Annotated in this window: 49 protein-coding genes (1 of these 49 cut by a window edge); 27 read left to right on the top strand and 22 right to left on the bottom strand. The window is 60.6% G+C overall.

The genetic code is table 11. The features are described from left to right. Positions 1-523 precede the first annotated feature (523 nt). The 3 genes from VMA09_17415 (at position 524) to VMA09_17405 (ending at position 2,034) form a co-directional block, all read left to right on the top strand. The gene (locus tag VMA09_17415; GenBank protein HUA35393.1) at positions 524-802 is read left to right on the top strand and encodes a hypothetical protein; all 279 of its coding nucleotides are present in this window, start codon (positions 524-526) and stop codon (positions 800-802) included. A 93-nt stretch (positions 803-895) separates the two neighbouring features. Then, positions 896-1,162: a hypothetical protein gene (locus VMA09_17410; protein HUA35392.1), complete on the top strand. Its 267-nt coding sequence runs from the start codon at positions 896-898 to the stop codon at positions 1,160-1,162. A 101-nt stretch (positions 1,163-1,263) separates the two neighbouring features. Beyond that, positions 1,264-2,034: a 3-hydroxyacyl-CoA dehydrogenase gene (locus tag VMA09_17405; GenBank protein ID HUA35391.1), complete on the top strand. Its 771-nt coding sequence runs from the start codon at positions 1,264-1,266 to the stop codon at positions 2,032-2,034. Positions 2,035-2,037: 3 nt separating this feature from the next. On the opposite strand, the gene VMA09_17400 is transcribed toward VMA09_17405, so the two are convergent. From VMA09_17400 to polA, 4 genes are read right to left on the bottom strand one after another with little or no spacing between them, the layout of a single operon-like run. Further along, positions 2,038-2,523, bottom strand: coding sequence for a hypothetical protein (locus tag VMA09_17400; protein ID HUA35390.1), 486 nt, complete (start codon positions 2,521-2,523; stop codon positions 2,038-2,040). Positions 2,524-2,529: 6 nt separating this feature from the next. Then, positions 2,530-3,240: a zf-HC2 domain-containing protein gene (locus tag VMA09_17395; protein HUA35389.1), complete on the bottom strand. Its 711-nt coding sequence runs from the start codon at positions 3,238-3,240 to the stop codon at positions 2,530-2,532. 8 nt (positions 3,241-3,248) lie between these two features. Then, entirely contained in the window at positions 3,249-3,827 is a 579-nt protein-coding gene (locus VMA09_17390) for a sigma-70 family RNA polymerase sigma factor (protein HUA35388.1), read from the bottom strand. Positions 3,828-3,870: 43 nt separating this feature from the next. After that, positions 3,871-6,459 (bottom strand): DNA polymerase I, encoded by a 2,589-nt coding sequence (gene polA / locus VMA09_17385; protein ID HUA35387.1) that lies wholly within the window; start codon positions 6,457-6,459, stop codon positions 3,871-3,873. 211 nt (positions 6,460-6,670) lie between these two features. Here polA and VMA09_17380 point away from each other — a divergent pair, with 211 nt between their 5' ends. From VMA09_17380 to VMA09_17365, 4 genes are read left to right on the top strand one after another with little or no spacing between them, the layout of a single operon-like run. Continuing rightward, positions 6,671-7,438, top strand: a complete 768-nt coding sequence (locus tag VMA09_17380) for an ABC transporter ATP-binding protein (GenBank protein HUA35386.1) — start codon at positions 6,671-6,673, stop codon at positions 7,436-7,438. 17 nt (positions 7,439-7,455) lie between these two features. After that, entirely contained in the window at positions 7,456-8,229 is a 774-nt protein-coding gene (locus tag VMA09_17375) for an ABC transporter permease subunit (GenBank protein HUA35385.1), read from the top strand. Between the two features lie 6 nt (positions 8,230-8,235). Next, the gene (locus VMA09_17370; GenBank protein HUA35384.1) at positions 8,236-9,798 is read left to right on the top strand and encodes a Gldg family protein; all 1,563 of its coding nucleotides are present in this window, start codon (positions 8,236-8,238) and stop codon (positions 9,796-9,798) included. A gap of 27 nt (positions 9,799-9,825) precedes the next feature. Further along, the gene (locus VMA09_17365) at positions 9,826-11,256 is read left to right on the top strand and encodes a DUF4340 domain-containing protein (protein ID HUA35383.1); all 1,431 of its coding nucleotides are present in this window, start codon (positions 9,826-9,828) and stop codon (positions 11,254-11,256) included. Between the two features lie 77 nt (positions 11,257-11,333). Here the strand turns inward: VMA09_17365 and acpS are convergent, their stop codons facing one another. Beyond that, positions 11,334-11,726: a holo-ACP synthase gene (gene acpS, locus VMA09_17360; GenBank protein HUA35382.1), complete on the bottom strand. Its 393-nt coding sequence runs from the start codon at positions 11,724-11,726 to the stop codon at positions 11,334-11,336. Positions 11,727-12,060: 334 nt separating this feature from the next. Here acpS and VMA09_17355 point away from each other — a divergent pair, with 334 nt between their 5' ends. From VMA09_17355 to VMA09_17345, 3 genes are read left to right on the top strand one after another with little or no spacing between them, the layout of a single operon-like run. Next, positions 12,061-12,210 carry a hypothetical protein gene (locus tag VMA09_17355; GenBank protein ID HUA35381.1) on the top strand — a complete coding sequence of 50 codons (150 nt, stop codon included), beginning with the start codon at positions 12,061-12,063 and terminating at the stop codon, positions 12,208-12,210. Between the two features lie 9 nt (positions 12,211-12,219). Continuing rightward, positions 12,220-12,447, top strand: coding sequence for a ferredoxin (locus VMA09_17350; protein HUA35380.1), 228 nt, complete (start codon positions 12,220-12,222; stop codon positions 12,445-12,447). Positions 12,448-12,450: 3 nt separating this feature from the next. After that, positions 12,451-12,942, top strand: coding sequence for a GNAT family N-acetyltransferase (locus tag VMA09_17345; GenBank protein ID HUA35379.1), 492 nt, complete (start codon positions 12,451-12,453; stop codon positions 12,940-12,942). A gap of 10 nt (positions 12,943-12,952) precedes the next feature. On the opposite strand, the gene VMA09_17340 is transcribed toward VMA09_17345, so the two are convergent. After that, positions 12,953-13,165 carry an acetyl-CoA carboxylase biotin carboxyl carrier protein subunit gene (locus VMA09_17340; GenBank protein HUA35378.1) on the bottom strand — a complete coding sequence of 71 codons (213 nt, stop codon included), beginning with the start codon at positions 13,163-13,165 and terminating at the stop codon, positions 12,953-12,955. 166 nt (positions 13,166-13,331) lie between these two features. Between VMA09_17340 and VMA09_17335 the strand changes: the two genes are divergently transcribed. The 5 genes from VMA09_17335 to VMA09_17315 all read left to right on the top strand — a co-directional run bounded on the left by VMA09_17335 (position 13,332) and on the right by VMA09_17315 (position 19,252). Beyond that, complete coding sequence (locus tag VMA09_17335; GenBank protein HUA35377.1) at positions 13,332-14,681, top strand: MFS transporter; 1,350 nt, start codon at positions 13,332-13,334, stop codon at positions 14,679-14,681. 124 nt (positions 14,682-14,805) lie between these two features. Continuing rightward, complete coding sequence (locus VMA09_17330) at positions 14,806-14,976, top strand: hypothetical protein (protein HUA35376.1); 171 nt, start codon at positions 14,806-14,808, stop codon at positions 14,974-14,976. 8 nt (positions 14,977-14,984) lie between these two features. Continuing rightward, positions 14,985-15,182 (top strand): hypothetical protein, encoded by a 198-nt coding sequence (locus VMA09_17325; protein HUA35375.1) that lies wholly within the window; start codon positions 14,985-14,987, stop codon positions 15,180-15,182. Positions 15,183-15,642: 460 nt separating this feature from the next. Beyond that, the gene (locus VMA09_17320; GenBank protein ID HUA35374.1) at positions 15,643-18,510 is read left to right on the top strand and encodes an FAD-binding and (Fe-S)-binding domain-containing protein; all 2,868 of its coding nucleotides are present in this window, start codon (positions 15,643-15,645) and stop codon (positions 18,508-18,510) included. Between the two features lie 262 nt (positions 18,511-18,772). Then, positions 18,773-19,252, top strand: coding sequence for a hypothetical protein (locus VMA09_17315; protein ID HUA35373.1), 480 nt, complete (start codon positions 18,773-18,775; stop codon positions 19,250-19,252). 16 nt (positions 19,253-19,268) lie between these two features. Here VMA09_17315 and VMA09_17310 read toward each other — a convergent pair whose 3' ends face one another. Then, positions 19,269-19,913, bottom strand: a complete 645-nt coding sequence (locus tag VMA09_17310; GenBank protein ID HUA35372.1) for a TetR/AcrR family transcriptional regulator — start codon at positions 19,911-19,913, stop codon at positions 19,269-19,271. Positions 19,914-19,948: 35 nt separating this feature from the next. On the opposite strand from VMA09_17310, the gene VMA09_17305 reads away from it, so the two are divergent. After that, on the top strand, positions 19,949-21,049 hold the full coding sequence (locus tag VMA09_17305) for a phosphotransferase (protein ID HUA35371.1): 1,101 nt from the start codon (positions 19,949-19,951) through the stop codon (positions 21,047-21,049). A 7-nt stretch (positions 21,050-21,056) separates the two neighbouring features. Here VMA09_17305 and VMA09_17300 read toward each other — a convergent pair whose 3' ends face one another. The 4 genes from VMA09_17300 to VMA09_17285 all read right to left on the bottom strand — a co-directional run bounded on the left by VMA09_17300 (position 21,057) and on the right by VMA09_17285 (position 23,059). After that, positions 21,057-21,686, bottom strand: a complete 630-nt coding sequence (locus tag VMA09_17300) for a DUF3106 domain-containing protein (GenBank protein HUA35370.1) — start codon at positions 21,684-21,686, stop codon at positions 21,057-21,059. Continuing rightward, positions 21,683-21,922 carry a hypothetical protein gene (locus VMA09_17295; protein HUA35369.1) on the bottom strand — a complete coding sequence of 80 codons (240 nt, stop codon included), beginning with the start codon at positions 21,920-21,922 and terminating at the stop codon, positions 21,683-21,685. The genes VMA09_17300 and VMA09_17295 overlap by 4 nt, the downstream gene beginning before the upstream one ends. 88 nt (positions 21,923-22,010) lie before the next feature. Next, complete coding sequence (locus VMA09_17290; GenBank protein HUA35368.1) at positions 22,011-22,529, bottom strand: zf-HC2 domain-containing protein; 519 nt, start codon at positions 22,527-22,529, stop codon at positions 22,011-22,013. Next, a complete protein-coding gene (locus VMA09_17285) occupies positions 22,529-23,059 on the bottom strand; it encodes an RNA polymerase sigma factor (GenBank protein ID HUA35367.1) in 531 nt (176 codons plus the stop codon). The genes VMA09_17290 and VMA09_17285 overlap by 1 nt, the downstream gene beginning before the upstream one ends. Before the next feature lie 229 nt (positions 23,060-23,288). On the opposite strand from VMA09_17285, the gene VMA09_17280 reads away from it, so the two are divergent. The 4 genes from VMA09_17280 (at position 23,289) to VMA09_17265 (ending at position 27,688) form a co-directional block, all read left to right on the top strand. Continuing rightward, the gene (locus tag VMA09_17280; GenBank protein HUA35366.1) at positions 23,289-23,603 is read left to right on the top strand and encodes a hypothetical protein; all 315 of its coding nucleotides are present in this window, start codon (positions 23,289-23,291) and stop codon (positions 23,601-23,603) included. Between the two features lie 188 nt (positions 23,604-23,791). Next, entirely contained in the window at positions 23,792-25,522 is a 1,731-nt protein-coding gene (locus VMA09_17275) for a multicopper oxidase domain-containing protein (protein ID HUA35365.1), read from the top strand. 151 nt (positions 25,523-25,673) lie between these two features. Then, complete coding sequence (locus tag VMA09_17270) at positions 25,674-25,973, top strand: ferredoxin family protein (protein ID HUA35364.1); 300 nt, start codon at positions 25,674-25,676, stop codon at positions 25,971-25,973. 185 nt (positions 25,974-26,158) lie between these two features. Further along, positions 26,159-27,688, top strand: a complete 1,530-nt coding sequence (locus tag VMA09_17265; GenBank protein ID HUA35363.1) for a hypothetical protein — start codon at positions 26,159-26,161, stop codon at positions 27,686-27,688. Between the two features lie 83 nt (positions 27,689-27,771). On the opposite strand, the gene VMA09_17260 is transcribed toward VMA09_17265, so the two are convergent. Continuing rightward, the gene (locus VMA09_17260) at positions 27,772-29,178 is read right to left on the bottom strand and encodes an aldehyde dehydrogenase family protein (protein HUA35362.1); all 1,407 of its coding nucleotides are present in this window, start codon (positions 29,176-29,178) and stop codon (positions 27,772-27,774) included. Positions 29,179-29,419: 241 nt separating this feature from the next. Here VMA09_17260 and VMA09_17255 point away from each other — a divergent pair, with 241 nt between their 5' ends. The 3 genes from VMA09_17255 to VMA09_17245 all read left to right on the top strand — a co-directional run bounded on the left by VMA09_17255 (position 29,420) and on the right by VMA09_17245 (position 31,842). Then, positions 29,420-29,803, top strand: coding sequence for a response regulator (locus VMA09_17255; protein HUA35361.1), 384 nt, complete (start codon positions 29,420-29,422; stop codon positions 29,801-29,803). 214 nt (positions 29,804-30,017) lie between these two features. Beyond that, positions 30,018-31,286 carry a HAMP domain-containing sensor histidine kinase gene (locus VMA09_17250; GenBank protein ID HUA35360.1) on the top strand — a complete coding sequence of 423 codons (1,269 nt, stop codon included), beginning with the start codon at positions 30,018-30,020 and terminating at the stop codon, positions 31,284-31,286. After that, positions 31,270-31,842 (top strand): response regulator, encoded by a 573-nt coding sequence (locus tag VMA09_17245; protein ID HUA35359.1) that lies wholly within the window; start codon positions 31,270-31,272, stop codon positions 31,840-31,842. Before VMA09_17250 ends, VMA09_17245 begins: the two co-directional genes overlap by 17 nt. On the opposite strand, the gene VMA09_17240 is transcribed toward VMA09_17245, so the two are convergent. The 9 genes from VMA09_17240 to VMA09_17200 all read right to left on the bottom strand — a co-directional run bounded on the left by VMA09_17240 (position 31,839) and on the right by VMA09_17200 (position 45,644). After that, positions 31,839-32,366, bottom strand: a complete 528-nt coding sequence (locus VMA09_17240; GenBank protein HUA35358.1) for a hypothetical protein — start codon at positions 32,364-32,366, stop codon at positions 31,839-31,841. The genes VMA09_17245 and VMA09_17240 overlap by 4 nt on opposite strands. A gap of 80 nt (positions 32,367-32,446) precedes the next feature. Continuing rightward, a complete protein-coding gene (locus tag VMA09_17235; protein HUA35357.1) occupies positions 32,447-33,322 on the bottom strand; it encodes a DUF2950 domain-containing protein in 876 nt (291 codons plus the stop codon). A 126-nt stretch (positions 33,323-33,448) separates the two neighbouring features. Then, positions 33,449-34,810, bottom strand: a complete 1,362-nt coding sequence (locus tag VMA09_17230; protein ID HUA35356.1) for a DUF3300 domain-containing protein — start codon at positions 34,808-34,810, stop codon at positions 33,449-33,451. A 146-nt stretch (positions 34,811-34,956) separates the two neighbouring features. Next, complete coding sequence (locus tag VMA09_17225; GenBank protein HUA35355.1) at positions 34,957-38,148, bottom strand: efflux RND transporter permease subunit; 3,192 nt, start codon at positions 38,146-38,148, stop codon at positions 34,957-34,959. A gap of 18 nt (positions 38,149-38,166) precedes the next feature. Beyond that, a complete protein-coding gene (locus VMA09_17220; GenBank protein ID HUA35354.1) occupies positions 38,167-41,370 on the bottom strand; it encodes an efflux RND transporter permease subunit in 3,204 nt (1,067 codons plus the stop codon). A gap of 19 nt (positions 41,371-41,389) precedes the next feature. Continuing rightward, the gene (locus VMA09_17215; GenBank protein HUA35353.1) at positions 41,390-42,574 is read right to left on the bottom strand and encodes an efflux RND transporter periplasmic adaptor subunit; all 1,185 of its coding nucleotides are present in this window, start codon (positions 42,572-42,574) and stop codon (positions 41,390-41,392) included. Positions 42,575-42,584: 10 nt separating this feature from the next. Further along, the gene (locus VMA09_17210) at positions 42,585-44,177 is read right to left on the bottom strand and encodes an efflux transporter outer membrane subunit (GenBank protein ID HUA35352.1); all 1,593 of its coding nucleotides are present in this window, start codon (positions 44,175-44,177) and stop codon (positions 42,585-42,587) included. Between the two features lie 184 nt (positions 44,178-44,361). Beyond that, complete coding sequence (locus VMA09_17205) at positions 44,362-44,877, bottom strand: BON domain-containing protein (protein HUA35351.1); 516 nt, start codon at positions 44,875-44,877, stop codon at positions 44,362-44,364. Positions 44,878-44,879: 2 nt separating this feature from the next. Further along, complete coding sequence (locus VMA09_17200; protein ID HUA35350.1) at positions 44,880-45,644, bottom strand: DUF3313 domain-containing protein; 765 nt, start codon at positions 45,642-45,644, stop codon at positions 44,880-44,882. 210 nt (positions 45,645-45,854) lie between these two features. On the opposite strand from VMA09_17200, the gene aceE reads away from it, so the two are divergent. The 4 genes from aceE (at position 45,855) to VMA09_17180 (ending at position 52,753) form a co-directional block, all read left to right on the top strand. After that, positions 45,855-48,512, top strand: coding sequence for a pyruvate dehydrogenase (acetyl-transferring), homodimeric type (aceE, locus tag VMA09_17195; protein HUA35349.1), 2,658 nt, complete (start codon positions 45,855-45,857; stop codon positions 48,510-48,512). Between the two features lie 4 nt (positions 48,513-48,516). Next, a complete protein-coding gene (aceF, locus tag VMA09_17190; GenBank protein HUA35348.1) occupies positions 48,517-49,860 on the top strand; it encodes a dihydrolipoyllysine-residue acetyltransferase in 1,344 nt (447 codons plus the stop codon). 83 nt (positions 49,861-49,943) lie between these two features. Then, a complete protein-coding gene (locus VMA09_17185; protein ID HUA35347.1) occupies positions 49,944-51,116 on the top strand; it encodes an NAD(P)/FAD-dependent oxidoreductase in 1,173 nt (390 codons plus the stop codon). Between the two features lie 305 nt (positions 51,117-51,421). After that, positions 51,422-52,753: a DUF1329 domain-containing protein gene (locus tag VMA09_17180; GenBank protein HUA35346.1), complete on the top strand. Its 1,332-nt coding sequence runs from the start codon at positions 51,422-51,424 to the stop codon at positions 52,751-52,753. Positions 52,754-53,077: 324 nt separating this feature from the next. Here the strand turns inward: VMA09_17180 and VMA09_17175 are convergent, their stop codons facing one another. After that, positions 53,078-53,583: the end of a transglycosylase domain-containing protein gene (locus VMA09_17175; protein HUA35345.1), read on the bottom strand. It continues 2,020 nt past the right edge of the window; only the last 506 of its 2,526 coding nucleotides appear in the window; the start codon falls outside the window, past its right edge — the gene reads right to left on this strand; the stop codon is at positions 53,078-53,080.

Below are 53,583 nucleotides of genomic sequence, written 5' to 3'. Positions count from 1 at the left end.
AGGATCGATCGCGTAGCCGAAAAGACGGCTCGGGGATCCGCTATTTTCACGAGTTGTCCGCGAACTCATGATGGTGGTCTGCCATTGATCGTGGGTTCGGGCCGAAACGTTCATCCTTACCGCGCGGGCCTCGAATGCGATCATCGGGCGATGACGAATTGTCGACTATCAGCATCAAAAAGATAGACGATGCACGTAATAGATAGCGTTGACGCTTCCGCCGGATCGGTCGCATCTTTTTCTGCAAAAGTGGAAAGTTCGACGGCCGAGCGCTCCGGGAACGGTAAGCAAGAACCAGAAATAATTCTTACGGGACTGAGTAGCTTGTTGATGAAGAGGCTCGTTATCGAGCCGTGGGGGGCAAGTTCTAATTGTGGTCCTGATCCTGGTAGGAAGCGTCCAGTTCGTTGAAACACTATCGATTCTGAACCGCTTAACTGCAATCGAAATCAAACTGACTGAACTGCCCGTCGAAATCGGGAATCAAACTGACGCCAAACTCGAACATCTGCGCGCTGATTTGATGAAGGAATTCTATTGGCGCGCCAAGCAGGCGGCCAAAGCGGGCAATTTGGCCGATGCGGCTGCGAACCTTAAAGCTGCGGCAATTCTGACAGACATGGCGACAGACGGTCGCGTGCCGGTTGAGCCTTCTTTCCTCAAGCACGCGGTCACATCGCTCCAGGAGATCGAAGCACAATTTCCCGGTCCCTCACGGGTCGCCGAACCCGCCTATAAGGCGAACCTTGCGCTGGCGGCGTATCGCTCGGCGATCGCGCCCGTGCCTGCGATCCTGGGCTAGACCAGGGAGACTCGTTCCGCATTGACAATCAGTCAGCTAAACGAAGCGCCGGCTTACGGCAAATTTGTCTGGCGTGGAGACCCGGGCGTCGAGATGTTCGATTTACCTCGCGCTGCGCAATCGGGCGAGCTGGCCAAAATACCATTCAGTGGCGGAATCATCGGAGGTCAACAAACCCTCGACGGCGCCCTATGGCGGAACGTGACGCTTATAAAGATGCACATAATATATCGCGGCGGACCATTGATGCTCTCCAACGTGAAGTTCATCGATTGCACCTTTACATTCGCCAGGGGCGATAACGCCGCAGTGCTCGCGAACTATGTCGCACTCGGCTCGTATTCCCTGACTCTCTCCTAGATCTGCTTTCGCACGCGGGCTGAAGGTCCGACCCCGTTGCATCGGGTGACCGAGGGTCGTAGGTTCTTGTGCGCCTTTACGGCTCTACTTGCGAGGGAATCATGAAACTCAAAGATGCAGTTGCGGTGATCACTGGCGGCGGATCAGGACTCGGCGAGGCGACGGCGCGGGAGTTCGCGTCAGCCGGTGCGAAAATCGCGATTCTTGATTTGCCCGCCTCGCCGGGGGCGAAAGTTGCCGAGTCGCTTGGCGCGAATGCGATCTTTGTCACCGCCGACGTTGCATCGGCCGAGCAGGGCGAGGCCGCGATTGCTGAGACCGTGAAGAAGTTTGGCGCCGTGCATATCGCGATCAATTGCGCCGGTATCGGCCGTGCGATGCGCACGATCACCAAGGAAGGGCCTCATTCGCTCGACCTCTTCTCCAAAGTGCTGAGCGTCAATCTGATCGGCACGTTCAATATCATCCGGCTCGCCGCGGCGCAGATGGCAAAGCAATCGCCCGTCACTGACGATGGCGAGCGCGGCGTGATCGTCAACACCGCATCGGTCGCCGCCTTCGATGGTCAGATCGGGCAGGCGGCTTATTCCGCGTCAAAGGGCGGCGTCGTCGGTATGACGCTGCCGATCGCTCGCGATCTCTCGTCGGTGGGAATTCGCGTCTGCACAATCGCTCCGGGAACGTTCGAAACTCCGATGCTCGCAGGGTTGCCCGAGCCGGCACGAAAAGCGCTCGCCGCCGGAATCCCCTTCCCGCAGCGGCTCGGCCGTGCGAGCGAGTACGCGTCACTCGCGCGGCAAATCGTCGAGAACCAGATGCTCAACGGTGAGACGATCCGCCTCGACGGTGCGCTCAGGATGCCGCCCCGTTAGCGGCTATTGACCTGGAGTTTCTTCGACGGCGTTGGCGCCGATCGAAATGATCAGCATGCCCTTCTCGTAGCGCTGGCCACCGAGAATGAGGCGTCCATTGTTCCGAAGCTTGAGGTCGGTGGTCATCATCGTGTGCGGACCATCGAACAGCACCAACTCCATCGCGATCATGTCGCCGTCGATGGCGCGCGGCTGAACGTGCAGCATATGGCCGCCCGGAAGCGCGAACGCCATCATCTTGCCGCACTGGGTTCGGCCGTCTTCGTGAGTCTCGAGGCGATAGGTAGTGAAAGGAAAAAGGCCCTGGAGCTGATGGCCCATCGAGGTGGCCAGCCGCTTGTCGATTCCCTGGTTGGTGTCGGAAGCAAGGACGGCATCGACGTGCAGCTCGACCATTGGAACCGCGGGCTTCGCAGATGCGTTGCCGGACGCTAGCAGCGCAAGCATCACCACCAGGACGATCGGCAAACTTCCGGGGCTAAGCCGCATGCCAGCTTACTGCTGCTGATCGGGAAGCCAGATGACGGTCGTGTCGTTCTGCGGTTCGCTCCACACGGCGACGTTGGGGCTCTCGGATTCGAGCTTCGAGATCACCGCTTCGGAATTCTGTGCCATCGCCATCGCTTCGTCGGAAATCGCCGAGGCTTGCGCCACCGGCTCCTGGTCGGGAGTCAAATGCGTCACGCCTGAAATCTCGCGGACATCAGGCGCAGTCCCGCTGTTGCTGGCGACCTTCAGCGCAGAGGCAGGGATCGCGGAGGCGACTTCACGCGGACCCGAAACGGGCGGCAGATGCGTCACGCTCGCGAGCTCGCGCATCGGTTGCGCCAGATGCTTGACGGAAAAGCGCTCGGCGTAGGGCGTCACGACGATCGTCGTAATCGCCGCGACCGCGGCCATCGCCGCACCCATCGCGAACCCTGTGCTGAGGCGGCGCGAGAGTCCCGCGAACCAGTCGCTGACCCGAGTCGTGAAAGGTTCGGGCAGTTCGTCGATCCGCTTCATGACGGCGCGCTGGAAACCGTCGAGCGCAGGCTCGATGGCGTTTAGGCGCAACTCGTTTCCGAGCGAGGTCAGGTCGGCGAGTTCCGCGGCGCAACTCTCGCATCGGGCCAGATGGAAAGCGACCTCGCGGATTTCGCCGGATTCGAGTTCACCGTCTCCGAAGGGGCCCAACAGAAGGCTTATTTCACTGCATTGAGCCATTGCTAGCTTCATTCTCCGGACAGGTCTTTCAAAATCGCACGCAACTTGCCGCGTGCGTAGTGTAAGCGACTCATTACCGTGCCACGTGGCACCTGAAGCACCTCGCTTATCTCATCGTAGGATAAGCCCTCAACTTCGCGTAAAAGTATCACCGCGCGATGTTCCGCCGTCAACTCCCCCAGCGCATCGTGAAGGCGCGCCGACAGTTCCGTGCGGCTGGTCTCCTTAAAAGAATCGCCTTGATCGCTGGGCAGTCGATTGAATTCAGTGTCGGCTTCTTCACCGCGCAAAACGACGTGGCGTCCCTCGCGGCGCAGAAAATCGATCGCGAGATTTGCTGCGATGCGATAAAGCCAGGTCGAGAAACTTGATCGTGATTCGAACTTGGACAGGTTCTCATAGGCCCTGATGAAGGCTTCCTGTGCGAGCTCGATTGCATCGTCCTGATTGTGTACCACGGCCATCGCCACGCCGACGACGCGTCGCTGATAACGCTCAACCAACTGGCCGAAGGCGCCGGAATCGCCTTTGAGGGCCCGTTCGATGAGCTCGGCTTCGTCGCCGTCCTGGCGGCCGGGGTTTCTCAATTCGAATAGACGCAGTTGAAGGGTCCGAAATTCAAGGGAATTTTCATGATTCCCGGTCCATTTCGGCCCAGTTGGAACCCGATTTGACGTCGGCGCGCAGCGGCACCTTCATTTCTGCCACTCCCTCCATCTCGCGTTTTGCGAGCGCGGCAGCTTCCTGCAATCGTTCTTTGCGAACCTCTATCAAAAGCTCATCGTGAACTTGCAGCAAGAGGCGTGAATCCAGCTCCTGCTTCTTGAATTCGGCATCGACGCGGATCATCGCGATCTTGATAAGGTCGGCAGCACTGCCCTGGATCGGCGTATTGATCGCGATTCTTTCCGCCTGCGCCCTCGCACCTCCCGGGCCGGCGTTTATCTCGGGTACATAGCGCCGCCGCCCGTACATCGTCGTGACGTAGCCGGTCTCGCGCGCCCGCCGCACGGTTTCATCCATAAACACCCGAATCCCGGGGAGTCGCTCGAAATAGCGCTTGATGTAGTCGGATGCGTCAGCGAGCGCAATCCCGAGCTGGGCCGCGAGCCGTTGCGGGCCCATCCCGTAAATGATCCCGAAGTTGATGGTTTTTGCCACCCGACGTGCTTCCGCATCGACATTGTCGCGTGAAACGCCGAGCAGTTCGCTGGCGGTGCGAGCGTGGATATCCTCGCCCTCGCGGAATGCGCTGACAAGCGTCTCGTCGCCCGAAAGATGCGCCAATACGCGAAGATCGATTTGCGAGTAATCGACAGACAGCAGGACATAGCCGGGCGCTGGCACGAATGCCCGCCGGATACGCCGGCCCTCGACCGAGCGCGTCGGGATGTTCTGGAGGTTCGGATCGCTCGAGCTCACTCGACCCGTCGCTGTGTTGGCCTGATGAAACGTCGTATGTACGCGGCCATCAGTTGCGATGAGAGATGAGAGCGCATCAGCATAAGTCGATTTCAACTTGGCGATGACGCGGTACTCGATGAGCTTTCGCGGCATCGGATGCGCGGCCGCCAGCTTTTCGAGCGTGTCGGCATCAGTCGAATAGCCGCTCTTGGTCTTCTTGAGCCCTTTGGTCGCGAGCTTCAGGTGATCGAATAGAATTTCGCGGAGCTGGATCGGCGAGTTGAGGTTGAAGGTGCGGCCGGCGGCGTCGTAGCACTCGCGTTCGAGCCGCTTCACCTCCTCGTCGAACTCGCGCGAGATCGTCGCGAGCGCCTCGCGATCGACGGCGATGCCGAGCGCCTCCATTTCGTTGAGGATAAGCGCAATCGGCATCTCGATTTCGTGAAACAGCTTTGCGAGTCCGTCAGCTTCGAGTCGCGCGCTGAGCGGAGCTTGTAGCGCGGCAACGACTTCGGCATTGCTGCCGGGAATCGCGCGAGTACCGAGCGGCGCCAGATACTCGTGGTAGAGGTCGGTTATCGTGGGTTCGGGCTTGCCCGCGTTGATGAGGAACGCCGCGATCATCGTGTCGAAATCCACGCCCGCCGGACGCACGCCGTAGCGCTTCAGGCGCAGCAGATGAGCTTTCAGATCATGTACGGCCTTCGGCTGCTTTTGGTTCGCCAGCAGCTCGGCGGTTTTGCCGATGAGCCCCTGCTCGAAGGTGTAGCTCTCGCCGCCGCCTGCGATTTGCAGGCGCGCCTCGCCAATCGGGCTCAGCGTGAGATCGAATCCGAGGCGATCGCACGCGCCGAGCTTCATGATGACGGAGGGCAGGTCCGCGGCCGTGACGATGACTTCGCTCGATGTCGTGCCCATCGGCAGTTCGGCCTGTGACGGCGCGATTTCCTGCATCAGCGAGTTGAATTCCAGCTCCCGTATGAGCTCGGCCACGGCGGGCTCGTCGATACCGGGCCACAAAAGCATGTCGGGCTCGATGTCGAGCGGCATCGCCGTTTCGATTTTCACCAGCTTCAGCGCGAGGTCGACGGCCTGACGATGCTCGGCGAGGAGGCCCGCAACTTTTTTTGCGCCACGGATTCCAGCTTCCTCGATCTGGTCGAGATGCGCGTAAAGCTCCTTGATACTGCCGAATTTCTGGATCAGCGCGCACGCGGTTTTCTCGCCGACGCCCGGCACGCCTTTGACATTGTCGATCGAGTCTCCCGTCAGCGCCTGGATGTCGACGAGCGCGGACGGCTCGACGCCGAAGCGATCGCGCACGTCGCGCGCTGCGATACGGCGATCGCGCATGGTGTCCCAGAGCGTGATATGCGGGCCGACGATCTGCATGAAGTCCTTGTCAGCCGTGATGATCGTCGTCGCGAAGTGCGATTTGACTGCGCGCGCCGCGAGCGTGCCGATCACATCGTCAGCCTCGTAGCCCTCGCGCACGATGCTCTTGATGCGGAACGCTTCGACCGCGCGATGAATGAACGGAATCTGGACGACGAGGTCGTTCGGCGCCTCGGCGCGATTGGCCTTGTAGTCGGCGAAGAGATCGTCGCGGAAGGTGCGCTTGGGCGAATCGAATACGACACCGATATGCGTCGGCCGTTCTTCCTTGAGCAGCTTCAGCAGCATCCGGATGAAACCGTACACGGCGTTGGTCGGCATCCCGCGCGAGTTGTTGAGCTGCGGCAACGCGAAAAACGCGCGAAAAACGTAGCCGGATCCATCGACCAGGATCAGATCTTTGCGGGCTTCAGCAGCCATGCGTCGAAGGTATCCGATAGCGTCGCGCTTGCGAAGTCAGAGCCTAAAGTAAAAGTACGATAACGCGCGGTCAGCAGAGTACCGTATTGACAGTGCCAACTCGCGTGTTTATTTCTTCGATCGCCGCGGGTAATTTGAATTCGCGGCACTGCTGCACCGTCGGGATCAATAACCGGCGGTTTCATCAAACGAGTCAGATCGGACGATCCGAATGATCGAGGTCAAGAACCTAGTAAAGAGCTACGGCAACTTCGTCGCAGTAAAAGGAATCTCTTTCAAAGCCGAAAGCGGTTCGATCCTGGGCTTCCTCGGCCCCAACGGCGCGGGCAAGACCACCACGATGCGCATCATCACCGGCTTTATGCCGGCGACGTCGGGCACCGTCCTGATCGACGGCCTGGATATTTTCAGCAACTCGCTCGCCGCGCGCGCCAAGATCGGCTACCTGCCGGAAAACCCTCCGCTCTACACCGATATGCGCGTCGAGGCGTATCTGCGTTTCGTCGCGCGGCTGCGCGGCGTATCAAAGAGCAAGGTCGATGCGGCCCTGGATCATGTTCTCAACGTATGCGGCCTGACCGACATGGCCGGGCGCATATGCGGTCAGCTCTCCAAGGGCTATCGGCAGCGCGTCGGACTCGCGCAGGCTCTTATCCATGATCCGCCGGTCCTGGTGCTCGACGAGCCGACGATCGGTCTCGACCCGCGGCAGATTCACGAGATTCGCGGGCTCATCCACGAGCTGGCCGGCAACCGCACGGTCGTGCTCTCGACGCATATCCTGCCCGAGGTCTCTCAGATCTGCGACAAGGTCGTGATTATCGCTGACGGCCACGTCGTGCTCCAGGAATATCTCGCTCAGCTGCCGGCCGGCACCTCGCTCGAAGATGTGTTCCTGCACGCCATCGCCAAAGAGGGTCATGCCGAGAGTGGCTCCGCCGAAGAGACGTTGGAGGAGGTGGGGGCGGGACACACCTGATCCTCGCACACCGCGACATGAAGAACGCAATCACAATCGCGGGCAAGGAGCTCGCGGGTTACTTCGTACAACCGGTCGCCTACGTGGTGATGTCGGTATTCCTGCTGCTGGGCGGCTTCTTCTTTTTCAACATGCTGCGCTACTTCGAAGTGATGCTGAACGCGTACACCGCGATGCAGAATCCGCAGGTGCTGGCGCGCTTGAATCTCAATAGCGCCGTGATCGAGCCGCTTCTGCACAATCTGGCGATCGTGCTCGTCATCCTGGTCCCGGCGATCACGATGCGCAGCTTCGCCGAGGAAAAGCGCACCGGCACTTACGAGCTGCTGCTCACCGCGCCCGTGCGCACTGGCGAGATCGTCGCCGGCAAGTTCATCGCGGCCGCAGTCTTCATGCTAATCATGATCGGCCTGGCCGGAATCTTCCCGCTCATCCTCGTGATGTTCGGGAATCCCGAAGTCGGCGTGATGATGGCCGGATACATCGGACTTGCGCTGCTCTCTATTACCTTCGTCTCGGTCGGGCTGTTCACCAGCTCACTCACCCAGAACCAGATCATCGCGGCGATCAGCTGCTTCGGTATCCTGCTGCTCCTGTACGTGATCTCGTGGCCGGCGCAAGCTGGTGGCTCGCAATTTGGCGACCTGCTGCGCTACCTGTCGCTCCCGGATCATTTCGGCCAGATGGTCTCCGGGATTGTCGATACGCGCGACCTCATCTACTTCGCGAGCGTGATCACGGTCGCGCTCTTCCTCACTCAACGCGCGGTTGAGTCGGTGCGCTGGCGGTAACAGACCATGCGAAGATCGTCGGCGCTCTACGGAATCCTGGGTCTAGTCCTGCTCTCGTTCGGGCTGATCGATTATTTCATCTCGGCCGGCTTCAAGCTCTTCGTCTGGGCCAACGTCGTCGCGGGCGTGTTCGCACTGATCCTCTGGATCATGTCGAGCTACTCGGATCTCGCGTCACTTGCGGGATCGCGCTCGACGCGCTACGGCCTCAACGCGCTGCTCTACTCGATAGTCTTCATCCTGATCCTGTGTGCGATTAACTACCTCGGATCGCTCCATCATTCGCGAATCGATCTGACCTCGGAAAAGGTTTACAGCCTCTCGAGCCAGTCCGTCAGCGTCGTCAAGAATCTTCAGAAGCCGCTCAAGCTGTACGGGTTCTTCCAGGGCGGTGAAAGCCCGCAGGCCCGCGACATCTACGACATGTATGCTTACGCGTCGCCCAAGGTGACGTTCGAGATGGTCGATCCCGACAAGCATCCCGAGCTCGCCGAGCGCTACAAGGTCTCGGTGATGGGCACCACGCATCTGCAATACGGCGGCGACGAGGGCGACGGCACCAACGTCACCGATCTTTCCGAAGAGGCGCTGACCAACGCGATCGTGCGCGTCACGCGCTCGACCAAGAAAGTGATCGCGTTCCTCGACGGCCACGGCGAAGCTGATATCGACAGTAACGACGACCCAACCGGGTACGGCTCGATCCGCAAGGATCTCGAAGGCGAGGGCTACGAGGTGCGCAAGCTGCTGCTCGCCTCGCAGCCCAAGGTCGCAGACGATATCAACTTGCTGGCGATTGCGGGTCCGGTGAAGCCGCTGCTCCCGCATGAGATCGACGCGCTCACCGAATATCTCAAGCGCGGCGGCCGTGTGCTCGTGACTCTTCGCCCGCAACGTCCCGATCAGCCGATCGACGAAACGGCGCTGATCAAGCTGCTCGGCGACTGGGGCGTGACCGTCGATAACGACATTATCGTTGACCAGGTCGTGCGGCTCTTCGCGGGTCCCGAATTGGGCCTCAATCCGATGGTGCATAGCTACGGCGTGCATCCGATTACCAAGGACTTCACGCAGCAGACGGTTTTTCCGATGGCGCGATCGATCGGCGCGCAAAGCAAACTGCCCGATGGCCTGACCGTCACCTCGCTCGCCAAGACCAGCGACAGCTCTTGGGGCGAGACTGATCTCGACACCCTCTTCCGCCAGCAAAAAGCGCAGCTCGACGCGAAAGACATCCGCGGTCCGCTCACAGTTGCCGAGGCGGTCGAGGCCGACCTCGATGCCATGAAAGCCGGCAAGGGCGACGCCAAGATCGTCGTGATCGGCAGCACCGATTTCGCCAACAATCAGTACGGCACCACGTTCTACAATCGCGATTTCTTCATCAACAGCACCGACTGGCTGTCGGGCGAGGAAAATCAGATTTCCATTCGACCGCGTTCGATTCGCGCGTCGCGCTTCCGCCTGACCGTCGATCAGTTCGCGATCGTATTCGCGCTGGCGGTGCTTCTCTTGCCCGAGCTGCTGCTGATCGCGGGCATCGCAGTATGGTGGGAACGGCGCAACTAGCCGGCGCGCGGTGGTTCTGATTCTCCGATGAGCTTTCGCAACACGATTATCGCGCTCGCTGTGCTGATTGTGATCGGCGGCTATGCGCTCTACGTCGGCAAGTTCTCCCAGCCGGCCGAGCAAACGCAGAAGCTGATGAAGATCGACTCCGCCGATATCGCGAAGATCGATCTCAAATATCCTGACCGCGAAATTCAGCTCGAGCGCAAAAAGGGCGGCACCTGGATGATCACCAGGCCGATTGGCGCTGACGCCGACCAGACCGCGGCCAACAACTTGGCGCGCGCGATAGCTGATTGTCAGCTCGTCAAAACCGTGGATGACAAGCCGGCGGATCTCGCGCCGTTTGGTCTGGTCAATCCGAACTCGACCGTCACGATCACGACTTTCGACGGCAAGACCTTGCCTGGGATCGAAATCGGCAAGACCACGCCGATTGGTTTCAACGCCTATATCAAGACGACCGACAAGCCGGCTGTGATGCTCACGCAGGCAGCGTTCCAGTCGGGCATGAACAAGACGCTCTCCGAGCTGCGCGATCGCGATCTCATGACCTTCAAGGCCGAAGACGTGCAGAAACTCGAGCTGATCAAGGACGACGGCACGACGATCGAAATCGATCGCAACGGCGACAACTGGAAAATCGTGAAACCCGCTCCCTACAAGGCCGATGACACTGTAGTGCGCGAGGCGATCAGCGAGCTGGTCAACGCCAAGGTCGCCGATTTCATCACCGATACGCCCTCTGATGTCGCCAAATTCGGCCTCGAAAAACCGCATGCGACGATCACCGTTTATCTCAAAGACGGCACCCAGCAGTCGCTGCTCTTCGGCTTCAAGCAGACCGAATCGGGCAAGGACGGAATCTACGTGCGCCGCGGCGAGCGCGCTCCGGTGTATACCGTTCACGAATACGTGATGTCGGGAGTGAATCGCTCGCTGCTCGATTTCCGCGACAAGACGGTGTTCGCATTCGACCCCGCTGCGGTCGATTCCATCAACGTGAAGGAAACCAACGAGCAGTTCACGATCAAGCGCGCGCCGGGCGGCAAGTGGGAAATCACCGCGGGCGGCAAGACCTCGCCCGGCGACGTCGCCGACGTCGAGCGCTTCCTCGATCAGATTCGCGATCTGAAAGGCAACTCGATCGTCGCCGATCCAATGCCGAGCTTCATGCCCTTCGGCATGAACGCGCCCGCGATCGATATCGCGCTCTCCGGCAAAGACGGCAGGCCGCTCGGCGAGATCAAACTCTCGAAAATTTCAGTAACTCCGACCAGCGCGCCAGCCCCCGGCGAGCAGGCCGGTCCCCGCACCGACTACTACGCAACCTCGAGCGCCGGCAAAGCGGTATACTCAGTAAGCGATTACTACTTCACTCAGCTAAATCGCCCCGCCCGGTTGCTGATGGAACAGACCGCGGCGGCATCGCCCGCCGCGTCATCGTCGGCGAAGTAGCGCCTGGCCAGGATCGCAGAGTAAGTGGTGGCCATCGATTTCAAGATGACTGAAACGTAGGAGCGACTCCTTGAACATCACCGCTCCGCGATCACGTGTGCGATGGCTTCCTTGCTCGTATGCGTGATGCTCAAGTGGAAGCGCCCGATGCTCTTTTTGCGCGCGAACTCCGCCGCCTTCCCCGCCAGCACGATCGTCGGTGCCGAGCCGCGCCGTCGCACGACCTCGATCTCGCTCCACCCGACGTTGCGATTCCATCCGGTCCCCAGCGCCTTCATCGTCGCTTCCTTGGCCGCAAACCGCGCCGCGTAGCTCTGGAAGCGCGGCTTGCCGCGCGACTCGCAGTAGTCGATCTCGCCCTGTGTGTAAACGCGGGCGCGAAACCGCGCACCAGTCGCGGGATTCGTGAGCGCCCGCTCGATTCGCTCGACTTCGATCACATCGATTCCGATGCCGACAATATCCGCCATCGCGCTTGAGTATTAGCGGCGGCGCGCGGAGATTCAAATCGCCGATAGCGGCGTCTTCGCGCGACTATTCAGAAAATCGCCAGTTCGGGTAAGCTTCTGCCAGCTCGATTGTAAGGTCACAGAGTGAAAATGAAGGATGCCCGCCGTGCCGCTGCGCTCGCGCTTCTCCTCCTGCCTTCGCTTTCAGGATGCGAACGGCGCGCGGCTTTTTGGCTGCTGATGCTTCCCCCGCTCGGTGCGAACAACCAAGTCGATCCGACGGCTCCGATGAACATCTGCAGTCCCGACTCATCCCCTAGCGTCGCGTGACCAGCGCGAGCAACTGAAGGCGAGCATGGTCGAGTACAACGCCAACGCGCAGTCAAAGCAGATGCTGCAAAACACGTTCAAGCATTTTGATCCGTCACAGATCGCGGCGACTAAAGTAATCGCCGCAAACGCGATCTGCCTTTCCTTTGACGATCCACGTCTTACAGCAAAATAGGAGAACCAGATGCCCCTGAAAATTACTGTCAACAAAACGCGATGCATCGGCAGCGGCGATTGCGTCGAGACCGCGCCGGCCGTGTTCCAGCTCGACGACGAAGGCAAGTCCGACGTCGTGAACCCGACGGGCGCAAGCGATAACTCGATCGTCGCCGCAGCGCGCTCGTGTCCGGTCAAAGCGATCACCATCGTTGACGACAGCGGCACACAGCTTTTTCCGCCGCCCAAGAAATAGCCGATGGTCATACGCAAGCATCGCGAGGGCGAGCTCGTAATCGAGCAGACGCGCGACCTCGCCCTCGTGCGCGCGCTCCTCGAGCGTGCTGCGATGCTCACCGATGGCATCGACGCGCCCTCGTCGTGCTGCCTGCTGGCGTACTTCGGTCACGAGCCAGTCGGCATGGTCGGCGTCGAGCCGCGCCTCGATGCGGCGCTGATCCGTTCCCTGTATGTGGTCGATACGATGCGCTCGCGCGGCATCGGCGCCGCGCTCGTCGCCGCCGCGCGCAAGGCCGCTCACACGCGCGGGGCGCAGCATCTCTACCTCTTCAGCACCGACGCAGGCGACTTCTTCCGCCGCCTCGGCTTCGAGCAGATTTCCGTTGATCGCGTTCTTTCGGCGCTCAAAGGCGCGCCGCACGTCGAGCACTATCGCGCGCATCCCGATCAACTCGCGAAGGAAATTGCCTATCACCTCGATATCTCACGCGACGGCGTGATCGAGCGCTGAGGCCCGCGACTTATGTTTCGATGATCGCCAGCACGTGATTGCGCTGGATCTGATCGCCCGCCTTCACGCGCACTTCCTTGATGCGCCCGGCCGCCGGCGCTTTGATCGGGATCTCGACCTTCATCGATTCGATAACCATCACCTCGGTGCCGCGCGCGACTTCCGCGCCCGCCTCGACCTCGACGCGCAGCACCTTGCCAACTGAAGGACTCTTGATCTCCATCGCGGCCCAATCCTTTCCGAACGTTAAGCGGTCTTAGCAGGCAAAATCCGTGTCCGCCAGCGGCGGCGATTTTTTTCGTCTTGAGTTTTGACGCTCACAGGTTGTAAGGGAAAACCCTGGGCTGTGTATGCGCGGGCGCTCGCCGCTCGTGCGAAGGGGTGTGCCGATGGGCTCGTTCGTTTCGTCTCGCACGCTGAACGAATATCCGCGCGGTGCGCATCGATGGACCCTGCTCGGGCTCACCGTGCTCGCCACGATTCTCGCCTCGTTTGAATTTCAGCTCGCACCGATCCTGCCGATCATCCTGCCGTACCTGCATATGAGTCACACCGGCTACGGCTTCTTCGTGATGTTCGCCGTGTTGATCGCGGGCGTCTCGGCGTTCTTCGGCGGACCGCTCGCCGATCGCTACGGGCGCGTGATGCTGATCGATGCGAGCCTCGGCGTGGTATGTATCCTGATTTTCGCGAATCTACTGATTGTCAACATCGCGACGTTCGTGATCGTGCGGGCCTCGATGGCGATCGTCGGCGGCTTGATGGCGGGCGCGGGCGCGGCACTGGTGCGCGACATGTCGCCGCGGCTCAGCCGCGCGCTCGCCTTCGGCTTCTTCACGATCGGCCCGGTGGGCGCGAACTGGCTTGCGAACTTCATCGCCGGCGCGACGCTGCCGATCTATCACACCTGGCAATCGCAGATTTGGATCACCGGCTTCCTCGGCCTCGCGATGTACCTGCCGATCCTGTTGTGGCTGAAGGACTTGAGCCCGGTGCTGCGGCTGCAAATCTTCAAAACCGAGATCGCTTCGATGGAAGCCGAGGGGCGGCGGACGCCGAAGGCCGCAGAGTTGCCGGCCAGCACGCGCGACGCGTTCGCGAAGCTGCTCGTGCACTCGGAGGTCTGGATCCTGGTGCTGGGGATGTGCGCGAACCTGACGCTCTACATCGCGATCCAGAGTTTCGGACCGCTGATGCTCACCGAGGCGTTCAAGGACAGCGCCGCCGAAGCCAATCGCGTCACGTCGTACTTCTGGCTTGCCAACCTGCTGGTGCTGATCACGACTGGCTACGTCTCGGACCGGCTCCAGGTGCGCAAGCCGATCGCGGTGATCGGCGCGACGCTGGCGACGATCCTGATGGCAGTCTGGGCGCCGATGTTCACCCACGGCGCGACCAGCGCAACGCTCGCCCTGGTCGCCACGCTGATGGGATGCTTCCTCGCCATCGGCTACGTGCCGTGGGCCGCGCAATTTTCAGAAACGCTCGAAGATATTTCGCCCGCGCTGCAAGCGACAGGATGGGCATTCTTCGGCCTTGCGCTCAGGGCCTGGATAGCGATCTCAGCACCGCTGATGCTCTACATCGCGGCCCATCACGGCTGGGGCATCTGGATCGAAATCTCGCTGGTCGCGATGACGCTCTACATAACCTCGCTGTTCTTCACCCGCGACCGAGCCGCCGCCACCCGCCAGGTAGCGATCGCGTCGCCCGCGGTCCGCCCTGCAACGGCGAAATAGCAAATCGACTTAACTTGTAGTGAGCAGCCCTGAAATCCGCGTGCAGATCAGGAGCGGTCGACGGCGCGTCGCGCCGCCGCTTGGGCGTTAGCTTTTCTGGATGTCGCCGCTGTCGAGAGCTCGCATGGCCGATTACGACTCAGCAATCCTGGTGTGCAAAGAATCAGCCTCGGCCACCAAGGTTCTCGCCCTTGCTGTGACGTTGCTATTAATTCGCGCGTCGAAAAAAGAGCGGGGCAGTGATGCCCCGCTCGTCATCGAATCTGCCCGGATCGTTCTTACTTGGCGGTGGTAGGATGCGCGATGCAAAGTCCGTATTGGAAAGCGCAACCGCCGATCGCACTCGACAACTGCGAGCCGCAAATGACCGGCGTAAGCTTCGAGTTCTTCGCGAGCGCTGGGCGCATTTCGCAATATGGAACCGTGAGGCTGATGTCGGTTTCGTACATGCAGCACTGGAAGCTCGAGGCCGCATCTCCAACGCAGTACGTGTACTGCTGATCGCAACTTGGCGGCTCCGCCGCCATTGCCGGACGCGATGCCAGTCCGGTGGCGATGAGCGCAAAGGCGCCGATTGCCACAGCTTGCAAGGCTATTTTTGTCATCACTTTCATTTTTTTCCTCCGCGGTCTTTTGACGGAAACGTCTTCGTCTTGAAATTTCAGGACCCCACCAATAGCGACGGCAACGCGGTCTACAGCTAGCTCAGCCGCCGATGTCCTAACTTCAGTAGGACAAGACGAAATTAATACTTTTAAGCGAGATTAAAGACAAGTGGACGCAATACACTAATCCTAAAGCTACAATTTGCGTCGATTAGGAGTACTAATAGTTTATCGCGACTTCGGCGGCCAATCAGACTTCTTCGCGACGATTAGTCACTCATGAGTAACTATTCGATGCGAGCCGGGCTCAGCTTTGCGGCTCACTCTTTGCCCATCGCTTCACTACAATCGAGAGCGTGAAAGCCACTCCAGCGTCGGTCGAGAAATATTTGCGCTTGCGTATCGAGGGCGAGGTGCGCTTCGATGCCGGCACGCTCGCGGTCTATGCGACTGACGCCTCGAACTATCGCCAGGTGCCTATCGGCGTCGTGATCCCGCGTCACGAGGGCGACGTCGCCGCAGCGCTCGCGATTGCGCGGGAGAATGCGATGCCGATCCTGGCGCGCGGCGGTGGTACTGCCCTTGGCGGCCAGGCCTGCAATGCGGCGCTCGTGCTCGATTTCTCGAAGTACATGAACCACGTCAGGCGGATCGACGCGGCGCGCGGCACGGCCGAGGTCGAGCCCGGATGTATTCAGAGCGCGCTCGATGCCGCACTCGCGCCGCATGGTCTTTTCTTCGCGCCCGATCCCTCGACCAAAGATCGATGCACGCTCGGCGGGATGATCGGCAACAATTCTTGCGGTGCGCATTCCGCCGCCTATGGCAAAACCGTCGACAATCTCGAAGCCCTCGACGTGATGCTCTACGACGGGACCTCGCTTCACCTGGGCGGTGCAATGAGCGAGGCGGAGCTCGATGCGGCAGTCGCTCGCGGCGATCGCGCTAGTGCGATCTACGCCAAGCTCCGCGATTTGCGCGATCGTGTCGGCGCTTCGGTGCGCGCCAACTATCCAAAACTGCCGCGCCGCGTCTCCGGCTACAATCTCGATCAGCTTCTGCCCGAGGCGCCGTTCAACCTCTCACGCGCTTTCGTCGGATCCGAAGGCACGCTCGGCGTTACGACGCGCGCGTGGGTGCGCGCGGTTCCGCGTCCAAAAAAACTCGCGCTGGTCGTGCTCGGTTTCGATGATGTCTTCCTCGCCGCCGACCAGATGCCGTGGCTGCTCGAGCATCGTCCGGAAGCGCTCGAAGGCTTCGACCATCAGTTGCCCGACTTCGCGCGCATGAAGCGGATGCCCGCTGTGGATCTACTGCCTGCGGGCAAAGCGTTTCTGCTCGTCGAGCTTGGCGGCGCCGATGACGACGAAGTGCGCGAGCGCGCCGAACGCCTGATCGCGCATACCGAGCGAATCGACGAATGCAGTGGCGCGACGGTTCTTCTCGATCCGGCTGAGCGCACCGGCGTGTGGCGGATCCGCGAATCCGGTCTCGGCTCGGGCGCGTACTTCAAGGGGCGGCCGCGAACGTGGCCGGGTGCCGAGGATTGCGCCGTGCCTCCGGCGCGGCTCGGCGAGTATCTGCGCGGCTTCGACGCGATCCTCGCGCGCCACGAGTTGACGCTGTCAACCTATTACGGTCATTTCGGCGAGGGATGCGTTCACGCGCGCGTGAGCTTCGATCTCGCGAGCAAGCGCGGTATCGCGACCTTCCGCGCCGCGATGGAAGAAATCGGCGCGCTGGTCGCAGAGCTGGGCGGCTCGATGTCGGGCGAGCATGGCGACGGAATCGCGCGCTCGGAATTGCTGCCGTTGATGTTCAAGCCGGACCTCATCGAGGCGTTCCGCGACTTCAAGCGTATCTTCGATCCCGATCGCATGATGAACCCGGGCGTGATCGTCGATCCGCATCCGCTCGATTCTCATCTGAAGCTCGGAGAGAATTACCTGCCGCGCACCGTCACCACGCATTTCAATCTGGCAGAGGAGGGCGGAGTCGCCGGGGCCGCGCTCAAATGCGTCGGTATCGGCAAGTGCCGCAAGACCGACGCCGGCACGATGTGCCCGTCGTACATGGCGACGCGCGAGGAAAAGCATTCCACACGCGGGCGCGCGCGCCTCCTGCTCGAGGCGCTCTCGACGGACCTGCTGCCGGGAGGTTTCGGCGACGCTGCGCTCAAGGAGTCGCTCGACCTGTGTCTTTCCTGCAAGGCGTGCAAGAGCGAATGCCCGTCGTCGATCGACATGGCGGCGTACCGCGCCGAGTTTTTCGCGAACTACTATGCGAGCAATCCGCGGCCGCTGTCGTCTGTATTCTTCGGGCGCTTCCCGCAAGTCGCACACGCCGCGTCACACGCGCCCGTGCTGTTCAATGCGTTCGCCAACGCGCCGATCCTCGGAGCGATCGGAAAGCGCGCACTCGGAATCCATCGGTCACGGCGCCTGCCGCGTTTTGCGCGCCGGGGTTTTACGTCGTGGTTCGCCTCGCGTCCGAAGTCGTCGCATGGCGCTCGCGAGGTCGTGCTGTTTCCGGACACGTTCAACAACTTCCTCGAGCCGCAGGTCGCGATCGCCGCGGTCGAAGTGCTTGAGCGCGAAGGCTTTCGCGTTTCGATTCCGGCGCGGTGGCTATGCTGCGGCCGCCCGCTGTACGACCAGGGCATGCTCGAGCGCGCGCGCAGGCAGCTAAGAGAAATTATCGACACGCTCGGCCCGATCGCATCGCGCGGCACGCCGATCGTTGGACTCGAGCCGAGCTGCATCCTGACTTTCCGCGACGAGCTGCCCTCGCTTTTTCCCGATGATAAAGGCGCGAAAGCGCTGGCCGCAAATTCGTTAATGCTCGACGAATTCCTCGCACGCGAAGTTCCCGGATACGCACCGGGCGAGGTGAACGCTCATGCGCTACTTCAGGGCCATTGCCATCAAAAATCGCTTGCCGGAATCGATGGCGAGATCGCGATCCTCAAAAAAACGCCGGGACTCCAGGTCGAAGTGATCGACGCCGGATGCTGCGGGATGGCGGGCGCATTCGGCTACGATCGCGAGCATTACGAAATCTCCCGAGCGATAGGGAACCGGGTGCTCTTTCCCGCAATTCAGAACAGCGCACCCGACACGATCGTGATCGCCGACGGCTTCTCCTGCCGCGCCCAAATCCGTCAGTTCTTCCCAACCCGCCACGTGCTGCACCTCGCCGAAGTGCTGAATCAAGCGCCATCATGACGACCGTGCGCCGCTTTGGTGTACGATCGCAACAGTCTGGGCGTCATTCCGAGCGTTGTTTTTTTGTGTCATCCCGAGAGTCTGTGAAAAAATGGTTTTCTGTCATTTTGATTGTTGGCTGCCATCCACGTCATCCTGAGCGGAGGCTGCCGGAGTCAATGGATCGAATCGCCGCGATCGTAGCGGCACACTCCAAGTGAAGATCACGTTTTCGCGGACGGGGGAGAGACGATATACGACTTCGATCGTGCGCGATGATGGCGTGGAGTTGAAGGTTCCTTCTTACGATCGGAGTTCGTGGCTGCCGCATGATTTGGCGCACTTCGTGGTCGAGCGGGAACTCGGATTGCGCCGCGGGTTCTGGGGCCGCGTCGCCGATGGCGCGCTCTTCAAGGGCATCGAGATCCTCGATGGCCGCCGCCCGACACCGGACGCGGCGGCGCACTCCAAGGAGCAGCTCAAGCTGAATCAGGAGAACGCGGTCGAGGCCGAAGTTCTGGTGAGCAGTTTCATCGAACTGGTCGAAAAAGGGATACCGCCCGCATCGGTCGCGGCACAGGCCCGTCTCGCGCAGCGCTGGATGCCGCAGCATCCGGATGCGTGTCCGCTCAAAAGCGCCGATATCCAACGCGTATGCGCAGCACTGCTGGCGGCGCGCCAACGATTTCAGAAACTCGTGCCCGGCGCATCATTCGAAGTCGAATGGCCGCGCCCGAAAGCGCGCAAGCACCGCCATCGATGAAGCGCCTGGACGCGCGTTAGGCGCGGCGTGACTTTTTCTTCGCGTCGCGCAGCTTGAGCCGATTGAACATCCGAAGCGTCGCAGCGCCGAGTTCCCTGCGCGCGGCACGCTTGTCAGCGGCATTGGCGATGGCGAGTCCGGCTTCGGTAAACCCGCCGAACACCACGTGCGCGAGCGGTTCGGCCGGCTCGCGCGCGATACGGCCAAGCGCCATCTGCGCTTCGAAGGCGTCGCGGATGTAGCGCAGGATGTGATTGGCCCTGATCTCGTGCCAGACCTTCCAGCCCAGCACGGCGGGGCCGTCGACCATGACGATCTGGCAGTAAACCGGGTCGGTGAAGGAATCGAGAATCAGCTCAGCGGCCGCGACCAGTCTTTGCCACGCCTGGCGATCGACGTGCTCGCGCGAGCGTTCGCGAATCGACTGGAACACCTCGGCATCGAGCTCTTCGACAACGGCCTGAAACAGGCGCCGCTTGTCGCGATATTGGTGATAGACGGCGCCGGTGGTGACGCCGGCGCGTTCGGCGACGAGTTCGAGCGAGGTTGCGGCGAAGCCGCTTTCAGCGAACATCGCGCGCGCGACGCGGAGCAGGGCGGCGCGGGTTTTTTCGGACTGCTCGGTCTTGAGGGTTTTCCTGGTCGGCGCTTCGATTGACATGCGTAGTCTGCCTACGTAACATCCGTAGTCTACGTATGTTACATGAAGGCGCAGCGGAATCCAATCGCCACGGCGATGACCTTGCCGAGCGGCTGCTGGCGCACCTCGGCGCCGCCTGGCAGGCTCCCGATCTGCGCTATTCCGCGGCTCCGCGCCGCATGACTGGCGGCTTCGAGACGTCGGTGTTTACCTTTGCCGTGGAAGGCGCGCCCGCCGGACTCGACGCGCCGATGGTGCTGCGGGTCTTCAGCCAGCGCCCGGAACTCGACCGCGCCGCGCTCGAAGCCACGGTGCAGAACACCCTTGCCGCGATGGGCTATCCGGTTCCGCGCGTGTGGCTGTTCGAGGCCGGCGCTGAGCGGCTCGGCGCACCTTTTATCGTCATGGAGCTTGCCCGCGGATCGACTCTGGTCCAGGAATTCGCCGGGCTTGGCAGCGGACGCAGCCCGCGTGAGCTGTTGCGCCTGCTCGGGCGCATTCCGTCGGTATTCGGCGACCTCGATCGAATGGCGCTGCTGCAGCATCGGTTGCATCAACTTGCACCCGACACCTTAGTGGCGAAGCTTAGGGACCAAGGTCTCCTCGACCACGTCACTTTCGCGGGGCGGTTCGAGCGGATGCGGCGGCTGGGCGCACAGGCGGGGCTTGTGGGATTGACGCCGGGGATCCGCTGGCTCGAAGCCAATCAGCTCGCCGAGCGCAGTCCCGTGATCTGCCATTGCGATTTTCAACCTTTCAATGTGCTTAGTGAGAAGGGACGGGTGTCCGCGGTGCTCGACTGGGGCAACGTGACAATCGCCGCCGCCGAGCTCGACGTCGCATCGACGGTCGCCAACATGAGTGCGGTTCCGCTGAGCGTCCCCGCTCCGCTGCAATTGATCTTCGGCCCGCTTTTGAGACTGCTCGCGCGGCGCTACGCCCACGCCTACCGGAAGATGAGCGCACTCGATATGTACGCAATCCGTTATTACCAGGTGTTCCGCTGCATGATGCAGCTTGTATGGGTGGCGGACGGCGTGGCCAATTCGAGGCCTTCGCGCGGCATCTTCGATTCAGCGCAGGGCGTGGCGCGGCTCGTCGCGCGCATTCGATCGTTGAGCGGCGTCGAAGTGCGTTTCGATTGGAAGCGCGTGTAGCAGGCGCTTAGCCGCTGCCTTGTTTGCCGTGATGCCAGTGCCAGAACCCTCCATGCTTGCGCTGCCCAGGAGGAGGCTGATTGAAATGCTGCTCTTGTCCGGGAGGCGGGAGTTGCTGCGGCCGGCCGAAGCGTGCGCGCGCCTGCTGGCGCTCCTCGGGCGTCATCTGCTGCCATCGATGGTAGTTCTGCAGCACCTGCTGCCGCTGCTGCGGCGGTAACTGCTGGAAGCGCTGGTAGCGCTGGCGCAGTTGCTCCTGCCGCTCGGGCGGGAGCGATCGGTAATGGCTATAGGCGGCCTGCAATTGCTGGCGGCGTTCCTCAGGCAGCGCGCGCCATTGACGAAGCCCCTCGAGAACGTGCTCCTGCTCCTGGGGCGGCAGACTCTTGTATTGCTGGAAACTGCGCTGGGCCGCGCCGCGCTCCTCGGGCGACATCTGCTGCCACTGCCGATAGTTCTTGAGCACCTGCTGACGCTGGTCGGGCGTGAGGCGCGCCCATTGGTCCGGATATCGATCGGCCATGGCGCGCTCGGCGGGGCTCATTTGCGGGCCGAACTGCGCTCTCGCCGCCGTCTGCGATCCACAAATTGTGAGCGCCAGGAAGAGCAGGACAGTGATGATCCGCCGGAGGTTCATTCGGGCTGACCTCCGAAGTCGGATTGCGGTGCAGTGGGAGGTGGCGGAGGCGGGGGCGCCGCAGGTTCATCCGTTTCATGCGGCGCGACGGGGTAGTTGGCGGGCGCGTTGCCGTTGCCGCCCAGCATCCCGATCGAATTCATCCCGCGGATTTTGTCGAATAACGATTCGCCGCCCGTGTCGCCGCCATCGCCCTGCTGCCCCTGTGACTTGAACAGATCGAGATTCAGTAGCATCTCAGGGCTAGGTGGTTGGTCCTGCGCTGCGGCGGGGTCAACTCTCGTGAACGCTATTACGGCTGCGATCATAGATAGCGCGACGAGGTTAAGAGGATTTCTCATTTCCCTGCTGAGGCGTGGAGGGCAGGTTTTCAATGACATCATAGTTTTCGAGCAGGTCAAGATGCTCGACAACCTTGTAGTTCTGAAGCAGGCCGATGTCGGCGCCTTTGAGTTCCGATTCCATTGCAATCTGATCCATCGGCGGTCCTGCGGGCTGAAGCGGCTTGCGAATTGACACGATCAGCAGCAGCGCTATCGCCGCGGCGCCCACCGCCGCCAGGCTCATCCATCCCCAGGCGAGGCGCGGACGCCACCACGCCTCGCGCGGCTCCTGGCGCGCGGCCAGCTTGCGGCGCAGCTCGGCGCGATATGCAATCCAGTCGGGCTCGCGCACCTCGGACATCATCTGGCCGACTGCGTTGAGCACCGCCGATGACGACTCGACCAGCCCACGGCATCGATCACATCCGCGAAGATGCGCCTCGACGCGGGCGCGCTCGTCGCCGCTCAATTCTCCGCGCGAGTAGGGGATAAGCGCGGTTTCTGGATGCCTCTCAAACATCAGACGTTTCTCATTGCCTTCTTAAGCTCGGTGACCGCGCGATAAACGTGGACGCGCGCCGTGCTCTCCGAGCACTTCAGCACCTGTCCAATCTCCTTGCTCGATAGCCCCTCCGCCTGCATGAGGACGGCGGCGCGCTGATTTGGTGACAGACGATCGAGCGCGGCTCTGAGTTCGCCTGCGGTTTCGCTTTCGATAATGCGCAGGTCCGGGCCGGGGTCGTCGCTCGCCGGATCGATCGGCGGCGTATCGTCGTCGTCACCCGATCCCGATAGCGGCACGAGCCTGCGCCACCACTTCGAGCGGCGCTGCTGATCGATACAAAGATTGACCAGGATGCGGTGGAACCAGGTCGAGAAGCTCGAGCGCCCGTCAAACTTGTGCGCGGATTCGTAGAGCCGGATGAACGCGTCCTGCGACAGGTCGTGCGCGTCGGCGTCGTTGCCGAGGATCGAGCGGGCAAGGCGGAAGGCGCGCGCCTGGTAACGCTCGACCAAAAGGTCGAACGCGTGGGCGTCGCGGCTCGCCACTTGTCTGCACAATTCCTCATCGGAAAGCTCCACTTGCATCGCCAGGCTCAGGTTGACGGGGCATCCGGACGGCGCACCGCCGTTTCCGTCCGCGGTGCGATGCTACTACCGCTCGGAGCGTTTGACGAAGGTCCGGGGAAGATCGTTTACGGCGGGGCGCGAAGATTTTTTTTCGGCGGCTGTAAACGATTCTGAAGCGGCCTCCGTCAAAGGGCTCGAGGAAACGACGATGCCCGAGCAGAATGCCCCCAAGAAGAGCTTCAAGTGGATAGTGGCCGTAGCCGTTATCGGAGTCGCCGCAGGGTGTGCGATTGGGTCCGTGGTTTCATCGCTCGGCCGCGAGCCATTTATGCTTGATGCGGTGGACTCGACCTTCCAGCTTGGAAGAGGGGGACATGCATGCTCGATCGCGATGGGCCTCAGCCTGCCGGGCGCAAGTCTTCGCTCGGCCGCATATGACGCCGCGATGGCGGCGTATCGACTGGTTCAGGGCGCGCGATTCACACTCTTCGCAAAGAAGTCTTTCGCACGCTGGAAAGCCTGACCGAGTCTGAAAAAACGACCCATTTCCGCCTCTGCCCGCCCGAATCTCCTGAGTAATGAACACTGGCATCGGCATGATGCTTGCGCCGCTAACACGCGCCTGTCGCTGAGAGCGTGGGCTTGTTAGCGCTGGCAGAGCCATGTCTGTTGCATTGAAACCCGTCTGCGAAGTTCCTTGGAGGCCTCCACATGCGGCCCTTCCCCCGAGCGCTGCTTCTTGCCGCTAACGCGATCCTGTTTTCACTGCCTGCGCTGAACGCTTCAGCCGGATGCTTTCGCTATGCGCCCGGCAGCCCGGTCATCGAACCGGAAGACCTTTACAGCAAGAACGGCGTCCTGACCGTCAGCATGTCCTACCAGACGAGCACGGATTCCAACGGCAACCGGCTTTTCTGCTATGTGTTGCCGGACGGCAACCAGTCCCCGACGCTGCATATCAAGCCGGGTGACAGCCTCGTGCTGACGATTACCAACGACACTCCGGTGCCGGCGCAGTCCGACGCGATGCAGATGCAGGTGTCGCCGCCAGACCAATGCGGTGCCGCGACGATGAATGGCTCATCGACCAACGTCCACTTTCACGGCACCAACACCGCTCCCGTCTGTCACCAGGACGAGGTCATTCATACCTTGATCAACTCGGGCGAGAGCTTCACCTACAACGTGCAGTTCCCGACCGACGAGCCTCCCGGGGAGTACTGGTACCATCCGCACGTCCACGGGCTGAGCGAGATGGCGGTGCTGGGCGGAGCGACCGGCGCGCTCATCGTCGATGGAATCGAGAATCTGCAGCACGCTGTGACCGGTCTGCCGCAGCGCGTGCTGGTCGTGCGCGACAACGTCGTGCCCGGAGACCCCGATACGCCGCCCGCGCCCGCCAAGGATGTCTCGCTCAACTTCGTACCGATTCCATATCCGAGCTATCCACCGGCAGTCATCACGATGAACGCGGGGGCGAGCGAATTCTGGCGCGTTGCGAATACTTCGGCGGACACGGTCATCGATGTGCAGCTTCAGTATGACCGCAAGCCGCAGCTGGTGCAGATCGTCGCGCTCGATGGCGTTCCGGTCGGCTCGCAGGACGGCAGCGGCCGCGGGCAATTGCTCCCCGCGACGCATGTCCTGATTCCGCCGGCGGGACGCGGAGAATTCATCGTGCAGAGCCCCGGACCGAAGGTGAAAGTTGCCCAGTTTGTGACGCGCAATGTTGACACTGGCCCCGGTGGCGACCTCGATCCGGCGCGGCCGCTGGCGAATATCCAGACCACGAAGTCAATCGTCAGCGCGCAGGCCATCCCGAAGATGCCGATTCAGTGGGGATTGCCTAATCCGCAGCGCTTCGTCGGACTCCTCGAGGCGCGAGTCACCAACAAGCGCAAGCTCTATTTCTCCGAGACTGAGACCGAACCGCAAACGTTTTTCATAACGGTCGATGGGCAAACGCCGGTCGCGTTCAATCCCGATCTGCCGCCAGCGATCACCACGACGCAGGGTTCGGTCGAGCAATGGACCATCGAGAATCGCACTTCCGAGGTCCACGCGTTCCATATCCACCAGATTCACTACTTACTGGAAGCGGTGAACGGTATTCCGGTGCCGCCGGGTCAGCGCCAGTTCTTCGATACGGTTGACGTTCCGTACTGGACCGGCAAGGGACCGTACCCGAGTATCACGGTTAGGATGGATTTTCGCGGGCCCGTCGTCGGCGACTTCGTTTATCATTGCCACATCCTGGAGCACGAGGACGGCGGCATGATGGCGATAATCCGCGTGCTGCCGCAAGGCTCGAATCTCAACGCGGCCACGCCCGCCTCGCCCGGCGTGTCGAAGATAAAGCAGGTGCTCGCGCCTACGACTCGAGCGCCGCTCTGCCGTTCGGGCAAACTGGTGAAGGCCGCCTACACCAGCGGCGGTCTGTAAATACCGAAGCGTCGAGGACGCCGGCGCCTCCTGGCGTTCTCGACGTGCGTGTTGTTTCCTGCATCGCGCACAATTCGGGCTGCATTGTCGATTAGAGCTTCGTGCGGGATGATTCACGCAACGAATCGTCTCGCGCGGAGGTATCAATTCGATGGCGGCATCGGCGAATGTTCAATGCAAACAGGAAGCGGGTGTCTTCGCACCGGTAGTCAATCGCAGCCGATGCGAAGGCAAGGAAGACTGCGTCCGCGTTTGTCCATATGACGTATTCGAGATGGGCATACTAAGTAACCAACAGCGGCGCGCATTGTCATTCGGCGCGCGCGTCAAAGCCTGGGCGCACGGCAACCGGCAAGCATTCGCAGTGCGCGCGAGCGAGTGTCACGCCTGCGGCCTCTGCGTTGCCGCCTGCCCCGAGCACGCGATCAAGCTCGAGCGCGCCTCTTCATAACCCTCTCCCGCCTTGGAAGCGCGGTCATTCCACTCAAGCCATCATCCGGGTGGATAGCCGCTAGACATCGAGTCAGCAGGATCGTATTAAAGCAATTCCTGCTTTTGGTGGGCTTTATTGCACTCTGGCACCGCGTGGAAGCCGGGGAAGGTCTAACGGCAATGGCTCTTTCGGTAAAGATAAGGATGGCACACAGGAGGACGCTCAGCCTCCTGACGGGTTTGCTTGCGCTGGTTGTCGTTGCTGCTTCCGGCGATTCGAATAGCGGACTGAGCGGCAATCTACCCTGGTATCCGTCGCTCGCTGCGTTCGAACACTATGATTCCGGCCGTTCCCATCTCTTTCCGCAGGCGACGTTCGGCGGGCGGTTCTCCGGGAACAATACCGTCACTACGATGCCTTCAGAGGAAATTTATCCGTCTGGCTGGAACATGACCTATTTGGACGCCGACCAAATGTTTCTGTATGGCGGGGCCTCGGGCAATGACTCTTCTTCAATCGGCGCCTACGTCGCTCGGATCGATCCGAATACCCTGCGGCCCGTATGGTACGATCAGCTGATCAATACGGCGGATAGCGGCGAGTGGGACTACCCGGGCGCGCAAGCCCTTCTCGATAACGGCAAGCTGTACGTGATCTATGGGTATCGCCTTTCGAAGATCGATCCACTGACCGGCAAGGTGCTGGCGACGCTCGTACTGCCAACCGGCGACGCGGCACCGGCCGATACAACGTACAACGGATTCACTGCGACGAGCGACGGGACGATCGTCGCGAAAGCATTCTATCGACAGGCTGGCTGCACCGTTCAGGGGCCCGATGCGCTGGCGAAGTGTCCGGATCCTTCGGACGTACCCGACTCGGTACTGGTCACGATCAATCCAAACACGATGACGATCGTCGATCAGACGACATTCTCTGCCGACGTCATCGGGCGCGCGACGGTCGCCGAGTACAACGGCCACGAGTATGTCTATTTCTTCGTCGTAGACACCTGCGTCCGCTATGAAATCAACCAGGGGCACCTGACTCTTGATTCCACGTGGAATCCGGGCCCACTGCTCACGTCCGGCCAGACTTCGGGGTGGGCGCTGGTAGTTTTGAACGATTGGGTCGTCGGCCAGAGCAACGGACTGCCCGCATCCGCGCCCTTGAGCGTGTTCGCGGTCAACCAGGGCGATGCCTCGAAACAATCGACAATCCAGCCCTTCGCGGGCGATCCGATCCCCCCTCTGGTCAAGCTCGCATTCTCAAAGCAGGGGCCCGGGGGGACCCAGGCTGTCAGTTGGAACGCGGCGACGGTCTCCGTCGATCCGGAATCGAACCTGATCTACGCGATGGACGCCCTGCCGGGCGAGATCGCAGGGGTGCATCTGAGCTCTTCCGGACTTGAGACAGCCTGGAAGGCGGCGCAAACGACCACCGAATTCATCGCGATCATCGGCCCGCCCAACGAGCGTGTCATCGTCGGCTCCGACATTCCCGGTGCTCAGATCCCGGATGCCAACACGCAGGACGAGGTCGTTTGGCGCAAGGCCGCGACGGGTCAGGAAATCGCTCGATCGGCGCGGTTGCCGGCGATGACGTCGGGAACGATGGTTCAACCCTATTACTTCGGCGAAATGTTCTACCCGGGCGCTGCGGGATCGCTTTACAGGCTCGAGCCTGCGCCTGCGGACTCCATAGTGGGATTTCGTCGGGTCCTGGTTCCGTAAATTGCCGATAGGAAAGAATTGAAAAAGCGGCGCCGGACGTTCGCCCGGCGCCGCTTTTAATCTGTTCAATTCAATGCGGGCGGTCAGACTTTCGACACGTTCACGACCTGGATCTCGGTAAAGCCGAGGAGGCCCCAAGGGCCGTTTTCCACGCCGATGCCTGACCACTTCGCGCCGCCGAACGGCAGATTCGGTGCGATCGCCAGATGCTGATTGACCCACGCTGAGCCGCACTCGAGCTGCTGCGCGACCTCGGCCGCACGATCGGCATCCTTGGACCATACCGAGCCGCTGAGCCCGTAGTGCGTGGCGTTGGCGCGCTTCAACACGTCATCGAGATCCTTGTATGGAATGACGGGCAGGGCAGGGCCGAACTGTTCTTCATCGACGAGGCGCACGCCGTCGGAAATGCCGCCGACGATCGTCGGCTCGAAGAAGTAACCGTCACCGCTCATGCGATGACCGCCAGTCACGATATTGGCGCCATGCTTCTTCGCATCCTCGACCAGCTCACTCACGCGCTCGAACTGCGGCCTGTTGTTGATCGGGCCGAGCTCGGTGCCAGCCGTCAGGCCATCGCCCACCTTGACGCCCTTGGCCAGCGCGCCGAGCTTCTCGAGCATCGGTGCGTACATGTTTTCCGGAACGTACACGCGCTTGATGGCGCTGCAGATTTGTCCCGAGTTTTCGAACGCGCCCCAGAAGATCTTGGGCGCGACCGCATCGAGATCGACGTCGCCGAGCACGATCGCGGGATCGTTGCCGCCGAGCTCGAGCGTCACGCGCTTTAAGTCGGGCGCCGCCGATGCGGCAACCTTCTTGCCGGTCTCGACCGATCCGGTGAACGAAATCTTGCGCGGTGTCGGATGCGTCGTCATCCACGCTCCCAACTCGTCGCCGCCCGAGATGACGTTGAGCACGCCCGGCGGCACGATGTCGCGCACGATCTCGCCCAGCATCAGCGAGGTGATCGGCGTGAACGGCGACGGCTTGAGCACCACGGTGTTGCCGGCGAGGAGGGCCGGCGCGATCTTCCACATCGCGAGCATCAGCGGATAGTTCCACGGCGTGATCGCGGCGATGACGCCGACCGGTTTGCGGCGAATCTCAACTCGCGCCTGATCGGTGTTCTGAATCGTCTCGATCGGCAGGTCGAGGCTCGCGGTGTACTGACACCAAATCGCGGCGCCCATCACCTCGCCAGTCGCCTTGTCGAGGGGCTTGCCCTGCTCCTGCGTGAGCGTGCGCGCGAGACCCTCGGGCGGCTGCTGGAGTGCGGCGGCGATGTCGTTCAGAACCTTGCGGCGCGCGTTGATATCGCGGCTCCATTTCGGGAACGCGCGTTGCGCGGCTTCCATCGCCTGGTCGAGTTCGGCCTTGGTGCAATCGGGAACCTGGGCGAAGGTTTTTCCGGTCGAAGGATTGATGACTCCGGTCGTCTTCGATCCTTTAACCGCCTTGCCATCGATCGTCATCGTGTATTCGGGCATCTGGTGCTCCTTTGTGTGCGCGCACGCGCGCTGCGAAAACCCAACGTCGAACAATGCGCGGCGACAGTCAAGCCGCGGCTGAGTGCCCCGGTCGAAGCGCATCGTCACAAATGGATTTGAGCATCATGGTTGAGCGGCGCGATGCGTCGGCGCGTGACTGTACGAAAGTACAATAGTGCGCGCGCGAACTGCTGCTGCATCATGGGATCGTCCGGTTCACGGAACCAGGACGATCTCTTCGATGTCTGCGCCGACTAAGCCTGCCGCCACGATACTGGTCGTTGACGACGATGCCTCGATCTTGAGAGCGATGCATCGGCTACTTATCTCGGTGGGATTTCAGGTTCTTACGTTCGACAGTTCCGAGGCGCTGCTCGCGGCTGAGCTGCCATCGGGCGATCTTTGTCTGTTGACGGATATTTACCTGCCCGGCGCGAACGGCACTGAGCTGAGTCGTGCGCTGAACGATTCGGGCCGTAAAGTGCCGGTGATCCTGATGACAGCGCGCACGGACGGGCACACCAGGAAATTAGCCGACACGGTTGCTGCGGTTGCGACGCTCTACAAGCCGTTCGATGAAGATGCGCTGCTCGAGGCGATAAACGACGCGCTCGGCTCGAGCTGAGTTGTCGCCAGCTAGTCTCGAAAGCATCTCAAAACAGTTTTCAATCACTTTCTTTCGCGTTACCTCCACGTGATGTATCGTTTTGCTTCGAGAACAAACGCCTCGGATCATGGCAGCTATATCGAAGTCCAAACCGATCAAGCGCGATGCAGGGTCGCGCCGCGCGCCGAGGAGCGATCGGTTTGAATCAGTGCTGTCGCACGCGCTCGCGGCGATGGCACGGGTGTCGGCCAATGAAATCGATCGCGAAGTGGAGCGCTGGCTTGGCGAGATTTGCCTGACGCTCGAACTCGATCGCGCTGCGATAATTTATCTCGGCCGCGGCGTAACGCATCGATGGAATAGGCCCGGTATCGCAGCCATACGTTACGGCACCGTCACAATGAAAATCTCGCCCTGGATCTCGATGCGTGTGCTCGAGGGCCGCGAGATGGTGTGGTCAAAGGGCATGCACCTGCCGAGGGAAGCGGCCGACTACGAGCGCTTCATGAAGGAAATGGGCCAGACTGCGCAGGTCGCGCTGCCATTTCGCGTCGGCGGAGTCACGGTCGGCGGCGTCACCTTCGGCAAGTTCCGCACCGGCTACCGCTGGCAGCCGCGAATCGTGCGGCAGTTGCGGCTCGTTGCTGAATTCCTGGGCCACCTGCTGCAGCGGCGTGACATCGAAATGCAACTCGAAAAAGTTCGCAGCGAGCTCACGCTCGCCTCGCGGCGCATGATGATGGGCGAGCTGGTCGCCTCGATTTCACACGAAGTCAACCAGCCGCTGGGAGCGATCCTGACCAACGCCCAAACGGCGCGGCGCATGCTAAGCGCCGATGTCCCAGCTATCCCGGACGTGATCCCTGCTCTTACAGACATCGTCGATGATGCCAGACGCGCGAGTGAGATCGTGCGCCGCGTGCGCGCGATGTTCAAGGGTGATGAGACCAGCAAGGCCACGCTTCAAGTCGACTCGCTGCTCGCCGAGTGCGAAGCGCTGCTTCGCAATGAGGCGGCGATCAGGCGGATTGAGCTCAAGGTCGCGGCCGACTCGAGCCTAGCCCCGATACTCGGCGACCGAATTCAGCTTCTGCAATGCGTGACGAACCTCGCGCTCAATGGCTTCGATTCGATCGCCGATGAACACCAAGGTCGCCGCGAGGTCACGATCACTGCGGCGAAGGCCGAGCCTGGCTATATCAACATCAGTGTTCGCGACAGCGGGGTGGGAATCGACACCGCGATAAGCGATCGCATCTTCGACGCCTTCGTGACCACCAAGCCTCAGGGGATGGGAATTGGCTTGCTGGTCGTGCGATCGATCGTCGAGGGTCACGGCGGTAGGATATGGGCGCAATCGGACCCGGGCGGCGGAGCGATTTTCACCTGCGCGCTTCCAGTCGTGCGCACGAACAACGGAGCAGGTTCAGCTTGGAGCGATGAGCGACCCAGTCAGAGTAGCGGTCATCGAAGACGACGTCTCGATGCGCCGAGCGCTTGAGCGGTTGCTGACATCGGCGGGATTCGAAGCCGCCGTGTACGAGTCGGCAGAGGATTTTCTGCGTACCATCGATCAGCGCCGCGTCGATTGTGTCGTCGCGGATGTGCAGCTTCCGCGGCTCGACGGCCTGGGGCTGCAGGCGCGACTAAAGGAACTCGCGCCTGATGCGGCGCTCGTCTTCGTCACGGGTCACGGCAATCTCGCCGTGGCGATGCGCGCGATGAAGCAGGGCGCCGTCGACTTTCTCGAAAAGCCTATCGACGATCAATCGCTGATCACGGCCATTCGCAATGGGACCGAGCGGTCACGCCGTCAGCACCAGCAACGCTCGCGCAAAATCGAGCTCGAAGCGCGTTTTAATCAACTGTCAAAACGCGAGCGCGAGGTCTTCGCACTCATCACGAAGGGGCTTCTGAACAAACAAGCGGGGTTCGAGTTAGGAACGACCGAACGAACGATTAAAGCTCATCGTGCGCGAGTGACTGAGAAAATGGGCGCTGACTCGCTCGCCGAGCTGGTCCGCATGGCCGAGGTACTCGGCATCCACGAGGACTAGCCAGCATCGCGCCGCGATACAGGTGGCGCGAGACTGTCCGCTGCAGCGCCATCTTCACTTCGCGACGCGGTCTTCGAAAAGAAGAGTTTCCACAATACTCCCTTGCCGACGTGCGAGCTGATCTCGTCGAGTGCAAAGTAGATTGCGAATACAATTCCCACGGCGAGCGCAACCGCGAGGACGCGATACATATTATTCTGTATCTCGGCGGGTTGTGCCTGAGCGATACCGCCATGACGCCACGAATCGAATGCCCGCTCCACTCTCGTCACGAGAATAAATGACAGAGCATAGACCGTGGCCTTCGCCGTCACGGGAATGATTCGCGGATACGATTTGAAACTTCGCGCCACCGGAGTTTTATCGAGGATAAGCACGACTTTCGCCGCGATCAGCGCGCCGACCAGCGCTCGCGATAAGGTAACCGTTTCAATCGAATACTGCTCGAGCATCAGCTTCACGATCAGCAGTACGATTACGAAGCCAATGAAGAAGAACGAGGCGATTGGAAGCGCCTCGTTCAACTCGCGGCCTAGCCACCTTAGAAATCGCATTGGATCAGCGTTGCTGCGAATCCCGGATTAGCTGAACGATATTTTGATACTCAGTCGCCATATTCCGGAACCGGTGTCCATGATTTGTCAGGACTGAAATCCTTAATCTGACTTGCGAGCGCGACCGTGTTCTTGCCGAGATCCTTTTGCAGCACGACGCCGTCCTCATTGACCTGGAAAGTCATCACGCCAGTTGATCGATAGTCAGACGGATATGCGAGGAAGGCAAATCCCTTAATCATTTTTCCATCGACGATATAGTTTTCGGGTCCGCCTGGCGCACTGACTCCCTGGCTGGTCAATAACCTGTAAAGGTAGCCGTGAAAGGGTTTCGTCTTGCCACTCGATGGTCCATAGCCGGCCGCTGTGGCTTCCGCCACCAATGGCCCAATCGGGCTCTCAGGTTCGCCCACCGCCGCTTTCCAGTAGAGACCGTCGTGGGTACCCGGGGTGCTCATTATCTGTTGAGCGTAGAGCTTTCCGCCTCCCTGCGCATCGGCATATTGTTTTTGCGCATCGACTAGTGTTCGCAGCGCTGCGATAGTAAATAGCTCGTTGCTGCCGATGCGGCGAAAGAGGAGTTCCTTGAGACCGGCCGGTGTGTCGAATTCCCATCCCTCGCCGCGTTTCACGATTGGAATAGGAAATGGCCAATTCTCAGCGCCGATATACAGAATTACCTGGTTGTCGGTGTTGTACGCGAGGCGATGCATCCGATCGTAGCCCGCGATGAACTGCTCGCGTCCCGCCTTGTCGGCGACCGGATCGCCGGACGAGATCGCTTCTTTCGCGTCAGGTCCCAGGATTTCATTCGCTGCGGCAGCATTTGAGTTCTTCGCCGCCGCGATCAACGCATCGACGGCCGCCTGCGGAGTAGGAAAGGAGTCTTGCGCAGCCCGGGCAACGGTCGCTAATCCAAATGCCACGCTCGCTATGAGTATCGCTACGGAGATCCGCCGCCGGATCTGAATAGTGAAATTTGAACGCTCACCTATATTCATGCTCAACATGTTCGTCTTCCTCATCGGTCGTCCAGGTCGGTGTTCCGTGGTTTAGCGGAATCGGCCGGAACGACCACCACCTCCACCGCCGCCCCAACCGCCACCGCCCCAACGGCCGGTGTTGCCCGAATAACTATCTCTGCCGCGCGAGCTGCTGGCTTGCGTGAAGCCGCCCGGCTGCTGCTTGCCCATGTTGCCCCATGACGAGCGGTCGGGATTGCTGTTCTGATCGTGGTAGCCGCGAAACGCATTGTTATTCCAGTTCGAGTTAGGCGTTCGCTCGTTGTTCGCATACCGCGATTCATTTTGATTCATAGGCCGGTTCTGATTCTGAAACTGGTTCTGCTGCGATACCGGTTTATTCCAGTCGCCGTAAGAGTTGTACTGCTTCGGCATCGTCGGCTCATGATAAGAGCCGTAGGGATTGTTTTTGGCGTAGGGCGAATTGTACGGCCGCGGATAGGCATTGTTCCCGTAGTACGGATGGTTATAGCCATTCGGCGGTCGATAGCCATATCCGGATCGGCTCGGATATACGTTGCTGTTCGAGACGTAAACGTTCTTGTTATACACGACGTTGCCGCCGTGCCAGTTGCATCCCCAGTTATTTGACGACGAACCGATCATGTCGCCGACCAGCATGCCGACGCCAAACGACATCATGCTCGCCATCATCAGGTCGGCGCCGCTGTAGCCGGGCGGCGCCGCCATCGGCTGCCCATACGCGGTTGTGGGATTGTAGCTCGGTACATATACGACTTGCGGCTGCGTGGGTTCGATGATGATCGTCTGCGATGAGCCATTGGGCTGGGTCACGACGGTCGTGCCGGATTGCGCTACGATGGTCGTCGAGCTCGTGCCGGTGGCCGGCGGCGGACTCGGCTCGACCTTCACAGTCTGCTGCGGCCCCGACTTGAGATTGCCCGATTTCAACGCCATGTTGCGCAGCGTCTGAATCGCGCTCATCACATCGGTTGGTTGATTGTAGTAAGCTTGGCCGAGCGCCGATGTCCACGACAGATTCTGATTCAGATTGTCGAGCACCGGCGCATACTGGCAGAGCGACTTGACGCTCGGATCCCACGGCTGCTGACTGACCGCATCCGTCAGCGCCTTGCCCTTGAGATTTTTGTTTTGCTGAAGCCAGCGATCCGCCTCGACGATCTGCGTCGGATAAGTCGACGCGGCCAGAATCTGCGCCACCAGTATGTCGGGGTAGAGCGCGATCGGCGAAACGAGCTGTTCGAGCTGCTGCTGCGTAGCCTTGCCAGGCGCGGGACCGGGCATGTCGCTGTTGGCAGGCGGCGGTGGCGCGGAAACCGCCGGCGTCGCCATCGGGCTGTCGGCAAGTGCGACCGCCGTTTGCTGGATCGTATCTATCGTCAACGCAAACAACCCAGCGCTGATAGTCACGATAAGGGCTCGCAGTTTGAATTCAGAGACGCGGTTTAGAATCATACTTTTTCCTCATTCATCAACAAGCCGCTACTGGTTCGATCACAAAGCGTGAAGCGCTTATCCGTCGATGTAAATTGTACCTTCGTACACGTCTTCCGAGTTCATGATTTTACCGGCGCCGCTGCGGACTGGGGCTTCGCGGGTTCAGGCTGCTCGCCGCCCCCGACACGCTGCACTGCGATATAAAAGACCGGCACGAACGGAATGGCCAGGAGCGTCGAGGCCAGCATGCCGCCGAAAACCACAGTGCCCAGCGACTGCTGGCTCGCCGAGCCGGCGCCCGACGCGGTCAAAAGGGGAACCACACCCAGGATGAACGCCGTGGAAGTCATCAGAATGGGCCGGAAGCGCCGCCGCGCGGCTTCGACCGCCGCATTAACCACCGACATTTCCGAGCGCAGCTCGCGCGCGAACTCGACGATAAGAATCGCATTCTTCGCGGCCAGCGCGATCATCAGCACTAGTCCGATCTGCGTATACAGATCGACTGGGAATTTGCGAATGAACAACGCGACGATAATCCCAACCAGTGCCATCGGGACAGTGAGTATTACGGCGGCGGGGTCCGTCCAGCTCTCATATTGTGCGGCGAGGACCAGGAACACGAGCGTGATCGAAAGCGCGAAGATGAAATAAGCCTGGTTGCCGATCAGCTTTTCCTGGTAGGAGAGCCCGGTCCATTCGTAGTCCATCGATTGCGGCAGTACCTGGCCGGCGAAACCTTCCATGATGCTGAGCGCCTGGCCGGAACTGTAGGTCGGCATCGGAATGCCGGTGATCGATGCGGCGGGGTAAAGATTGTAGCGCGTGTCGAGTTCAGACCCGAGCACGCGATGCACATCCAGCACCGCGCCGAGCGGGACCATCTGCTGATCTCTGTTGGCGACGTAAAGCTCGCCGATGTCGCGTAGCTTGATGCGATAGTCGGCGCCTGCCTGCAGGCGGACCTGGAAGCTCTGGTTGAATTGATTGAACTGGTTGACGTAACTCGATCCGAGGTAGGTCTGGAGCGTCTTGAATACGTCATTGATGGTGACACCCAGCGAGCGCGCCATCACCCGATTTATGTCGAGATAGATTTGCGGACTGTTGGCGCTGAAGGTCGTGAAGCCGGTACGCAGGAATCCTTGCTGCTTCTGAGCGCGACCGAGAATCTGCATGACCGCCTTTTGCAATTCCTGTAACCCGTTGGTGCCGCGGTCCTCGACCATCATTTGGAAGCCAAACGCATTACCTAGTCCAGGAATAGGCGAAGGAGGCAGCACGCGCACCGCCGCCGCCCGCACTGCTGCCATCTTATGCTGGAGCTCGATTAAAATCTTTTCCTGGGTGAACCCGGGCGGCCGCTTGTCCCAGTCCTGGTAGATCGTGAATACAGTAATGACGCTGGACAGCTTTGCGCTGTCCATTGCCGAATATCCCCCGATCGTCACCCAACCCTTGATCCCTTCCGAGGTCTTGAGGATCGAGCTGATTTGATCGGACACTTTGCGCACGCGAGGCTGCGACGAACCCGCCGGTAATTGCGCAATAACAATGCAATACCCCTGGTCCTCGAGCGGCATCAGGGCGGTCGGATAAACAGAGAAAGCGGCGGCCGCAAGTCCGACGAGTGAGAAGAACGCCAGGATCATTTTGGCCGGATGGTTTACCATCCAGCGCACGATTGTTATGTAGTGCTCCTCGACCTTTTCGTAGCCGCGATTGAATCCGCGATAGAACCAGTTCTTCGTTTTGCCCTTCGGAATCGGCCGCAAGTAGAGGGCGCACTGCGTTGGCTTCAAGGTCAGCGCGTTGAGCGCGCTGATCATCGCCGTCGCCGCGATAACCAGCGCGAACTGGCGAAACATCTGCCCGGTGATGCCCGGCAGAAACGAGGCCGGCAAAAACACCGAGGTCAGTACTAGCGTGATTCCAAGCACCGGGCCGGTCAGCTCGCCCATCGCTTTGATCGCGGCATCCTTGGGCGTAAGTCCAGTCTCTATATAATGAGACGCGTTCTCGACGATCACGATCGCATCGTCAACCACGATGCCGATCGCGAGAATCAAAGCGAACAGCGTCATCAGGTTGACTGTGAAGCCGAGCAAAGCCATCGCAGCGAACGCGCCGATGATAGTCACTGGAACCGTGGTCGCCGGCACGAGCATCGCGCGGAAATTCTGCAGAAAAAGAATAATGACGATCAGAACCAGCACGCCGGCTTCGATTAGCGTCTGATACACCGCGCTGATCGATTCGTTAATAAAGATCGTCGTGTCGTAGAGCGAAGTGTATTTGAGACCCTGCGGAAACGTTTTGCTCATCTGCGCCATCAGATCCCGGGTCTCCTGGGCGACTTCGAGTGCGTTGGCGCCAGGGAGTGCGAAGACGGCGATATGCGCGGCTCTCTTGCCGCTCAAAGTTGAGAATACGGTGTAAACCTGCTGACTAAGATCGACGCGCGCAATGTCCTTAATCCGAACGACCGAGGCGGTGACGATATCCGCAGAGCTCTCCTTTGCGCCACTTCGCAGAGTCGACGGCGGGACACTCTTGATGATGATATTGCCGAACTGTTCGGTAGTGGTAAGGCGGCCGAGGGTATTTACCGTAAATTGAAATATCTGGTTCCCAGGAGCGGGCGGACCGCCGATCGTGCCGGCGGCGACCTGCACGTTCTGCGATTCAACCGCGTGTTCGACATCGAGCGCCGTGAGGCCGTAGGCCTTGAGCTTGTCGGGCTGAAGCCACACGCGCATGCTGTACGGTCCGGCCCCGAACACTGTTACCTCGCCGATACCGGGCAGTCGCGCGATAGGATCCTGCAAATTGATGATCGCGTAGTTACTGAGAAAAGCCTCGTCGAATCGATTATCGTCTGAGTAGAGGCTTTCGATCAGCAGTATATTGGTGCTGACCTTCTTTACATTGACGCCCTGTGAACGGACGGTCTGCGGTAATTGTGGGAGCGCGGTATTAACGGAGTTCTGCACCAGGGCGAGCGCGGAATTGAGATCGGTGCCGATCGAAAAAGTGACGGTGAGGGTGTAGCTGCCGTCGCTTCCCGAGGTTGACTGCATGTAGATCGAGTTTTCGACCCCATTCACCGCGGCCTCGATTGGAATGCCGACGGTGTTGGCGACGACGTCGGCGCTCGCGCCGAAGTAGGAGGTCGTGACCTGGATCGTCGGCGGCACGATTTGCGGATACTGCGCTATGGGCAGGTTGTATAGGCAGATCGCACCGAGCAGGATTGTGACTATCGCGATCACGTTCGCGAAAATCGGCCGCTCGATGAAGAATTTGCTCATTCGTCGACAGGCGCGTCGTCAATCGGCGACCTTATGCGTTGCGCTCTCGACGGCCGCCGGTTCGCTCGTCTTGCCGCCACTCAGGAGCTCACTGACGCCTTCCATCACGATGTAGAACACCGGTACGAACGGAATCGCCAGCATCGTCGAAGCCAGCATCCCGCCGAAAACCACTGTGCCCAGCGACTGCTGACTCGCCGCACCGGCGCCGCTCGCGGTCAGCAGGGGAACGGTACCGAGGATGAAAGCGATCGAAGTCATCATGATCGGTCGGAAGCGCCGATGCGCAGCTTCGACGGCCGCATCGACCGGAGACATTCCCCCGGCCTTGAGTTCGCGCGCGAATTCGACGACGAGGATCGCATTCTTCGCGGCCAGCGCGATCATCAGGACCAGACCGATCTGAGTATAGAGATCGCTCGCAAACCGTCTGACGATTAAAGCTGCGACGATACCAACAAGCGCCATCGGCACAGTGAGTATGACCGCAGCCGGGTCGGTCCAGCTTTCGTATTGCGCGGCGAGAACCAAAAATACCAATGTGATGGAGAGCGCAAATATAAAGTACGCTTGACTGCCAGTCAGCCGCTCCTGGTAGGCGAGCCCGGTCCAGTCATATGCCATGCCCATCGGCATGTTTGCCTTCGCCGTGTCTTCCATTGCGTCAAGCGCCTGTCCCGAGCTGTAGCCGGGGGCAGGTGAGCCGATGACCGGAACGGCGGGATACAAGTTGTACCGGGTCAGCAGCTCCGACCCGAGCACGCGATGAACGTCGAGCAGCGCGCCAAGCGGAACCATCTGTCCATCTTTGTTCTGGGCGTAGAGATTGCCTATATCCGAGATCTGTTTCCGATAGTCAGCCTCGGCCTGGAGCCTGACCTGGAAACTCTGGTTGAATTTGTTGAACTGGTTGACATAAGTCGAGCCGAGGTAGGTTTGAAGAGTCGAAAATACGTCGTTGATCGTAACGCCGAGCGATTCGGCCATCGTCCGGTTGATATCCAGTTCGAGCTGAGGACTGTTGGCGCTGAAAGTCGTGGTGACGCCGCGCAGTCCGGGATCCTCATTGGCTTTGGCGATTATGCGTTGCGCGGCTTGCTGGAGTTCGCGCAGGCCGAGACTCGCGCGGTCTTCCACCAGCATTTCGAATCCGCCGGATTGCCCCAGACCGGGAATCGGTGGTGGGATGACGACGGTAAAGGTCGCTTTATGGATCGACCGGAACCTTTCGCGAAGATCAGCGACGATATCTGCCTGACTCAGATCATTGGGGCGTTTATCCCAGTCCTCGTACATTGCATAGACAGTAATGACGTTGGAGAGGTTCGCGGAATCGAGAACTGAGAATCCACCGCTCGTGATCCAGCCCTTGATGCCAGGGGTTTGCTTGAGGATGCCGTCGATTGAGACGGAAAGGTCACGCATCCGCGGCTGCGAGGCGCCCTGCGGCAGCCGGGCGACCACGAGGCAGTATCCCTGGTCTTCGGTGGGCAGGAAGGCGGTGGGATGATGTGCGAAGAGGGCGGCGGCGCAGAACACTATGCCGAAGAACAGCAGCGCCATCTGCTTGGTGCGATTCGCCATCCATCGCACGATGGATACGTAGCGCGTCTCGATCGCGCCATAGACGGTATTAAAGCCGCGAAATAGCCAGTTGACTTTCTTGTCCTTCGGCACGGGCTTCAAGTAGAGCGCGCACTGAGTAGGGCTCAAAGTAAGAGCGCCCATCGCGCTGATAATCGCGGTTGACGCGATAACGAGCGCGAACTGACGAAACATCTGGCCCGTGATCCCGGGCAGAAACGACGCCGGGAGAAAGACCGACGTAAGCACGAGCGTGATCCCCATCACGGGACCGGTCAGCTCGCCCATCGCCTTGATCGCCGCGTCTTTTGGCGCAATGCCCGTTTCTATGTAGTGCGAAGTGTTTTCAACTATGACGATAGCGTCATCGACGACAATGCCGATGGCGAGAATCAGCGCAAACAGCGTCATCAGGTTGACGGTAAATCCCAGCAGCGCCATCGCCGCGAAGGCGCCGATGATCGTGACCGGCACGGTGGTCGCCGGCACCAGCATCGCGCGGAAATTCTGCAGGAACATTATGATGACGATCAGAACCAGGATGCCGGCTTCGATCAGGGCGGAATAGACGCCGCTGATCGAGTCTTTGATAAAAGTCGAAGTGTCGAGCAGCGCGGTATATTTCAGTCCCTGCGGAAACTTGCGGCTCATCTGGTCCATCAAGGAGCGCACTTCCTGTGCGACCTTGAGGGCGTTGGCGCCAGGCAAGGTGTAGACGTTGAGCTGAGCGGCTCTTTTGCCCGACAAGCCCGAGAACGTCGAGTAAACCTCCTGGCTTAACTCGACCTTGGCGACATCCTTAATCCGGACTACGGCCGCGGTTTGACCGACCTCCTCAGTGATCTGGCTTTGCGTCTCGAGCGTCGTGGGCGGATGCGCCTTGATTACTATGTTCTCGAATTCGCTGACATCGGACAGGCGCCCCAACGTATTAACGGTAAACTGGAATATCTGGCTCGAAGCCACCGGCGGACCGCCGAGCTGTCCCGCCGCGACCTGGATGTTTTGATTCTTGATTGCCTGCTGCACGTCCAAAACAGTCAGGCCGTAGGCCTTGAGCTTCAGCGGATCGAGCCAGATGCGCATGCTGTAGGGGCCGGCGCCGAGGACCTGGACCTGGCCGACGCCGGGCAGACGCGCAATTGGATTTTGCAGGTTGATGATCGCGTAGTTACTGAGGAAAGTTTCGTCGAAGCGATTGTCATCGCTATATAGACTTCCGATGAGTAGTACATTGGTGCTGACTTTCTGGACGCTGACGCCCTGAGTCTGTACTGCCTCGGGCAACTGCGAAAGGGCGCCATTGACGGCATTTTGAACCAGCGCAATTGCCGAATTCAGGTCCGTGCCGACGGCAAAAGTGACTGTGAGGATGTAGGTGCCGTCGCTGCCGCTCGTCGACTGCATATAGATCGAGCCTTCGACGCCGTTGACGCCTTGCTCGATCGGGATACCTACAGTAGTGGCGACGACCTGGGCGCTCGCGCCAGGGTAGTTGGTGCTGACCTGAATCGTCGGCGGGACGATTTGCGGATATTGCGAAATTGGCAGGGTGTAGAGGCAGACCGCGCCGAGCAGGATCGTCACGATCGCGATAACGTTCGCCAGAATTGGGCGCTCGATGAAAAACTTCGACATTCAGCGCCTCGGCGACTGCCTAATGAGCGGCCGCATCCGGCGTCGAGCCGGTGGCGGCGCTCGCTTGCTGCGGATTAACCTCGTGACCCGGAATTGCCTGGAGGAGACCTTCGACAATTACCTTGTCGTCGGGCTTAAGACCTTCCTCGATAACCAGCCGGTCGCCGACCTGCGCGCCCGTCTTGACGGTCCGTCGCTCGACTATATTTTTGCTGTCGACGACGAGTACATACTCACCTTGCTGGTCAAAGCTGACGGCATCGCCCGGGACCAGCAGCGCGTCGCGCTTTTCCTGGGCAGGAACTCGCACCCGAACGAAAAGACCGGGAAGCACGTCGAGCTCCTTGTTCGGAAATATCGCTCGCAGCTGGAGCGTGCCCGTGGTCGGCGCGACGCTGATCGAGGCGAAATCGAGACGCCCTTCGCGCGGATAGCCAGACTCGTTCAGCAGACCGAAGTAAGCGGGAATTTGTTGGGCGGTCACGCGCGAGGCATTGCGGCCGTGATTTATGGCTATGATGCGCAGAAGGTCGCGCTCGGAAATAGTGAAATAGACATACATCGGATCGATTCGATTGATTTCGGCAAGTACGGTCGTCTTGCCCGGGGAACCAACGAGATTGCCCGGATCGACCAGATGGCGGCCCATCCGTCCGTCGAAGGGCGCCGTCACCGAAGTGTAGTCGAGGTTGAGATCGGCAATTACCACTTGAGCCTCTGCGCTCTTGAGATTGGCGTCCGCGGTATCCTTCTCATAGTGCCAGTGATCGACTTCGGTCTGCGTGGCGGCATCCTGCTTGAGCAATCTGGTGTAGCGGGCAAGTTCGGTGGTTGCGTGCCAGAGCGCGGCCTTCTGCGCTTCGACCTGGGACTTGGCCTGCTGCAATTGCGCGATGTACTGAGCTTGCTGAATCGTGAAGAGCAGGGCGCCCTTTTTTACGGTCGCGCCGTCGATGAAATGGATTTTATCCAGATATCCTTCGACGCGCGCGACCAGTGATACTGAATCGGTGGCGACGGTGTTGCCGGTAAATTCCAGATAATCAGTAACCGACTGAGTTTCGGGCGTAGCCACCGTTACCTCTGGTGGCGCCGACTCGTTCTCGGGCTTCTTGCCGCAACCTGAGACGAGCAGGGCGAACGAAGCTGCCGCGATGAGCGCCCAGGTCGCTGCGGCCGTTCGGAATTTTCTTTCTGCTTGCATCAATTTCTCATTACTCAGGTAACTGAACCGGGAACCGTTCATCCTTTGGCGAGGGAAGTCCCGGCGCCTTGGGCTTCATCAGATCCGGCGTAAGGAGCCGCCCCCAGTACGTACGATTCGCCATTTCGTTTTGCGTGGCACGCGGGACGAAATCATTACCATCGCGAATCTGCCATCCGCCGCCCATCGCGCGATAGGTTGCGACCAGCCCTTGCGGTACCGCCCCTTCGGCCTGAGCAAGCGCGTTCTGCGCGGCGAGCAGATTCTGCTCAGCCAGCAGGACCGCGGTGAAATCGAGGGTGCCTTCCCGATACTGAATCGTGACGATATTGAGCGCGCCCTCCGCCGCCTTGACGCTGTATTTGAGGTAGCCAACCGCCTCGCGTGACTCGACGTATGCTGACAATCCGTTTTCAACGTCTTTTTGCGCGACGAGTACCGCGTTCTGATAGTCAATTAGTAATTCCTGGTACTTGGCGTCCTGGACGCGGACATTATTGGTAATCTGCCCGTAGTTGAGCAGGTTCCATTGCACTTGAGGTCCGACCGAGTAGGCAAGGCTGGCGCCGTTGAAGACGCTCTCCAGACCGCGTCCGACATTGGTGCCAACGGTGCTGACGTTGCCGAAGAGCGTGAAGGCCGGCAGCAAATCCGCCTTGGCGACCCCGATTTGTGCGCATTGCGCGGCGGCCTGCAATTCGGCCTCGCGCAGGTCGGGGCGGCGGCGCAGCAGATCGGCGGGAATTCCGACGCTGACCGAGTCCGGTGCGACAGGGATGCCCTTGGAATTCGCGAGCAGTTGGTCGAGACTTCCCGGCGGCATCCCGAGCAACACGGCGAGCGCGTTCTTCGATTGCTGAAGCTGGGCAGTCAATTGCGGGATGCTGGCTTCGGTCTGCCCCAGCACGTTTTCGGCTTGATAGACATCGCGCCCGGTGACGACGCCGGCATCGTGACGGGCGATTACAATTTTCAGGATGCCCTTCTGGCGTTCGACATTTTCTTTGGCGATCGCGACCTGTTTGGCGAGCGTTTCAACCTGAATATAGGTCGCGGCCACGTCGCCGGTGAGAGTGACCAGAGCATCGTCATAGGTGGCTACGGAGGCGAGGAAAGCATCATCGGCCGATTGGATGTTGCGCCGCAACTTGCCCCACACATCGATCTCCCATGAAGCCTGGGCGCCAAACGAATCCGTCCAGTAGGTATTGCTGAGGAGGTTGTAGGGGATCGCGATCGGGATTCGATTGTATGAAACCCCCGCGGTTATAAATTGCTGCTGCGGGTAGAATTCACCGATCGCGAGTCCCAACTGCGCGCGCGATTCGAGAACCCGGACCCCGGCCGTTCGAAGCGTGAGGTTTTGCGCGTACGCGATCTGGATCAGGTGCGATAGAACCGCATCGTTAAAGACATTCCACCAGTCAGCATATTCTTCGCTATTGGTGTTCACCGAAGCGTCGCCGACTTCGTTCCATTGTTGGGCGAGCGGCGCAGGCGGGCGTTTGTAATTCGGCCCGATCATGCATCCCACGCCGCCCAACGCGATGACCGTGATCAGCACGGTCAGGACGAACGCTCTGGTATCGTATCCTGCCGCCAAGCGATGACGGCGCTGACGACTCTCTGAATCTGAGCGGACTCGCGATTTCAATCTGTGTGCCTGACCGAGCCGACGTTGCATAGCCGCGCCGATTGTCGCCGCGGCCGGGCGTCCGAGACTGGATAGCACACCCATAAGCTGATTAGAAGGTGATTTCCTTCGTCCAGGTCACATTGGGCGACAGCTAAAAAATCGAGCCCGGCACCACGCGCATGAAGTTGACAACCTGCAAGTTCGACACGGAACTAACCGTCCGTATTGCTCGTTGCTCCTCGCCCGGGCTCGACACTGTGCCGGATAGGTAGGCCTGGTTGGCGATTACGCGCACCTGCACGCTGTTGAAACCATTGAGCAACAAGGTGTCATTGATGCGTGATTCCTGCTCGAGCCACTTGCCCGTCGAAGTCCGCAAGGTGTTGACAACCTTATGCACCCCGCGCACGCCGCGTGCCGTCGATTCTGCGAGATCGCGATCTTTGTCGTTGAAGACGGTGCCGTAGAGAACGACGACTCCGGGCGAGACGACATAGCATGAGGCGCCGTTGAGGTTGGTATTGGCGGCGAGTGCGTATTGCACTCGGTTCATGAGCACGGTGCTGGCGTCGGCACGAGCCGCGCGCGGTATCGCGAGCGCTAGGGCGATTGCGAATGCCGCAACAGACAACCGCGCGAAAATTGTCGAACTGCTATTTCGATTCATGATCATTGCGCCGCCGCGGGACTTGCTGCCGGCGAGGGTGAGGCCGCGCCGCCCGTGCGCAGTTGCTCGAGGCGCGCGGCGGTCTTCTGCGCCCACAGGTTCATGGCGTTTTCGGCATCACCCCATTGCCATTGCGCTGCCGAGCTGAGCGCGGTGCCGCCTTCGCGCTGATCGAGCGCCGCGCCCAGCAGCTCGCCGTTTTGCGCATCGGTCACCTTCCAGCCTGCTTCCGCGGATCCGACGAACGCGTAACTGCCAGTCGCGAGTGATTGCAGCGAGTTGACCAGCCGGATTTGCGGGACGACCAGCGACACGGAGCGCATCACGGGCGTCGCCGCCTTGGCATTGATGAGCGCGACCTGGACCACGATCACCCCCGGCCCACCCTGGTCGACCAGCGTGAAGTCCGTTTGCAGGTTCTCTTTCAACTCATTGTAGAAATAGGCCGTCAACATGTGTTGATCGGAAGGGGAGACGCTCGAATTCTCGCCGTCCCAAAACTCGACCGGCTCGAGCATCACCTTGTCGTACGAGCTCCACTTCGCGTCAGGATTGACGTACCCCAGCGCCGCCTGTCCCTCCTGCCCGGGTTTGAGCAGCGAATACTGAGCGCCGAAGAAGCCGTTGCCGGTCGGCAGCGCGGGCGTCTCGCCCTCCATCCGCTGCATGACGTTGGGCCCCGGTTTGGAGGTTTCCGAGCATCCGCTGGCGAGGACGGCCGCGAGTATCGAGCACACCACCAGACAAGTTGCCTTGCGAGCCTTCATCCAATACTCCGCACCGAGTTGGTTGCGGAATCACGGTAGGTTTGTCTCAAGTTTGCCGCAATTGCACTTTGGTACTAGGAGCCGCGCCGGACGCGGACCCGGGGTGGGTTTTGAGGCTTAGTTTCGGTACGCTCGAAAGAGGAGCCGCGGCGCGGAGACTCCGCGATCGCGGCAAGTCTGAACGCAGCGGAATCATGCAGTCGGATGCCGATGGAAACAATTCAGGATATTGATCCCGAGGAAACTGGCGAATGGCTCGAATCGCTCGAAGCGTTGATTGACGCCGAGGGAATCGACCGCGCTCACTTTCTGCTTCAAAATTTGATCACAACGGCGCGCTCGCGCGGCGCCTTTTTGCCGTACAACGCCAACACGCCGTATCTCAATACGATCCCGGCGGAACGGCAGCCGCCATATCCCGGCGATCGCGAAATCGAGCGGCGCATCAACGCGATCATCCGCTGGAACGCGGTCGCGATGGTGGTGCGGGCGAACAAGGAGAGCTCCGAACTGGGCGGGCATATCGCCAGCTTCCAGTCGGCGGCGACGCTGTATGACGTCGGTTTTTCGCACTTCTGGCGCTCCCCTACAGAAAGTAATGAAGGCGACCTGCTCTACATCCAGGGACATTCGTCGCCGGGGATTTACTCGCGCGCATTTCTCGAGGGCCGCCTGAGCGAGGAGCAGGTCCTCAACTTCCGGCGCGAGGTCGATGGCAAGGGACTGTCGTCCTATCCGCATCCGTGGCTGATGCCGGATTTCTGGCGCTTCCCGACGGTGTCGATGGGCCTCGGCCCGATCATGGCGATCTACCAGGCGCGCTTCATGAAGTATCTCGAAGGGCGCGGCCTCGCGCAGCCGAGCAATCGGCACGTGTGGGCCTTCATGGGCGACGGCGAGATGGACGAGCCTGAGGCGCTTGGTGCGACCTCGCTCGCGGCGCGCGAGAAACTCGACAACCTGATCTTCGTCGTCAACTGCAACCTCCAGCGCCTCGACGGACCGGTGCGCGGCAACGGCAAGATCATCCAGGAGCTCGAAGCCGGTTTCCGTGGTGTAGGATGGAACGTCATCAAGGTAATCTGGGGCAGCAACTGGGATCCTCTGCTTGCCAACGACAAGGTCGGCGTTCTGCGCAAGCGCATGGAAGAATGCGTTGACGGTGAGTACCAGGCCTTCAAATCGCGTGACGGCGCTTATGTGCGCAAGGAGTTTTTCAGCAAGTATCCGGAGCTCGCCGAGATGGTCGCCGGCATGACCGACGAGGAAGTCTGGCAGCTCCGCCGCGGCGGTCACGATCCGATCAAGGTTTATGCCGCGTACGATGCCGCCGTGCATCACCAAGGGCAGCCCACCGTTATCCTCGCCAAGACCATCAAGGGCTATGGCATGGGCGCGGCGGGCGAGGGAATGAACATCACCCATCAGCAGAAGAAGATGGGACTGCCCGAGCTCAAGGCGTTTCGCGATCGCTTCAAGATTCCGATTACCGACGAGCAAATCGCCGACGTGCCGCTCTACCGGCCCGCTGAAGACAGTATCGAGATGCAGTATCTGCGCGAGCGGCGCGCCGCGCTCGGCGGCAGCCTGCCAACGCGGCGGCGCAAGTCGTACTCGCTGCCAGTCCCGCAGCTCGAGGCGTTCGAGCTGCAGCTCAAAGACAGCGAGGATCGCGAAATCTCGACCACGATGGCGTTCGTGCGAATCCTGGCCGAGCTCTTGCGCGACAAGGAACTCGGCAAGCGAATCGTGCCGATCGTGCCGGACGAATCGCGCACCTTCGGCATGGAGGGGATGTTCCGGCAGCTCGGGATCTTCTCGCAGGTCGGACAACTCTACAAACCGGAGGATTCGGGCCAGCTCATGTTCTATCGCGAGTACCAGCACGGCCAGATCCTGCAGGAAGGCATCTGCGAGGCGGGCGCGATGTCCTCATGGATTGCCGGCGCGAGCTCGTACTCGATGCACAACCTGCCGATGATCCCGTTCTACATCTTCTACTCGATGTTCGGCTTTCAGCGAATCGGCGATCTGGCGTGGGCGGGCGGCGACTCGCGATGCCGCGGATTCCTGCTCGGCGGCACTTCCGGGCGCACCACGCTCAACGGCGAAGGTCTCCAGCATGCCGACGGCCACAGCCACGTGATCGCCTCGACGATTCCCAACTGCGTCGCCTACGATCCGACTTTCGCCTATGAGCTCGCGGTGATCATCCACGATGGCCTGCGGCGGATGCTCGCGGAACAGGAAGATATTTTTTATTACATCACGTTGATGAACGAGAATTATCATCACCCCGCGATGCCGCCCGGGGCCGAGGAAAGCATCCTAAAGGGCATGTATCTCTTCCGCGACGGCAGCAACGGCAAGGCGCCGCGCGTGCAGCTCATGGGCTCGGGAACGATCCTGCGCGAAGTGATCGCGGCGGCCGATCTGCTGCACGACGATTTCGGCATTGCCGCCGATATCTGGAGCGTGCCGAGCTTCACCGAGCTTAGACGCGAAGGAATCGAGACCGAGCGCTGGAACATGCTGCACCCGAGCCAGAAGCAGCGGCGCAGCTATGTCGAGACTTGCCTCATCGATCGTCCCGGTCCCGTGGTCGCGGCGTCGGATTATATCCGCACCTTCGCCGACCAGGTGCGGCCCTACGTGCCGCGCCGCTACAAGGTGCTTGGCACCGACGGCTTCGGCCGCAGCGACTATCGCAAGCGCCTGCGCAACTTCTTCGAGGTCGATCGCTACTACGTTGCGCTCGCGGCACTGAAAGCGCTCGCCGACGACGAGCAGATCCCGGCCGCGCGCGTCGCCGACGCGATCAAGAAGTACGAAATCGATCCTGAAAAGCCCAACCCTGCGACGGTGTGATGCGATGGCGACGGTTGCAGTAAAGCTTCCCGATATCGGCGATTTCTCGGACGTCGAAGTCGTCGAGGTGATGGTCAAGCCCGGCGACAAGATCAAGGTTGACGATTCGATCATTACCATCGAATCCGACAAGGCCTCGATGGAAGTGCCGTCGAGCGAAACCGGCGTCATCAAAGAGCTCAAAGTCAAAGTCGGCGACCGCATTTCCGAGGGCTCGGCGCTCGTCGTAATCGAAACCGACGGCGATACTGCGGCGGCATCGGATGGGGCGGTTGCTCCTGCGCAGGCGCCGCAGATGAAGCATGTTGCGACGGCGCCGCCCACGGTGCAGGCCTCGTCAGTTGCGATTCAGCGCGCGGAGAGCACCAAAGCTGCGCCGCCGCAGTCGGCCAAGGTGATCTCGATCCAGGCCGCTAGCGAATCGGCACCGGCCCAAGTTGGAAAGCGGCCGCATGCTAGTCCGGCGGTGCGCAAATTCGCGCGCGAGCTTGGCGTCGATCTGACGCAGGTCGCCGGCACCGGGATGAACGGGCGCATCTTCCGCACCGACGTCGAGAAGTTCGTCAAAGCCGCGATGTCTTCGGGTGGCGCAGCTCGCACCTCGGTCGCACCGGGCTTCGATCTCGCGCCGTGGCCGAAACTTGATTTCACCAAGTTCGGCGAAATCGAAATGCGCCAGCTCTCGCGCATCCGGCGCATCTCGAAGACCAACCTCGCGCGCAACTGGGTGATGATCCCGCACGTCACGCAGTTCGACGAGGCCGATGTCACCGACCTCGAGGTGTTCCGCGCCGAGATCAATGCCGCGCGCAAGAACGACGGCGTCCGCATCACGTTGCTCGCATTCGTGCTGAAGGCGCTGGTGCAGGCGCTCATCGAATATCCGGAGTTCAACTCGTCGCTCGACGGCGATAATTTAATCTTAAAGAAGTACTTTCATTTTGGATTTGCTGCCGATACGCCCGAAGGCCTTGTGGTGCCGGTGATTCGCGACGTCGATAAGAAGGGCGTCATGCAGATCGCGCGCGAGACTGCGGCGCTGGCGGCGACGGCACGCGAAGGCAAACTCAGGCCGGCAGACATCCAGGGCGGATGCTTCACGGTGTCGAGCCTCGGCGGAATCGGCGGGTCGCATTTCTCGCCGATCATCAACGCGCCCGAAGTCGCCGTGCTCGGCGTCTCGCGCGTGACGCGCAAGCCGGTCTGGCGCGGGGATGCGTTCGTGCCGCGCCTCGTCGTGCCGCTGTCGCTTTCATATGACCATCGCGTGATCGACGGTGCGATGGCGGCGCGGTTCATCACTTACTTCGGCGGCCTGATGGCGGATCTGCGGCGCGCGCTGCTTTGAAGATCCGGAATCAGAACTCACCACCAAGGGCACGAAGGCACAAAGTTTTATCCTTAGTGTCTTTGTGTTCTTAGTGGTTTTCTGTGACTGACTTCGATGCGGTGATAATCGGCGCTGGTGCGGCCGGGCTGATGTGCGCGATGACGGCGGGGCAGCGCGGGCGGCGTGTGCTGCTGCTCGAGCATAATCGCGAGCCGGGCGCGAAGATCCTCATCTCGGGCGGTGGGCGATGCAATTTCACCAATCTCGAGGTCAGCGCGGCGAATTTCATCTCGAGCAATCCGCACTTCTGCAAGTCGGCGCTGAGCCGCTACTCGGAGCGTGATTTTGTCGCGCTCGTTGAGCGCCATCGGATTGGCTATCACGAAAAGACTCTCGGCCAGCTTTTCTGTGATGGTTCTGCGCGCGAAATCCTTGCGATGCTCCTAAACGAGTGCGCCGCGGGGCATGTCGATTTGCGCTGCGGCTATCGGGTCCGCGATATTATGAAAAGCGACCGCTTCCGAATCGAAACCGACAAGGAGATATTCACCGCCAAGGCAGTAGTGCTCGCGAGCGGCGGCCTTTCGATTCCGAAGATGGGTGCGAGCGGCTTCAGCTACGATATCGCGCGCCGCTTCGGACTGAAGATAGTCGGGCCGCGCGCGGGACTCGTCCCGCTCACGTTCGAGTCGGACACGTTGGAGCTTTGCCGATCGCTCAGCGGCGTCTCGAGCGATGCGATCGTCTCATGCGGCCGCGCGAGCTTCCATGAAAGTATCCTGTTCACGCATCGCGGCTTGTCGGGGCCGGCGATACTTCAGATCTCATCGTATTGGCGCGCGGGCGATTCAATTTCGATCGATCTGACTCCGGCGATCGACGCCGAAGCTCTCCTGAAGGATCGCAAGCGGACTCGTCCGAAAGCTGAGCTTAAGACCATTTTGGGCGAACTTCTTCCAGGCCGCCTTGCCAATGCGATCGCCGATTCATTTCCATCGGGTGCAATAGCAAATCTCCCCGATCGCGTGATTATCCAGGCAAGCGAAGGCCTCAAGCGGTGGCATCTGACACCATTGGGCTCGGAAGGATTTGCGAAAGCGGAAGTGACGGTCGGTGGAATAGACACCGACGAGCTTTCGTCGAAAACGATGGAATCGCGGAAAGTGCCGCGCCTCTACATAATCGGCGAAGCCGTCGACGTGACAGGATGGCTAGGCGGCTACAACTTCCAGTGGGCATGGTCCAGCGGCTGGTCGGCTGGACAGGCCGTTTAAGCCCGGCGAGGTACTTTTCCAAAAATCGCCTGCGCTGCTGAATAGCCTCTCCCGATTTGCGGCTTGCGCCTACGGCTTGCGCCTACGGCTTGCGCCTGCGGCTTGCGCCTGCGGCTCCAGCCGCGCGCGAGGCTATTCAGGAGCTTCCGCGATCAGCATTTGCGTACCTTCATCGCGTGCATCTGCATCCAAGATCGTGACGGCGATGGTCTGCGATTTGCTCTGTTCCTGTCAGCGGCGAGTATTCACCGCGCGTCGATTCACACCGCCACAGGCGCGCAAGGCGCCACTCGAGGTACAGGCATATGAAGGGATTCCGTTCTCAATTGATGCTTGCGTTCGCATCCGCGTCGATTCTCGTCATCGCGGCGACAGCGAGCGCGCAGGTCAGACCCGGCGACGTCATCACCCGTGCCAACGCGACGAAGGTCGCAAATCTCGTGAGTCCCGGAAATTACATGCTCGTGCAGCAGGGCATGGTCATGAAGATTGTTCCGACTACTCATCTTGACTGGCCGCCGCCCTACAGAGCCGCGACTGAGCAATACTCGCCGCAAGTTCAGCTCACCGTCGGCGGCAATATCCAGAACTACAAGGCCGGCCTGCCGTTCCCGCTGGTCGATGTTAACGATCCATACGCGGCGCAGAAGATCATGTGGAACTTCGAGTTCCGCCCGCTCTATACCGACGATGTCGATGCGCGCAATGTCCAGGTGATCAGTCATCGCCCGGGGCAAAGCGGATCCGTCGAAGCGATGACCTTTGGTAACTTTGGGTTTTACAAGAGTATCGGCCGTACTGAAGTCGCGCCTATGCCGATCGATAACGATATCTACCAGACCGGCATTGCGTATCGCTCGGGCGTTTTCCCGGTGCTCGAGCCCGAGGAGATGCACGGCGCGGGAATCGTGCGCGAAGGTTTCGTGCAGCCCAACGTCGAAGATCAGGTATGGGAGTACAGCCCGGAAACTCGGCGGCTGCGCCGTCTGCCTGCGACTGAACTCTCCGACGCTTTTGGCGTTGCGTCGCGGGGCGGTGCAGGCTCGTCCGCGGGCGGAGTAGCGGGGGCAACGACTTATGCCTCAACGCTCGATCCGGATTCCTCGTTCGGCTTCGACGCGAAGTTAACCGACTATAGCTATCGGTTGCTGGGCGAGCGTCCGATGCTCGCGGTGACCGACGCGGCGAACTCGCCCGAGCAGCCGTGCCCTTACGACGGCGGCCGCAGCGTCTGTCCGGAGAACTGGCAGATGCGCAACGTGTATATTATCGAGGCCGACGCCAAGCCGCGCTCGCCGCTCTCCGACCAGGTAATCGTCCCGCGCCGGATTCTGTATATCGATTCCGAAGGCTGGTTCATCACGGCCTCGGATCTGTTTCACCCCAACGGCGAGTTGTGGAAAACGATTGCGACCTTCCATGCCTACCGCGATCGTTCGACGCCATACGCCCGCGTGGCGGTCTGGCCCTACAAGCGGATGTTCCAGACCGCGATGGTCGATGAGGATGTGACTACAGGCTTCTCGACGACGGTGTACTCGCCGAGCACCAGCGGCAACAGCGAATGCTGGTACATCAATTCCGGGGTAGTGGACAAGGATTTCTTCACCCCAGCGCGCCTGGAGGAGAGCCACTAAGGCTCTGCCAGGCAGGGCGCGGAGGGCGCGATGCGGCCTCCGCGCTTTCTTTTTCGTGCTCACATTCTGCTCGTTCTCAATAACTTACATCTCACCTCCAAAACATGACCTCCTCCGCTTTGCCGGCGAAGTCCGGTTGCCTGAGAATCCGAAAAAATCAGTGGGGTGGGCGTCCAGCCCGCCGTAAAGTCGGCGCGCCGCGCGCCTTCGAATTGAATCAACAAAAGGTGGCCCGAAGTGAACTCCGCGCATCATAATGCTGGGCGGGTCGCCCGCCCCGCTAGATATTCAGGGATAAAAGAGAGGAATCATCAGGACCAGCGCTCAGTGATGGAAGATGCTGCCGAAGAAGTGGCCGATCGCGCCGAATACATCGGAGTTCGAGGGGCGTGCCGACGCCACCGGCGCTACTGGCGGTGGATTCGATGCTGGCATTGGCGAAGTTGAGAATGCTGGCGGTGGCGAGGGCGCCGAGGCGAGGATGCCACCGTGGACCGGGCACATGAATCTTGGCGCTGTGCCGACCAGGAACGGCAATGACACGGCGCGCGGACACGATGACGTTGCGAGGCCGCCTGTTTCGGGATCGATCGTCGCGTAGGTGATGCCGGAAGGCTCGGGGAAATCCTCGGGATCTGCCGGCGCGGAATCGATCATGAATTGCGTCCACGCCGGCAGTGCGGCTTGCGCGCCAGTCAGGCCGATACTCTCGGGTTGGTCGAATCCCACCCACACGCCGGCTGCGATTCGCGGCGTGTAGCCGATGAAGTACGCGTCCTTGTAGTCCTGCGTCGTGCCGGTCTTGCCCGCGGCCGGGAAGTCGAGGCCGA

The sequence above is a fragment of the Candidatus Binataceae bacterium genome, from assembly GCA_035508495.1.
Classification (GTDB): Bacteria; Desulfobacterota; Binatia; order Binatales; family Binataceae; genus JASHPB01.
The sequence above is the reverse complement of the archived record's forward strand: the minus strand, read 5'-3'. Positions and strand labels throughout refer to the sequence as shown.

Bases quoted from the DNA above. Each gene is read 5' to 3' on its own strand.
- VMA09_17415 (HUA35393.1), top strand. From the start codon at position 524: ATGAAGGAATTCTATTGGCGCGCCAAGCAGGCGGCCAAAGCGGGCAAT.
- VMA09_17410 (HUA35392.1), top strand. From the start codon at position 896: ATGTTCGATTTACCTCGCGCTGCGCAATCGGGCGAGCTGGCCAAAATA.
- VMA09_17405 (HUA35391.1), top strand. From the start codon at position 1,264: ATGAAACTCAAAGATGCAGTTGCGGTGATCACTGGCGGCGGATCAGGA.
- VMA09_17400 (HUA35390.1), bottom strand. From the start codon at position 2,523: ATGCGGCTTAGCCCCGGAAGTTTGCCGATCGTCCTGGTGGTGATGCTT.
- VMA09_17395 (HUA35389.1), bottom strand. From the start codon at position 3,240: ATGGCTCAATGCAGTGAAATAAGCCTTCTGTTGGGCCCCTTCGGAGAC.
- polA (HUA35387.1), bottom strand. From the start codon at position 6,459: ATGGCTGCTGAAGCCCGCAAAGATCTGATCCTGGTCGATGGATCCGGC.
- VMA09_17380 (HUA35386.1), top strand. From the start codon at position 6,671: ATGATCGAGGTCAAGAACCTAGTAAAGAGCTACGGCAACTTCGTCGCA.
- VMA09_17375 (HUA35385.1), top strand. From the start codon at position 7,456: ATGAAGAACGCAATCACAATCGCGGGCAAGGAGCTCGCGGGTTACTTC.
- VMA09_17370 (HUA35384.1), top strand. From the start codon at position 8,236: ATGCGAAGATCGTCGGCGCTCTACGGAATCCTGGGTCTAGTCCTGCTC.
- VMA09_17365 (HUA35383.1), top strand. From the start codon at position 9,826: ATGAGCTTTCGCAACACGATTATCGCGCTCGCTGTGCTGATTGTGATC.
- acpS (HUA35382.1), bottom strand. From the start codon at position 11,726: ATGGCGGATATTGTCGGCATCGGAATCGATGTGATCGAAGTCGAGCGA.
- VMA09_17355 (HUA35381.1), top strand. From the start codon at position 12,061: ATGGTCGAGTACAACGCCAACGCGCAGTCAAAGCAGATGCTGCAAAAC.
- VMA09_17350 (HUA35380.1), top strand. From the start codon at position 12,220: ATGCCCCTGAAAATTACTGTCAACAAAACGCGATGCATCGGCAGCGGC.
- VMA09_17345 (HUA35379.1), top strand. From the start codon at position 12,451: ATGGTCATACGCAAGCATCGCGAGGGCGAGCTCGTAATCGAGCAGACG.
- VMA09_17340 (HUA35378.1), bottom strand. From the start codon at position 13,165: ATGGAGATCAAGAGTCCTTCAGTTGGCAAGGTGCTGCGCGTCGAGGTC.
- VMA09_17335 (HUA35377.1), top strand. From the start codon at position 13,332: ATGGGCTCGTTCGTTTCGTCTCGCACGCTGAACGAATATCCGCGCGGT.
- VMA09_17330 (HUA35376.1), top strand. From the start codon at position 14,806: ATGGCCGATTACGACTCAGCAATCCTGGTGTGCAAAGAATCAGCCTCG.
- VMA09_17325 (HUA35375.1), top strand. From the start codon at position 14,985: ATGCAAAGTCCGTATTGGAAAGCGCAACCGCCGATCGCACTCGACAAC.
- VMA09_17310 (HUA35372.1), bottom strand. From the start codon at position 19,913: ATGTCAATCGAAGCGCCGACCAGGAAAACCCTCAAGACCGAGCAGTCC.
- VMA09_17305 (HUA35371.1), top strand. From the start codon at position 19,949: ATGTTACATGAAGGCGCAGCGGAATCCAATCGCCACGGCGATGACCTT.
- VMA09_17300 (HUA35370.1), bottom strand. From the start codon at position 21,686: ATGAACCTCCGGCGGATCATCACTGTCCTGCTCTTCCTGGCGCTCACA.
- VMA09_17295 (HUA35369.1), bottom strand. From the start codon at position 21,922: ATGCTACTGAATCTCGATCTGTTCAAGTCACAGGGGCAGCAGGGCGAT.
- VMA09_17290 (HUA35368.1), bottom strand. From the start codon at position 22,529: ATGTTTGAGAGGCATCCAGAAACCGCGCTTATCCCCTACTCGCGCGGA.
- VMA09_17280 (HUA35366.1), top strand. From the start codon at position 23,289: ATGCCCGAGCAGAATGCCCCCAAGAAGAGCTTCAAGTGGATAGTGGCC.
- VMA09_17275 (HUA35365.1), top strand. From the start codon at position 23,792: ATGCGGCCCTTCCCCCGAGCGCTGCTTCTTGCCGCTAACGCGATCCTG.
- VMA09_17270 (HUA35364.1), top strand. From the start codon at position 25,674: ATGGCGGCATCGGCGAATGTTCAATGCAAACAGGAAGCGGGTGTCTTC.
- VMA09_17265 (HUA35363.1), top strand. From the start codon at position 26,159: ATGGCACACAGGAGGACGCTCAGCCTCCTGACGGGTTTGCTTGCGCTG.
- VMA09_17260 (HUA35362.1), bottom strand. From the start codon at position 29,178: ATGCCCGAATACACGATGACGATCGATGGCAAGGCGGTTAAAGGATCG.
- VMA09_17255 (HUA35361.1), top strand. From the start codon at position 29,420: ATGTCTGCGCCGACTAAGCCTGCCGCCACGATACTGGTCGTTGACGAC.
- VMA09_17250 (HUA35360.1), top strand. From the start codon at position 30,018: ATGGCACGGGTGTCGGCCAATGAAATCGATCGCGAAGTGGAGCGCTGG.
- VMA09_17245 (HUA35359.1), top strand. From the start codon at position 31,270: ATGCGCCGAGCGCTTGAGCGGTTGCTGACATCGGCGGGATTCGAAGCC.
- VMA09_17225 (HUA35355.1), bottom strand. From the start codon at position 38,148: ATGAGCAAATTCTTCATCGAGCGGCCGATTTTCGCGAACGTGATCGCG.
- VMA09_17220 (HUA35354.1), bottom strand. From the start codon at position 41,370: ATGTCGAAGTTTTTCATCGAGCGCCCAATTCTGGCGAACGTTATCGCG.
- VMA09_17215 (HUA35353.1), bottom strand. From the start codon at position 42,574: ATGCAAGCAGAAAGAAAATTCCGAACGGCCGCAGCGACCTGGGCGCTC.
- VMA09_17205 (HUA35351.1), bottom strand. From the start codon at position 44,877: ATGAATCGAAATAGCAGTTCGACAATTTTCGCGCGGTTGTCTGTTGCG.
- VMA09_17200 (HUA35350.1), bottom strand. From the start codon at position 45,644: ATGAAGGCTCGCAAGGCAACTTGTCTGGTGGTGTGCTCGATACTCGCG.
- aceE (HUA35349.1), top strand. From the start codon at position 45,855: ATGGAAACAATTCAGGATATTGATCCCGAGGAAACTGGCGAATGGCTC.
- aceF (HUA35348.1), top strand. From the start codon at position 48,517: ATGGCGACGGTTGCAGTAAAGCTTCCCGATATCGGCGATTTCTCGGAC.
- VMA09_17180 (HUA35346.1), top strand. From the start codon at position 51,422: ATGAAGGGATTCCGTTCTCAATTGATGCTTGCGTTCGCATCCGCGTCG.